Annotated in this window: 50 protein-coding genes, 2 tRNA genes and 3 pseudogenes (2 of these 55 running past the window's edge); 18 read left to right on the top strand and 37 right to left on the bottom strand. The window is 54.5% G+C overall.

What is annotated here, in order from left to right:
* The 15 genes from MUN84_RS16490 to MUN84_RS16420 form a co-directional block, all read right to left on the bottom strand.
* Positions 1 to 388, bottom strand: the 5' end (the start) of a protein-coding gene (locus MUN84_RS16490; protein WP_244695122.1) for a glycosyltransferase family 2 protein. 518 nt of this gene lie to the left of the window's left edge; 388 of the gene's 906 nt are visible here — the first part of the coding sequence; its start codon is at positions 386 to 388; its stop codon lies beyond the left edge, outside the window.
* Positions 389 to 438: 50 nt separating this feature from the next.
* A complete protein-coding gene (locus MUN84_RS16485) occupies positions 439 to 1,338 on the bottom strand; it encodes a glycosyltransferase family 2 protein (protein ID WP_244695121.1) in 900 nt (299 codons plus the stop codon).
* Positions 1,339 to 1,350: 12 nt separating this feature from the next.
* Positions 1,351 to 2,526 carry a glycosyltransferase family 4 protein gene (locus MUN84_RS16480; RefSeq protein ID WP_244695120.1) on the bottom strand — a complete coding sequence of 392 codons (1,176 nt, stop codon included), beginning with the start codon at positions 2,524 to 2,526 and terminating at the stop codon, positions 1,351 to 1,353.
* Positions 2,527 to 2,660: 134 nt separating this feature from the next.
* Entirely contained in the window at positions 2,661 to 3,227 is a 567-nt protein-coding gene (locus MUN84_RS16475; RefSeq protein ID WP_244695119.1) for a glycosyltransferase family 4 protein, read from the bottom strand.
* Positions 3,164 to 3,859 carry a glycosyltransferase gene (locus MUN84_RS16470; RefSeq protein WP_244695118.1) on the bottom strand — a complete coding sequence of 232 codons (696 nt, stop codon included), beginning with the start codon at positions 3,857 to 3,859 and terminating at the stop codon, positions 3,164 to 3,166. The genes MUN84_RS16475 and MUN84_RS16470 overlap by 64 nt, the downstream gene beginning before the upstream one ends.
* 67 nt (positions 3,860 to 3,926) lie before the next feature.
* Positions 3,927 to 5,453, bottom strand: a complete 1,527-nt coding sequence (locus MUN84_RS16465; protein WP_244695117.1) for an ABC transporter ATP-binding protein — start codon at positions 5,451 to 5,453, stop codon at positions 3,927 to 3,929.
* 820 nt (positions 5,454 to 6,273) lie between these two features.
* Positions 6,274 to 7,236: a glycosyltransferase family 8 protein gene (locus tag MUN84_RS16460; protein WP_244695116.1), complete on the bottom strand. Its 963-nt coding sequence runs from the start codon at positions 7,234 to 7,236 to the stop codon at positions 6,274 to 6,276.
* Between the two features lie 293 nt (positions 7,237 to 7,529).
* A complete protein-coding gene (locus MUN84_RS16455) occupies positions 7,530 to 8,450 on the bottom strand; it encodes a glycosyltransferase (protein ID WP_244695115.1) in 921 nt (306 codons plus the stop codon).
* 230 nt (positions 8,451 to 8,680) lie between these two features.
* Positions 8,681 to 9,625 carry a glycosyltransferase gene (locus MUN84_RS16450; protein ID WP_244695114.1) on the bottom strand — a complete coding sequence of 315 codons (945 nt, stop codon included), beginning with the start codon at positions 9,623 to 9,625 and terminating at the stop codon, positions 8,681 to 8,683.
* A gap of 358 nt (positions 9,626 to 9,983) precedes the next feature.
* Positions 9,984 to 10,751 carry an acyltransferase gene (locus MUN84_RS16445; protein WP_244695113.1) on the bottom strand — a complete coding sequence of 256 codons (768 nt, stop codon included), beginning with the start codon at positions 10,749 to 10,751 and terminating at the stop codon, positions 9,984 to 9,986.
* A gap of 92 nt (positions 10,752 to 10,843) precedes the next feature.
* On the bottom strand, positions 10,844 to 11,629 hold the full coding sequence (locus tag MUN84_RS16440; protein WP_244695112.1) for an enoyl-CoA hydratase/isomerase family protein: 786 nt from the start codon (positions 11,627 to 11,629) through the stop codon (positions 10,844 to 10,846).
* Positions 11,630 to 11,673: 44 nt separating this feature from the next.
* Positions 11,674 to 12,774: a DegT/DnrJ/EryC1/StrS family aminotransferase gene (locus MUN84_RS16435; RefSeq protein WP_244695111.1), complete on the bottom strand. Its 1,101-nt coding sequence runs from the start codon at positions 12,772 to 12,774 to the stop codon at positions 11,674 to 11,676.
* A gap of 149 nt (positions 12,775 to 12,923) precedes the next feature.
* Positions 12,924 to 13,880, bottom strand: coding sequence for a glycosyltransferase family 8 protein (locus MUN84_RS16430; RefSeq protein WP_244695110.1), 957 nt, complete (start codon positions 13,878 to 13,880; stop codon positions 12,924 to 12,926).
* A 238-nt stretch (positions 13,881 to 14,118) separates the two neighbouring features.
* Entirely contained in the window at positions 14,119 to 14,910 is a 792-nt protein-coding gene (locus MUN84_RS16425) for a glycosyltransferase family 8 protein (RefSeq protein ID WP_244695109.1), read from the bottom strand.
* Complete coding sequence (locus MUN84_RS16420) at positions 14,895 to 15,104, bottom strand: hypothetical protein (RefSeq protein WP_244695108.1); 210 nt, start codon at positions 15,102 to 15,104, stop codon at positions 14,895 to 14,897. Before MUN84_RS16420 ends, MUN84_RS16425 begins: the two co-directional genes overlap by 16 nt.
* A gap of 280 nt (positions 15,105 to 15,384) precedes the next feature.
* Between MUN84_RS16420 and MUN84_RS16415 the strand changes: the two genes are divergently transcribed.
* Positions 15,385 to 16,686, top strand: a complete 1,302-nt coding sequence (locus tag MUN84_RS16415; protein WP_244695107.1) for an acyltransferase family protein — start codon at positions 15,385 to 15,387, stop codon at positions 16,684 to 16,686.
* 263 nt (positions 16,687 to 16,949) lie between these two features.
* Here MUN84_RS16415 and MUN84_RS16410 read toward each other — a convergent pair whose 3' ends face one another.
* The 9 genes from MUN84_RS16410 to asnB form a co-directional block, all read right to left on the bottom strand.
* The gene (locus MUN84_RS16410; protein WP_244695106.1) at positions 16,950 to 17,750 is read right to left on the bottom strand and encodes a glycosyltransferase family 2 protein; all 801 of its coding nucleotides are present in this window, start codon (positions 17,748 to 17,750) and stop codon (positions 16,950 to 16,952) included.
* A 222-nt stretch (positions 17,751 to 17,972) separates the two neighbouring features.
* Entirely contained in the window at positions 17,973 to 18,341 is a 369-nt protein-coding gene (locus tag MUN84_RS16405) for a hypothetical protein (RefSeq protein ID WP_244695105.1), read from the bottom strand.
* Between the two features lie 7 nt (positions 18,342 to 18,348).
* Entirely contained in the window at positions 18,349 to 19,029 is a 681-nt protein-coding gene (locus tag MUN84_RS16400; RefSeq protein WP_244695104.1) for a hypothetical protein, read from the bottom strand.
* A gap of 453 nt (positions 19,030 to 19,482) precedes the next feature.
* Positions 19,483 to 20,430: a hypothetical protein gene (locus MUN84_RS16395; RefSeq protein WP_244695103.1), complete on the bottom strand. Its 948-nt coding sequence runs from the start codon at positions 20,428 to 20,430 to the stop codon at positions 19,483 to 19,485.
* Positions 20,415 to 20,822, bottom strand: a complete 408-nt coding sequence (locus tag MUN84_RS16390; protein WP_244695102.1) for a sugar 3,4-ketoisomerase — start codon at positions 20,820 to 20,822, stop codon at positions 20,415 to 20,417. The genes MUN84_RS16395 and MUN84_RS16390 overlap by 16 nt, the downstream gene beginning before the upstream one ends.
* A 16-nt stretch (positions 20,823 to 20,838) precedes the next feature.
* Positions 20,839 to 21,825 (bottom strand): UDP-glucuronic acid decarboxylase family protein, encoded by a 987-nt coding sequence (locus MUN84_RS16385; RefSeq protein ID WP_244695101.1) that lies wholly within the window; start codon positions 21,823 to 21,825, stop codon positions 20,839 to 20,841.
* 45 nt (positions 21,826 to 21,870) lie between these two features.
* A complete protein-coding gene (locus MUN84_RS16380) occupies positions 21,871 to 23,208 on the bottom strand; it encodes a UDP-glucose dehydrogenase family protein (RefSeq protein ID WP_244695100.1) in 1,338 nt (445 codons plus the stop codon).
* 56 nt (positions 23,209 to 23,264) lie between these two features.
* Complete coding sequence (locus MUN84_RS16375; protein WP_244695099.1) at positions 23,265 to 23,996, bottom strand: glycosyltransferase family 2 protein; 732 nt, start codon at positions 23,994 to 23,996, stop codon at positions 23,265 to 23,267.
* 74 nt (positions 23,997 to 24,070) lie between these two features.
* A complete protein-coding gene (gene asnB, locus MUN84_RS16370; protein WP_244695098.1) occupies positions 24,071 to 25,981 on the bottom strand; it encodes an asparagine synthase (glutamine-hydrolyzing) in 1,911 nt (636 codons plus the stop codon).
* A 127-nt stretch (positions 25,982 to 26,108) separates the two neighbouring features.
* On the opposite strand from asnB, the gene MUN84_RS16365 reads away from it, so the two are divergent.
* Positions 26,109 to 26,642, top strand: coding sequence for an acyl-CoA-binding protein (locus MUN84_RS16365; protein ID WP_244695097.1), 534 nt, complete (start codon positions 26,109 to 26,111; stop codon positions 26,640 to 26,642).
* 142 nt (positions 26,643 to 26,784) lie between these two features.
* On the opposite strand, the gene MUN84_RS16360 is transcribed toward MUN84_RS16365, so the two are convergent.
* A complete protein-coding gene (locus tag MUN84_RS16360) occupies positions 26,785 to 28,194 on the bottom strand; it encodes an FAD-binding oxidoreductase (protein ID WP_244695096.1) in 1,410 nt (469 codons plus the stop codon).
* A 153-nt stretch (positions 28,195 to 28,347) separates the two neighbouring features.
* Here MUN84_RS16360 and MUN84_RS16355 point away from each other — a divergent pair, with 153 nt between their 5' ends.
* The 4 genes from MUN84_RS16355 (at position 28,348) to MUN84_RS16340 (ending at position 32,913) form a co-directional block, all read left to right on the top strand.
* The gene (locus MUN84_RS16355) at positions 28,348 to 28,920 is read left to right on the top strand and encodes a C40 family peptidase (protein ID WP_244695095.1); all 573 of its coding nucleotides are present in this window, start codon (positions 28,348 to 28,350) and stop codon (positions 28,918 to 28,920) included.
* Between the two features lie 143 nt (positions 28,921 to 29,063).
* A complete protein-coding gene (locus MUN84_RS16350) occupies positions 29,064 to 32,588 on the top strand; it encodes a TonB-dependent receptor (RefSeq protein ID WP_244695094.1) in 3,525 nt (1,174 codons plus the stop codon).
* A 141-nt stretch (positions 32,589 to 32,729) separates the two neighbouring features.
* Positions 32,730 to 32,803 (top strand) — tRNA-Ala (locus MUN84_RS16345).
* 36 nt (positions 32,804 to 32,839) lie between these two features.
* Positions 32,840 to 32,913 (top strand) — tRNA-Ala (locus tag MUN84_RS16340).
* A 137-nt stretch (positions 32,914 to 33,050) separates the two neighbouring features.
* On the opposite strand, the pseudogene cysK reads toward MUN84_RS16340, so the two are convergent.
* Both cysK and MUN84_RS16330 read right to left on the bottom strand, forming a co-directional pair.
* A pseudogene (cysK, locus tag MUN84_RS24665) lies at positions 33,051 to 33,970 on the bottom strand (cysteine synthase A).
* 88 nt (positions 33,971 to 34,058) lie between these two features.
* Complete coding sequence (locus MUN84_RS16330; RefSeq protein ID WP_244695093.1) at positions 34,059 to 34,895, bottom strand: serine O-acetyltransferase; 837 nt, start codon at positions 34,893 to 34,895, stop codon at positions 34,059 to 34,061.
* A 172-nt stretch (positions 34,896 to 35,067) separates the two neighbouring features.
* Here MUN84_RS16330 and MUN84_RS16325 point away from each other — a divergent pair, with 172 nt between their 5' ends.
* Positions 35,068 to 35,409 carry a cupin domain-containing protein gene (locus tag MUN84_RS16325; RefSeq protein WP_188558863.1) on the top strand — a complete coding sequence of 114 codons (342 nt, stop codon included), beginning with the start codon at positions 35,068 to 35,070 and terminating at the stop codon, positions 35,407 to 35,409.
* Between the two features lie 78 nt (positions 35,410 to 35,487).
* Here MUN84_RS16325 and MUN84_RS16320 read toward each other — a convergent pair whose 3' ends face one another.
* Complete coding sequence (locus MUN84_RS16320; RefSeq protein WP_244695092.1) at positions 35,488 to 36,351, bottom strand: peptidylprolyl isomerase; 864 nt, start codon at positions 36,349 to 36,351, stop codon at positions 35,488 to 35,490.
* Complete coding sequence (locus MUN84_RS16315; RefSeq protein WP_244695091.1) at positions 36,345 to 37,472, bottom strand: HEAT repeat domain-containing protein; 1,128 nt, start codon at positions 37,470 to 37,472, stop codon at positions 36,345 to 36,347. Before MUN84_RS16315 ends, MUN84_RS16320 begins: the two co-directional genes overlap by 7 nt.
* Positions 37,473 to 37,638: 166 nt before the next feature.
* Between MUN84_RS16315 and MUN84_RS16310 the strand changes: the two genes are divergently transcribed.
* The 6 genes and pseudogenes from MUN84_RS16310 to MUN84_RS16285 all read left to right on the top strand — a co-directional run bounded on the left by MUN84_RS16310 (position 37,639) and on the right by MUN84_RS16285 (position 42,281).
* Positions 37,639 to 37,938 carry a hypothetical protein gene (locus tag MUN84_RS16310; protein ID WP_244695090.1) on the top strand — a complete coding sequence of 100 codons (300 nt, stop codon included), beginning with the start codon at positions 37,639 to 37,641 and terminating at the stop codon, positions 37,936 to 37,938.
* An 80-nt stretch (positions 37,939 to 38,018) separates the two neighbouring features.
* On the top strand, positions 38,019 to 39,146 hold the full coding sequence (locus MUN84_RS24045) for a histidine kinase dimerization/phospho-acceptor domain-containing protein (protein ID WP_317238982.1): 1,128 nt from the start codon (positions 38,019 to 38,021) through the stop codon (positions 39,144 to 39,146).
* Positions 39,143 to 39,394, top strand: a complete 252-nt coding sequence (locus MUN84_RS16300; protein WP_244695089.1) for a sensor histidine kinase — start codon at positions 39,143 to 39,145, stop codon at positions 39,392 to 39,394. Before MUN84_RS24045 ends, MUN84_RS16300 begins: the two co-directional genes overlap by 4 nt.
* A gap of 53 nt (positions 39,395 to 39,447) precedes the next feature.
* Positions 39,448 to 39,846 (top strand): response regulator, encoded by a 399-nt coding sequence (locus MUN84_RS16295; RefSeq protein WP_244695088.1) that lies wholly within the window; start codon positions 39,448 to 39,450, stop codon positions 39,844 to 39,846.
* Positions 39,836 to 40,881 (top strand): annotated as a pseudogene (locus MUN84_RS16290) (adenylate/guanylate cyclase domain-containing protein). Before MUN84_RS16295 ends, MUN84_RS16290 begins: the two are co-directional and overlap by 11 nt.
* 275 nt (positions 40,882 to 41,156) lie before the next feature.
* Positions 41,157 to 42,281, top strand: coding sequence for a transglutaminase-like domain-containing protein (locus MUN84_RS16285; protein ID WP_244695087.1), 1,125 nt, complete (start codon positions 41,157 to 41,159; stop codon positions 42,279 to 42,281).
* A 12-nt stretch (positions 42,282 to 42,293) separates the two neighbouring features.
* On the opposite strand, the gene MUN84_RS16280 is transcribed toward MUN84_RS16285, so the two are convergent.
* The 4 genes from MUN84_RS16280 to MUN84_RS16270 form a co-directional block, all read right to left on the bottom strand.
* Entirely contained in the window at positions 42,294 to 44,981 is a 2,688-nt protein-coding gene (locus tag MUN84_RS16280; protein WP_244695086.1) for a cyclic nucleotide-binding domain-containing protein, read from the bottom strand.
* A gap of 203 nt (positions 44,982 to 45,184) precedes the next feature.
* Positions 45,185 to 45,994 (bottom strand): glycosyltransferase family protein, encoded by an 810-nt coding sequence (locus tag MUN84_RS16275; protein WP_262920551.1) that lies wholly within the window; start codon positions 45,992 to 45,994, stop codon positions 45,185 to 45,187.
* Positions 45,991 to 46,248, bottom strand: coding sequence for a glycosyltransferase family protein (locus MUN84_RS23120; protein ID WP_262920550.1), 258 nt, complete (start codon positions 46,246 to 46,248; stop codon positions 45,991 to 45,993). Before MUN84_RS23120 ends, MUN84_RS16275 begins: the two co-directional genes overlap by 4 nt.
* 126 nt (positions 46,249 to 46,374) lie before the next feature.
* On the bottom strand, positions 46,375 to 47,325 hold the full coding sequence (locus MUN84_RS16270; protein WP_244695085.1) for a hypothetical protein: 951 nt from the start codon (positions 47,323 to 47,325) through the stop codon (positions 46,375 to 46,377).
* Positions 47,326 to 47,639: 314 nt separating this feature from the next.
* On the opposite strand from MUN84_RS16270, the gene MUN84_RS16265 reads away from it, so the two are divergent.
* The 4 genes from MUN84_RS16265 to MUN84_RS16250 all read left to right on the top strand — a co-directional run bounded on the left by MUN84_RS16265 (position 47,640) and on the right by MUN84_RS16250 (position 53,077).
* Complete coding sequence (locus MUN84_RS16265) at positions 47,640 to 49,082, top strand: FAD binding domain-containing protein (RefSeq protein WP_244695084.1); 1,443 nt, start codon at positions 47,640 to 47,642, stop codon at positions 49,080 to 49,082.
* Positions 49,083 to 49,266: 184 nt separating this feature from the next.
* Positions 49,267 to 51,588: a xanthine dehydrogenase molybdopterin binding subunit gene (locus MUN84_RS16260; protein WP_244695083.1), complete on the top strand. Its 2,322-nt coding sequence runs from the start codon at positions 49,267 to 49,269 to the stop codon at positions 51,586 to 51,588.
* Entirely contained in the window at positions 51,537 to 52,034 is a 498-nt protein-coding gene (locus tag MUN84_RS16255) for a hypothetical protein (protein WP_244695081.1), read from the top strand. Before MUN84_RS16260 ends, MUN84_RS16255 begins: the two co-directional genes overlap by 52 nt.
* A gap of 98 nt (positions 52,035 to 52,132) precedes the next feature.
* Positions 52,133 to 53,077, top strand: a complete 945-nt coding sequence (locus MUN84_RS16250) for an XdhC family protein (RefSeq protein WP_244695079.1) — start codon at positions 52,133 to 52,135, stop codon at positions 53,075 to 53,077.
* Between the two features lie 241 nt (positions 53,078 to 53,318).
* On the opposite strand, the gene MUN84_RS16245 is transcribed toward MUN84_RS16250, so the two are convergent.
* The 4 genes from MUN84_RS16245 to MUN84_RS16230 form a co-directional block, all read right to left on the bottom strand.
* Positions 53,319 to 53,921 carry a DUF4136 domain-containing protein gene (locus tag MUN84_RS16245; RefSeq protein ID WP_244695078.1) on the bottom strand — a complete coding sequence of 201 codons (603 nt, stop codon included), beginning with the start codon at positions 53,919 to 53,921 and terminating at the stop codon, positions 53,319 to 53,321.
* A gap of 108 nt (positions 53,922 to 54,029) precedes the next feature.
* The gene (locus MUN84_RS16240; RefSeq protein WP_244695076.1) at positions 54,030 to 54,506 is read right to left on the bottom strand and encodes a GNAT family N-acetyltransferase; all 477 of its coding nucleotides are present in this window, start codon (positions 54,504 to 54,506) and stop codon (positions 54,030 to 54,032) included.
* 364 nt (positions 54,507 to 54,870) lie between these two features.
* Positions 54,871 to 55,266 (bottom strand): putative quinol monooxygenase, encoded by a 396-nt coding sequence (locus tag MUN84_RS16235; RefSeq protein WP_244695074.1) that lies wholly within the window; start codon positions 55,264 to 55,266, stop codon positions 54,871 to 54,873.
* Positions 55,267 to 55,366: 100 nt separating this feature from the next.
* Entirely contained in the window at positions 55,367 to 57,244 is a 1,878-nt protein-coding gene (locus MUN84_RS16230; protein WP_244695073.1) for an ABC transporter ATP-binding protein, read from the bottom strand.
* A 288-nt stretch (positions 57,245 to 57,532) separates the two neighbouring features.
* Here MUN84_RS16230 and MUN84_RS16225 point away from each other — a divergent pair.
* Positions 57,533 to 57,671 (top strand): annotated as a pseudogene (locus tag MUN84_RS16225) (hypothetical protein) (its annotated part continues 884 nt past the right edge of the window); the annotation flags it as partial.

The raw sequence follows: 57,671 nt of genomic DNA, 5'->3' as shown, positions 1-57,671 counted from the left end.
CGAGGCGCTCGTACCCGGTATGCACGACTTCCACTTGCCCGTTCTGGTCGAGAAACTCCTTCACCACTAGCAGGTGGTTTGGGTACATTTCGTCGTCGGAATCGAAGAAATTAATATAGGAGCCCCGGGCTTGCCGGGCGCCGTAGTTTCGGGCCGCGCCCCGCTCACCGTTTTCCTTGTAGAAGTACCGGACCCGCGGATCGGTGACCGTAGCTACTACCTCCCTGGTATTGTCCTTACTTCCATCATCCACCAGCACTAGCTCAAAATTCTGATACTCCTGTTTGAGAACGGAGTTCACGGTATCCAGCACAATGTCAGCCCGGTTGTAGCAGGGAACTACAATGGTGAAAAAAGGCGATGAGGAGACGAAAGTGTCCACGGACATACTGATACTGAAAAGAAAAGTGAAAGGCGGGCAGCAGAAAGCCGCAAAAATCAAAGGGCTTTGCCGCGCAGCAGCTTACCATACTGCTGCAACATGTGCTGCCGGTGCTCAGAGTTGCCGCGCATTAGCAAAAAATTAGCCATTTTAGCCAGGTAGTACACTTTGGTAGTAGCCCAGCCATACTCGCGGTTCAGGAAAATGTCTTCGTTCTGCAGAATCATATTGCCCTGATTCAGCCGCTTTTCCTTTTTGGTGCTTTGCGAGAAATGGTGCATTACCCGCGCTTCGGGCACGTATTTGATAGTATACCCCAGCTTGCGCACGGTGTAGCTCCACTGCAGATCCTCGGCGTACATGAAGAAGTCATCGGCGAGCTGCTGGCCGGGCATTTTCTCAATCACCTCCCGCTTGATGTGGAAGTAAGTGCCCCATACCCAGTCGGGGTAGAGCGGTTTGTCGTAGGTAAAGAAAGCACCCTGCAAAATATTGCCGCGCTGTTCTGCCGACATAAATTTCTGCAGCCGCAGCAATTCAACCAGCTGCAGATTAATAGACGGGAAACGTCCGCAGGAGTGCTGCACGCGGCCGTCAGGATATTCCAATCTAGCTGTGGTTAGGCCTACTGTCTTATTCGCTGCCAACTCCTGGTACGTCAGCGTCAGGGCATCGTTCAGGCAGGCCGCGTCACTGTTAAAGAGCAGAATGGTTTCCCCAACAGAGTGTTGAATACCCAAGTTGTTGCCTTTAGCAAAGCCCGAGTTATTGGGGTTGCGCACCAGCTTAATAGAGGGAAAACGTTGCTCAAACAGGCCAGGGTCGCACTCAGTGGAGGCATTATCTACTACAATAATTTCGTAGCTAACGCCGTGCGTGTGCTTGATAATGGATTCAACCGCCTCGCTAGTAAGCTGAAAGGTATTGTAGTTGATGATGATAATGGAAACCTGCATTACTCTGAGTGGTTACTTCGAAGAAAACAGCACCTTGGTGTATAACTGCTCATGGGCCTGCACGAACTCCTCTACGTCAAACATTTTACGAATCGAGAGGGCGGCCTGGGCGTGCTCTTCCCACAGCTCAGGCTGGGTAACGTAGGCCTCCATATTCTTCAGCAGGCTGGCAATCCGGGGAGTCAGGTCTTCTTCCATTTCAATCAGCAGGCCGCCCGGCTCGTGGTTGGCCGGAACTATTACCTCCGGAATACCGCACAGGTCGCTGGCGATAACGGGCACCCGGTGCTCGAAAAACTCTACAATCGTTAGGGGTAGCCCCTCGTTAAAGCTGGAGGGTACCAGCCCTACCCGGCAGGCCGACATGTAGTAGTGGGGGTTCTGCACATTGCCCAGAAATATGATATCGGGGGCAGTATCTCCCAGCTCATGCTGCATAGCCGTCAGACACGGGCCTTCCCCCATGCACAGCCAGGCAAACTTACGGGTTGGGTGCCGCTGCTTTAGCTGCTGGTACGCCGCCAAGGCATAGTGCCACCCCTTCTGCTCAGTTCCCCGGCCTCCCATTCCAAACACAAAGCTCCCCGGGGCAATGCCTAGTTCCTGGTGAATTACCTCAGGCGGCGGCAACGTACCTTGGTGCCGTAACACCCCATTGTAAATTGTGGCGACCGGTACGGTCAGCGGCTCATCCTGACCAGTAGCTAGCTCTTTGTGCTTTAACGTTTCGGCTTCCGTATGATAATCGGAGGCAATGATTTTCTGGCCCAGCGCCCGCGCCTGCTCAGATACCCCGCTTTGGTCGCCATAAAGCAGAGCTTTCGCTGCGTACTCCGAGACGGCAATAATTGCTCGGGCTTTATTGGCGTAGGGAATAAACGAGACGTCCTGCACTTTACGAAGCATTGTGTACCCACTATGATCTGTAACAACAATGGGCACGGACAGAAATCGTAGCACGGCATTGAGGCGCGACTGTTTGGTTAGGATTTCATGGCTATGCACCACCTCAATCTTGTGGCGCACGATGGTGTATAAGAACATCATCGTTTTGCAAGCCTCGTGAAAGCCAGCGTACCCAGTAAGCCGCTGCAACAAGCCGTTTAACTTCCAGGCCAGCTTATTTACCAATGGATAGCTGTTCATGTCCACTAGCTTCACCTTTGGCGACAGGTACCGGTCGACCATGCCCTGGTCGACTAGCTGTTCGCCTTGATTAAAGAAAAAAGCCTCATGCCGTTGCGCAATTCCGGAAGCAAGCGTTAGGGCTACTATATGAGAGCCGGCCTTCTCCAAGCAGAAGGTTGTAAATAGCACCTTCATTATGTAGCAGAATTAACAGTAGAATGTAGAGCGGCGCTAAAGGCCTGTTCGTAGTGCTCGGCGCAGGCGGCCATGGAAAACTCTTGGCTGGCCTGTCGGCAGTGCGCCGCGTGAGCTGCGTACAGGACTGGCTCGGTGCAGTACCGGACCATAGCCTCCGTAAGCATGCGTAGCTTGGGAGTGTAGGTTTCGGCTTCTATATCCACCAGCTGCCCCGTGTGCCCCGCGCTGGGCTCCAGCAGTTCCGGAATACCACCGACGCGGGTAGCAATGGAGGGTTTGCCGCTCACCATGTACTCGATGATAGCCAGTGGCAACGCCTCTGCGCGGAAATAGGTGGGCAACAGCCCCACATCAAAGCCTGCCACGTAGAAATCCGGGTTAGACACTTGTCCAGTGAAGATAATATCTGGGTCCGTCGCGTACTCGTCGGCCAGCGTTTTCAGGTAGGGACTGCCTCCCACCAACACCAACCGCAGGGCGCGAGCTGGCAGAGCGGCTTTCACCTGCTGAAACGCTTGTACGGCGTACCGCCAGCCTTTGTCCTCAATCCCCCGCGCCACCATGCCGAATACAAATGCTTCGGCCGGAATAGCCAGCGCACGACGAGTTGTCTCGGCAGCATGAGCTTCCGTAATAACGCCATTGTACACTGTCTGCACGGGGGTAGGCTCGGGAATGCCCGTTCCAGTTTGTGGCGGCAGTAGTCAGATACAGCCAGAATTCGCTTTGCTACCTGAAGTACCGGCAAAAAGTCCCGACGGCCTTCCTGCAGAAACTTGGTGTATTCGCCGTGCTCGGTAATAACCAGGGGTAGGCCGAGGCGCTCTACAACGGGGGCACAAATGTCATCCGAGACGGTAGCGTGGCTGCTAACTACATCAATCTTGTACCGCAGCAGGCACTCGGCCAAGTACGCTTGCTGCCGCTGGTTGTAGAAGGTTGCCGGCCGGCCCAGCAGACCTTGCAGGGCATTTATCTTGTAGGCCCAGAACGTGCTTTTCGGGTTATCAGCCATCGAAAGAACCTTCACTTGCGGGGGTAACAAGCGAGCTACCAAGTCATGATCAATCAGCTCAGCCCGCTGATTGAAAACATATACTTCATGCCCCCGGCGCTGCAGTTCTGCCGCCAGGTTCATGGCCAGCACTTCGCCCCCGCCTACCTGCAACGACCATGTAGAAATTAGAATTCTCATTACGCTTGTACTACTATTGACATCTCATGCCGCTACGTGGCCAGCCGGTGAGTGCTAGCCTGTAGCTTTATACGTGCCGGGCAATTAGCTCGTCGTACGTATGCACAGCAACAATGCGTCCGTCTTTCAGCTCGTAAATTCGGTCGCATTGACGCAGGGTAGTAATCCGGTGCGCAATGATGAAGATGGTAATGTCCGTGGCCGAAAGCTTGTTGATGGCTTCGCTGACTTCTCTTTCTGTTTGGGTATCCAACGCGCTAGTGGCTTCGTCCATCACCAGAATCTGCGTCTGCTTGTATAGAGCTCGGGCAATACCGATGCGCTGGCGCTGACCACCCGACAAACGAGCCCCCCGCTCTCCTGATACTGTATTCAGCCCTTCCGGCAGCGAAGACACAAAATCGGCCAGGGAGGCTTGCTCCAGCGCGTACTGTAGCCGTTGCGGATCAGGGTTGGTTTCTCCGAGGGTGATATTGTCCTGCAAAGAGGCCTGCATAAGAAAAGTATCCTGCTTCACGTAACCTACCAGCCGGTGCCAGGCTTCTGTATTCTCCAACTGTAGCGGTACACCATCAACTAGGATTTCTCCTATCTGCTGGCTGTAAAAACGTAGCAGCAAGTTCATCAGCGTGGTTTTACCAGATCCGGAGCTGCCGATAAATCCTATTTTCTCTCCTTTACGAACGGTAAAGCTTACTCCCCGCAACACTGGGGTATCACTTCCTGGGAAGGCAAAGCTGAGGTTATTAAACTCCACCTGGTGGTGAAAGCTAATAGCAGGAACTTGCTTTACCTTATGCTCCTGCCATTGCGACTCCTCATACGCTTGCAGGGCCTCCAGCGTGTACAAGTGCTGCTTCATAGTGACCATACTGGCCAGAATCCGATTCACGGAGGGCATCAGCTTATAGGCGGCGGCGGCAAACAAGCCCACAATAGTTACCAGGCTGGCCGTGTCACCGGTAATAAGCAGCGCGTACAGAATAATAGTGATAACGGCCAGGATGGACACCATCTCAATGATGCGCACGGGCAGCAGCCCGTACACGTACGCCTTGGCATCCAGGCTTTGCATCAGTGCCTGATTGGTGTTGATTCGCTGGCGGAACAGTTGCAGCTTATGAGCTAGCTTTAGCTCGACATAGCCGGCAAAGGTGTCGCTTACAATGCCGTACGCTTTCGGCGCCTGCAAATCCCGCTCGTGGCCTAACTGCTGGGCCCGGTTACGCAGGACTTTGTAGGTGATTACGGTAGCCGGAACCAGAGTAACGGCCAGAATTACGAACAGCATGGGCTGGTAGAACAAGATGCCCAGCACCACAATCAACACGATAATTATTTCGGAAAGCACGACGAATACCTGCCGTATTATCCCGTTCAAATAGGCATTGGGAACGGTCAATACTTCGTTCACTACTTCGAACGTGCCGATTTCTTGAAACTTCCAGAAAGGAAGACCAATGTATTTTACGTACTGGCTATCAATAATTTTAAGAGCAACCTTAGCCGTAAATCGAACCTGCTTGTAGTTTATCCAGCTGATAAACAAATTCTTAGCCAAGAAAAACACAAATATTGCTAAGACGGCAGACACGAAGAATGCAGTTTCCGATTGAAAGCCCAAGCTTTTATATAGGAAGGCAGACCACTTATGCTCCTGCACTGCTCCCGGTCGCGAGGCCAGGGTAACCACCGGAATGAGCGAGGCTAACCCAAATACATCCAGGAAAGAAGCAAATATCTGTAGCAGGAACATAACTGTTGCCTGTTTCTTCTCCGCCGGCGACAGATACCGCAGAATACTTTTGATGGATTCTGCTACTATGTTACCTGTTAGCATTTTAAGCTGGAAACTTGATGGAAAGCGCCTAGAAACGAGCGACTTGCACCGCATTCGTTTCTATACGCCATTGATTAAGGCTGCAAAGGTACGGGATAAATGCTTGAGATATTCTGGTCAGCAATTTGGTTATTACTCAATTACGCAGTAGTGACTACTACCATTCGTTCCGTTTAAACTACTTAGTAATCTTTCCATCTTGCAGCAGCGCAGCATCTAACTCAGACCAGAAAAGCTCCGGGCGGTGCGCTGGCTTGCTCTGCTAGGTTGCATTTTTGCTGATGCTGGATGCCGTACTTACACCGCAGCCGACCTGCATTTGTACAAGTCGGCTGCGGTGTAAATCTGGACGTGAACTCGCTCCAGATAGAAGAATAGACAAGTGGTATAAATCAGCGGCGCCCAAGCAGGTGCTGCGCCTTCATCACGGCGCTACCCGGTATACCCAGCCGGGCGCACATATACAATACCCAGCTCGTGAGTGAACGGTCATCCTGCCACCGTACCCGTAGCCAGTGCGCCGCCTGCGGACTGCCGATTTGGTAGAGCAGCGTTAGTCTCTATAAATAGCACTTTAGGGGTTGCCGTTTAATTTAGGCACAATGGCGCGTTTTATCTTACCTAGATATGGCCTATTTAAATAGGCTTTAAGTGCATGCTTATAAATAAACGTTTTAATAAAGCTTTTAGAGAATTTGACATCAAAATATTTAATAAATGATTTGACCGGAGACATCTCATAGTACTCGAACCACTTATATCGATAGACATGGTTACAGTCAGTGAGCATGTTCCAGGGCTTAGGTCCACTGAAGTGAATTATCACCTTGTCCCTTAAGTAATCTTCCAATATAGTCTTATCGTTTGTTGAAGGACAATGTACCCCTGTTAAATTATAACCCACATCCAACTTATACCAGTCGTTGAGCAACACCATATTCAGAGCATCTTGATCAGGGAATTGCTTAATTCGCTCGGGATATGTCATAATGACTTCCGTCGTGCGTTCGGTTACTCGCTTCTGGTTCCATTTAGGAATATTAATAAGCGTCACTCCTGAATTAAAATACTGACCTTCCTGAGTGATTCCTAGCTCTTTACGAATAGGCATCCAATCGTCGGCTACGGCTGCTAGAGGGTGCCCACCTATATCTAGACTGGATAGGCTGCCTAGGTCTCCTACAACTATCGTATCGATATCCATATAAATAATGGTTTCGACCGAGGCAGGTACAAGCTTGGCAAAAAATAGACGATAAAAAATTGTCTCGGTAAAATAGCTACCCGCATGATCTGGTAGCACAAAGTCTTGCACTAAGGAGGGCTCTACGACATAGAAAAAGATTCTACCTCCATTTCCCTCCACATATTGTACTAATGCATCCTTATCAGCTTCCGTTATGCCTGTAGCAATAGCGTGTATCACAATGCTATGAGCACGGTTATGATGAAATACGGAAGCTAAAAGCACGTAAAAGGGTGGAAGATAACCCTTATCGAAACAAAAGCCTAAATGGATAATAGAAGAGGTGGACATGCTTGAAAAAGCGAGTAAGAACTTTATTTATAATTAGTCTTTTAACTTTCTGTTATTAGTTTTTAAACTGAAACAGTAAAGCAAGTGCATCTTGCAGGCAGAAAGTAAAGTCTATCCCGGGTAGCCTTAGGTCCACCTTTGACTCTGCAATTTAGTAGCGTATGATGGGTCTGTGCAAACTTATAGTAGAGCTTGGGTAAATTATCCTTTGAGTCGCATGCTCATCGTCTTATAATTTACTCGAATGGATAGAATAGCCTTGGCCCGTTTAATATTGCAACAGTCATTACGAATCAGCGGCGCCCAAGCAGGCGCTGCGCCTTCATCACGGCGCTACCCGGTATACCCAGCCGGGCGCACATATACAATACCCAGCTCGTGAGTGAACGGTCATCCTGCCACCGTACCCGTAGCCAGTGCGCCGCCTGCGGACTGCCGATTTGGTAGAGCAGTTCCGAGCGCAAATGGGTCTGACGAATAATAGCAGCGTCAGCCTCTGAGCTTACTCCCCTATTTTTGTTTAGGAGCATCAAGGAGCCTTCCTCCATTTGACGGCGGCGCGAATTAAACACGGCATTAGCATGCCGACGATACCGAGCACTAACTTTAGGAGAATATAAAAACTTGTATTCCCTAGCTATGCGCAACCACATATCCCAGTCCTCGAAGGGCAAGCTTTCATCATAAAGGCCAACCTTCTCATAGCAAGAACGCCGCACCAATGTACTCATGGCCGCAATGACGCAAGAGTTAAGCAAGGTCACGTACACTTCTTCGGGATGCGGAATAGCAAAATCATCCGGCTGAGGAATGGTATTGCCTTCACTGTCCATAAACTCGATGGCGCTGGTAATTACTCCTACCTCAGGCGGGGCGTTGAGCAGCAAGGGCACCTGCACGGCCAGCTTGTCGGGCAGATACACGTCGTCCGAGCCGATAAGGCAGATGAACTCCCCCTGGGCCTGGGTCACGAGCGTGTTGCAGGCCGGGCAGATGCCGCGGTTGACTGGATGCTCAATCACGCGGCCCCGCACCTGCGGATGCTCCGCCAGCCAGGCCCGGGCCACGGCCACCGACTCGTCGGTGGAAGCATCGTCCACGATAAGCACCTCGACATTCGGGTAGGTCTGCTGCCGAATGCTCTCTAGCGTCTCGCGCAGGTATGCGGCGTTGTTGTACGAGGCAACGCCAACCGTTACTAAGGGTGCATCCATATTCTTCTATGATTTGATAAGCCTGATGCTTGAACTCATGATCTGAAGATCCGCAGAATTTATACTGTAAGAATGCTATACAGACAAATAGAATAGCTAGATACAATGAGTGTCTAGTGCTATGATTACTTATCAGAATTACATATGCAGAGCTGTTAGTGTTACCAGCTTTGAGACGTCATGTATCTAGTTTTATCCCTCTGCTGATTCTCCTTAAGTCTTATCTAGTATTAGCGACCCAACCAACGTTGGAATTGCTGAACATATTTTCCGGGAATCCCTACCGAGGCAAGTCCATACAATACGCCGCTATTAAGTTTATGGTCTTGTTTCCAACGCAGCTTTAGCCAACGCCTTGCTTGCTTTCCACCCCATTGATATAAACGCTCAGCTAAGTACTTAGTGTGGCCTTCAATGATAGCATCCGTTTCGGCACTTATGCCTGTGTGTTTGTGCAATAATCGCAAGGTTGATTCAGTCAGAACAGCCTGCCGCATTTGCATAGCTGATTTCCGATGTACTCTGTATCGAGCACTGACTCGAGGAGAATATTTGAATTTGAAATGCCTAGCTATACGCAGCCACATATCCAGATCTTCGTACGCCAACTCTTCATCGTATAACCCTACCTTATCATAGCATGAACGCCGTATTAGAGTACCCATAGCCGGTATAAAGTTTTGCTTGAGTAATGGCAGAAATATATCGCCCTCGGCATATGTATCCCACTCGGCAGGCGCGGGCAATGGTTCCCCAGTAGGGCCCATCAATTCTACTGGACCAAAAATTACTCCTACCTCAGGCGGGGCGTTGAGCAGCAAGGGCACCTGCACGGCCAGCTTGTCGGGCAGATACACGTCGTCCGAGCCGATAAGGCAGATGAACTCCCCCTGGGCCTGGGTCACGAGCGTGTTGCAGGCCGGGCAGATGCCGCGGTTGACTGGATGCTCAATCACGCGGCCCCGCACCTGCGGATGCTCCGCCAGCCAGGCCCGGGCCACGGCCACCGACTCGTCGGTGGAAGCATCGTCCACGATAAGCACCTCGACATTCGGGTAGGTCTGCTGCCGAATGCTCTCTAGCGTCTCGCGCAGGTATGCGGCGTTGTTGTACGAGGCAACGCCAACCGTTACCAACGGTTGATTCATCAATTTGAGCTTAGAGGAAGTATCCAATTGCAAGCCAGTTGTAGTTCTTTAACCAGCACTATCCAGTAGTTGAATGGCGCCGGTCGGAGCAGATGGATAACAGATTCCGTTTTCAACTGCCTGGCCCCTACCGGGCCGGCTATTATGCATTATATCCGAGAATAGCCCAAGGTGTGCCTTATTACTACCAATCTTGTAGCTGTCAGAACAATGCTACGAGGTGTACACTTCCACTAGGATGGCAGTTTCCTCCGTAACGGCGCCGTAGCCAAACTCTTTCTACAGATTCCAGATCGTACCCTAGGCTACGCCAAGGTGAACCCTGACTTTACAACACTGGTTGTTTGCCGGCGCTATTTATTCCTCATGAGAAAATCATAACCGGCTAGTGATGCTGCTTGCTCCAGGCATCAAACCCAATACCCTGCCACGGCATACCCCGCTCGAAATTATACATCCAGGGGTAATGGGAGCCCTCCTTTGCACGTGAACCGATTTCCCGAATGTCGCGCACGACCTTTGCCGGGCTGCCTACCGCAAAGCTAAAGTCCGGTATGTCCCGGCTTACTACCGAGTTAGCCCCGATTAAGCAGTTGGTACCAATGTTCACGCTCGGCAGCACCACCGAGTGCACGGTGATAATAGAGTAGTCGCCAACGGTTGGCCCTTGGCAGTAATTAGAAGGGGGCTGCGAGTCGTTGGTGAAAATTGTGTAGGGAAAGATAAACACGTAACTGCCTAGTTTAGAAAACTCGCAGATGTGCACATTGCTGTACAACCGGCAATAATCGCCGAATGTGGAATTGCCCTGAATATCAACCAGCGTACTAATCAGGCAATGAGACCCGAACTGGGCGCCTTCCCGTACCGTAATCCGGTGCCCGGTGTTAAGCCCTTCACCAAAGGTGCTACCCGCATATATGATAGCATGGCTGCGCACAAAAGAGTTGGCCCCTATTATGGTTTCAGGATTACTATAGCTAGCCTGGAAGTAATACGAGTTGCTTGGCTCCCCAATTACACAGTCGTTGGCAATAATGGAGTTGTCCCCAATCTCCACGTTGTCGTAGATAGTGGTATTATCCCCAATCCGAACATTTTTACCAAGCCGGACATTGGTGCCTATCTGAACGTTGCGGTTATTGAATTTCATGGACGGCCCTTTAGTTAAACCCTGCGATGAGCTGATGCGACAGGAGAATTTAACTGCTATTAGTTTGCAGTTGCCCCGCGCATATTGCTGTCTTACTGACCAGTAAAAGCTGGTTTTCGCTTTTCCACGAAAGCTTGTACCCCTTCCTGAAAGTCGGTTAGCTGACAGCAGGCTTCAAAGGCAGCTGCTTCAACCCGATACCCTTGGTCGCCGCCTTGCTGGGCCGCGGCTGTGGCTTCCAGCACCTTGGTCAGCGCAAAGGGGGCGCGCTCCAGCATAGTACCCAGCAGCTCTATGCTGATAGGCAGCAGCTGCTCGGCCGGCACTACTCGGTTTACCAGCCCAATACGCAGTGCTTCGGTTGCGTTGATGGGGTTGCCGGTCAGCATCAACTCCAGCGCCTGCCCCCTACCTACTAATTGTGTAAGACGCTGGGTGCCGCCGTAGCCCGGAATGATACCCAGCTTTACTTCGGGTAGGCCCAACTGAGCGTTTTCGCTGGCAATACGAATGTGGCAAGCCAAAGCCAGCTCACAGCCCCCGCCGAGTGCAAACCCGTTGATGGCAGCTACTACCGGCACCGGCATTTGCTCCAGTAGTTGTAGTACCCGCTGTCCGCGCTCCGCAAAAGCTCGGCTCTCAGTTGGCGACAGGAGTTTAAACTCGTTTATATCGGCGCCGGCCACAAACGCCTTGTTTCCTGCCCCGGTGAGCAGAATGGCCCGTACCTCTTTTCGGCTTTTTGCCTGGTGCAACAGGTGCTCTAACTCCTCCACCGTAGCAATGCTCAGCGCATTGTATTGCGCCACTCGGTCAATGGTCAACAGCAGAATACCATCGGGGCGCAATTCAACCTGAATAAAAGAAGTGCTATTCATATGTAAAGGGTAGGGTATTAAGAGCGGAACCGCTGCCACTGGGCTTAGTAGAACCGGCACATTGCGTCCACTACTGCGGCCACATGTTCTTCGGTCATGCCCGGCCACATGGGCAGGCTTAGGCTGGTATCAGCCAGGTCTTCCGCAATCGGATAGGCTCCTTTGGCAATGCCCATGTGGGCGTAAGCCTGCTGCATATGCGGGGGCACTGGGTAGTGAATGAGGGTGCCAATTCCAGCACTGGTGAGGTGCTGCTGCAATGCGTCGCGCTGGGCTGTGCGCACTACATACAAATGGTAGACGTGGGTACTACCCTCAGCCGTCACGGGAAGCTGCAAGTCGCCAATGCCTTGCAATTGCTCATCATACCAGCGTGCTACCTGCTGACGCTGACGCGTCCATTCGGGCAAGTACTGCAGCTTTACCTGCAACACGGCGGCATGCAGCTCGTCTAGCCGGGAGTTATAGCCAATAACCTCGTTGTAATACTTCTGCTGGGAGCCGTAATTGCGCAGGGTCTGGATTTTCTGGGCCAGCGTCTCATCATTGGTCGTGACGGCGCCGGCATCTCCCAACGCCCCTAGGTTTTTACCCGGATAGAAGCTGGTGCCGTTGGCATGGCCAAAGCTACCCGTGATGCCGCCGTCAGCAGTAGCCCCCTGCGACTGAGCATTATCTTCTACTACAAACAGGTTGCGCCGCTGGGCAATTTTCATAATGGCTGTCATCTCGCAGGCTTGTCCGTAGAGATGAACGGGCATTATGGCTTTTGTGCGCGGCGTAATGGCTGCTTCTATCCGACGTGGGTCGATATTATACGTAGCCGGATCGGGCTCCACGGGCACGGGAGTGGCACCTACGTAAGAAATGGCCAGCCAAGTGGCAATGTATGTGTTAGATGGCACGATTACCTCGTCGCCGGGGCCAACACCTAGGGCCACCAACGATAGGTGCAAGGCATCGAGCCCATTAGCGACGCCTACGCAATAACGCGAACCTGAAAAGCTGCTATAAGCCGTTTCAAAGTCGCGCACGTGCTGACCGAGTACATACCACTGCGCATCGTAGACTTGACCCAAGGCGGCCATCACCTCTTCACGGATGGGTTCATGCTGAGGAGCAAAAGAAAGGAAAGGAACCGTCATACCACGAGTTGGAAGAGAAATATCGACGGCCTAAAATTAGGGAATGTTCTCCACTATTATTTTAGAGCCTGCTGAGGTAGCAGCTAGGCAGCAACCGTTCCTATCCTCTGTTTCGCCTGCTCCGCTGTTCTCAGGTTAACCCTGTTATATTATCCTTTTCCCAAAGCCCCTTTCACCCGTCGCCACACCCTTCCCACTGCCGGGTAGTTGAAGTAGGTTTCCAGCACGCGGCTGTATAGAAGCTTCTTCATTTCTGGCCGGGTTATAGGCTTGGGCACGAATTGTCCTTGTTTCGCCCGGGGTGATTGGCGCAAATATTCGGGGTACAAAAACCTCAGCTTGTTTTCACAGGCGCGGTGCCAGGGTTTGTTGCGGCCATTATAATGGATGATGACCTTGTCCGTGAGGAAGCGGCGGTAGTCGCGCTTGGCCAGATCATGCGGGATGTAAGCCTTCATCAGGTTGTAACGGCTGTCCAGCCGGTGCCAGCTACCCCGGAAATGCATGTTCAGCGCGTCCTGGTCGCAGTACTCCAGTTTTTCGGGGTGAGCGGCTATAATTTGCATTATCTGCTCCGTGGTGTGTTGCTCCCGCCACCGAGGCAGATGCATTAGCAAAATACCCGCGTTGAAATAATCCTCCAGCCGGTGGATACCTAACTCTGTGCGTAAAGGCATCTCGGCTTCCGTTACGGCCCCAATTACGGCGGAGCCAATATCGGCCTGATAGATTTCGGCCAAGCTGCCAACTACCAGCGAATCGATATCCAGATACAGCAGACGCTCAATATCCGCGGGTACCAGCTGGGCGAAGAAGAGACGATAGTACGTGGCCAGCGTAAGCCATACTTCGCGCTTATCGGGTACGGGAAAGTTCTTCGTTATGTCAGCGTCCAGCTCGTAGAAATGTATCTGCCCGCCTTGCTGGCGAACATAAGCAGCCATAGCCTCTTTGTCGCTGGCCGGCACATCAGATGCAATGGCGTGTATTGCTATCTGCTGACCTGCGTTATGCAGAAAGATGGAGGTTAGCAACACATACGCAGGTGTAAGGTATCCCTCATCGAAGGCAATAGCCAGGTGCACGGTCGGGTTCTGCTGTTCCATTATCAAGCGGTTTTGAAGAGACAAAATCCTTTTGATAACGGCTCAAAAAACCCGAACGTATGTTGCTGCCTTGGTAGAATTATCGAAAAACGGATAACGGTTGTGCTTGCGGAGCACAACCGTTATCCGTTTAACTTACTGCATAACAGATTCTTACCTAAAGCAAGGAGTTTAAATAAATTTGTTGCGTTATAATTCCGATGTAAAGGCAGCTCAATTGCAGAGGGGGCTTCTTAAACTAGTTTACCAGGCCGGCACTTTGTCCTCCCATGCGCCTTCTTTTTACCTGGCGCCATAGCTTTCCTACCTCCGGATAATTAAAATACGTTTCCATTACCCGGCTATGGAATAGTTGCTTGAGTGACTCGCGGGTAAGGGGTTTGGCCATGTATTGGCCGGAGTGAGCCACCGGTGACTGGCGCAAGTAGTACGGATAAAGGAAGCGTAACCGGTTTATGCAGGCGCGGTGCCAGGGTTTGTTGCGGCCATTATAATGGATGATGACCTTGTCCGTGAGGAAGCGGCGGTAGTCGCGCCTGGCCAGGTCATGCGGGATGTAAGCCTTCATCAGGTTGTAACGGCTGTCCAGCCGGTGCCAGCTGCCCTGAAAGACGACGTTCAGCGCATCCTGGTCATGATAGAGCAGAACATCTTTGGGGGTGCGCACAATTACCTCAATAGCCTGCTCACTGATTTGCTGCTCCCGCCACTGCGGCAAGTTCATTAGCAACATACCAGAGTTAAAGTAATCCTCCAGACTGCGCATTCCTATTTCGGCGCGTAAGGGTACCTCGGCCTCCATCACGGCCCCCACGGCGGTGTCACCTAAGTCGGTCTGATACATTTCCGCCAGGCTGCCTATCACCAGCATATCAATATCCAGATACAGCAAGTGTTTGATATCTTGAGGAACCAGGCGCGGAAAGAATAGACGGTAGTAGGCGGCCATGGTGATATAGGCTTCCGGCTCATCGGGGCCAGGTACAGGAAAGCCTTGCGTTACTTCCGGACTAATCACGTAGAAATGCATATCGCCCCCTGCTGCCGCGCATACTCTATCATGCGCGCCTTCGCCGATTCTGGTACATCGGTGGCAATGGCATGCACCTGCACTTGGTAGTCCCGGTTATTCAGGAAAATAGAAGTTAGCAATACAAAAACGGGATTCACATACACCTCATCGAAAGCTATGGCGATGTGGAGGACGGGGGAACTGGTTGACATGAATTAAAAATTAAGCAATACTCGATTCAACCTTACAATGAATAGGGCGTGTCGACTTTATTTACCCAAGACAGTGTACTGGATTAACCAATACAAAGATAGGTTACTGTTCCGCAGGATTAGGCATTATTCATATTTAATGCACATCTATATGTATAAAACATAACACACTCATGTTAAATACAATATATCACTACTAAAGCTGTGTTACATATAACACTTTGCATTGGCGGCATATAATTTTTCTTCTTAGAATGACACACAATAAGATGTGATGCACATGTCTATTACCTTTGCTAGTCAAATCACCCTACTATATAATTCTACTATGCAACAACTCTCACAGAGTAAAAAGTTTGAATACAACCTAGAAGCATTGCGAGGGTTTGTGGCTTTTTTAGTGGTACTAACCCATTGCAGTGGTTTCGATAAGTTACTGAATGGCACACAAAGGACTGGAATTTGGACATATTCATTTCCCGGTCATCTAGCAGTGCTCATTTTTTTTATTCTTTCCGGTTATGTAATTGGCCTAAGTACAAAAAACTCACTCACGTGGCATACTGCTGGAGAGTACTTAAAAAAAAGGTTATTGCGTTTGTATCCAATATATGCATTAGCCCTAATTATGGCTCTAATTATTACTTATAACACATATTCACTTACTACTATAATTGCCAATTTCACCTTCACACACATGGCTTTAGCTGATGCCATATATGAAGTAGGAGTAATATGGTCTCTCCATTATGAAATGCTCTTCTATATATTATTTATCCCGATATCTATCTATAATATCAAGCCTTCACACGCTTTTTTTATTTCTTTAACGTTTGGCTTTTTTTCTCAGCTTATTCTATCTTCCCAGGCACTTGCTATGTATGGGTTTGGATTTTGTTTTTGGCTGATTGGGTTGTGGCTATCTAAAACAAAAAACGTGTTAGCAGCCAACCCTTCAAGGTACACATTGATAGGCTTATTCTTACTAATATTGAGCTTTAGCTCTCTTAACATTGTTTATGATATTATACATAACAAACTACACTTAGACAAAATCCCTGGCGTACAATCGTCGTACAGTGCCATAAATATTATGTTCTCTGACTTCAGCTACATACCATTAGGAGTACTTTGCATCACATATTTTACTAACAAAAAGATAAAATTTAACTACCTTCTACTGATTTTCACTTTAGCTGTTCCCATACTTAACCTACTTTTTTTAGCATACTATAGCCGCGCACATTATATTGACTTTGATTCTAAAGTAATAGCTTGTTTAATATATGCAGCGGCAATAGGTTTTCTGATACTTGGCAGCCTCAAGACTAAACTAGACAGCAATACTTTACCTAAATACCTAATCAAGCTAGGTAGCATTTCATACAGCGTGTACCTTACTCACTTTATATTTATTGTTTTGTTAAGTCGGGTTAGTTTTTACTATGGTACTTGGTACACACTTATAGGCAGGTCAGTAGTGGTTATCATATTCACCATTGTTGCAAGCTATATTTTAGAAAAGGTATGGCATCCTTTCGTAGTTAGGCAAGTCAAAAAGTTTAACCTGTTCACATCCTAAATCACGTAGACTGGACCTTACAACTCAAGGGTTAAACTACGGATACCTCCTACCTACTAAAATAAGAAACAACTATAAGTAGGAGTACCCGAATTATGAATTAGAAGCATGAACTCGTGACCCCGGTATGGATATGCGCTAGTACACTTGTTGCACAACGTACAGGGGCCGATTACGCGCCGCATCCATGGAGCGCCATACGTATTCACCAATAACGCCTAGCGCAATCATTTGAAACGCAGATACAAATAGTAGTACTACCATCAACGTAGTCCAACCGGGGGGCCTTGTGGATCTACTATCTTCAAGGCAATAATGTAGAGGCCGTAAACAAGTGCAACGATACCCAACGACAGCCCTATCACTGAAATAGCCCGAATAGGAAAGTAAGAGAAGGACAGCAGCGAGTCAATCAGCAGCTTTATTTTCTTAGATAAGCTCCAGCGGGAACTGCCAATTTCTCGCTTGCGGCGCACGTAGGGAATGCTTACGTAAGCAAACCCAAGCCATACCATCAGGTAAAATACATTGCTGTTCCGCTCGTGCATCTTTGTCACCTCGTTGGCCACTTGGCGGTCAAAAAACACGAAATCGAATCCACCGTCTGGAATATTGCGCAGAGCCAGCCGCTTCATTAGCCAGTGAAAGGCTTGAGCGAACCATTTGGCAAAACCTGTTTCGGCCCGGTCTTGCCGGTTACCAATTACTAGCTTAAAGCCCTGTTGCCAGTAGCCATACATTTGAGCCATTAGCTCGGGCGGGTCTTGTAAATCGGCCGTAATCACCGAAAGGCAGTCGCCAGTAGCGTGAGCGATACCAGCCACAATGGCGTTATAGGAGCCCACATTGCCGGCCAGTTGTACTACTCGGAGCTGATCAGGGTATTGTTGCTGAGCTGCCAGGAGAGCTTGCAGGGTGTGGTCACCGGAGCCATCATCTACAAATACATACTCAAACGTTACGTCCTGCGGAAACTGAGCTTCGTTATTGATCAACTCCTGTACCGTTACCGGAATGTTCTGTTCATTGTAATAACACGGAATTACTACTGACAACTTAGGCATGGTATGGTGGTAAGGCCGTGAGGCTTAAGTATAGAATGAACCGCAGGATACTGCGCTGCGTGTCTAGATTACCTATCCTTGTTGATAGCGGCACGCCCAAGGTAAGCAGCGAGCAGCCACCCAACTGTACTTGTTGGGAAGTGAGTTTCTCTTCCACTGGTTGAAAAGAGAGAACATGACAAGCTACCGAGCCCCTCGATGTGAGATGGGGCCACGCTGACGCTACTGCTGGACATAGCAACTACTTACCACTACACTATCAGCGCCATAATATTTCCCGAAGGCGCGGGCATCATCTTTATTAAACTCCAGAGTATATAAAGTCTGCGGAACCATGTACCCCTCTTCCGGAGAGAACAGCGGGCGCAACTCAGCTATGGTGTCTTGCTTAGCTGCTTGCTGCATGGCAGCAATTCGTCCGTATACCCGGCGCTGATATTCCGGCATCCGTAGCAAATCCAGATAGGCAATATTCACGTTGCTGGCACTGCTAACGAAAGCAATAAAGACAAATGCGCACCGGGCAATCCATATGGTATATCGGTGCGAGATGATCGGCCGAATATTCAAATGCCCATCAAGAAACACCACTACAGAATCAGCCAGTAGAAGCCACCCTATCAGAAAAAAAGAAATAAACGCACTGCCACGTATGAATCCAGACGGACTGATAGGCAAAAATGGAAGGGAATATGCTGAGGCTAATGCCGCCAATAATCCATACCAACACTAATACTGGATGGATGGGTAAGTTAAAAAACCCGGCTTCTCCTCTTCTCTTATAAAGTAACTGCAATAGTAGTAGTGTACCTAGCAGTAACAGAATACTGTCAGCCCAACTCACTACTGAACCGAGCGCAAAAAACACGCTTTTAGCGCCCGTTGCAATTAATTTACTGATGGAAACCACGGCAGCCCTGCTATTAATACCTGATGCCCTTGCCGTATTTCCAGGCGCGAGTATTGAAAATAGTGCGCAGCCAATACTAAATATAAATAGCAACAAAGCACTCCTAAAACCCTGTCCCAATATTTTAGAATAAAATACATTAGTAAAGGTTATCCATAATATAATCATCATAATCACTTCGTAACACCCCGTAGCCAGGCCTAGCCACAAGCAACACCAAATCAGATTTTGTATCGTGTCGTATTTTTTTAATTTATAGAAGAAGGTGATAAATAGAATGGCAAATATAATACCTACTGTATAAGCAGTATATCCGCCAGACCAATAGAAAAATGAATTAACGTTAGTTAATCCGCAAAGCAACACCACTAATAGTAGTAAACTAGTTTAAAAGGCCTGCTGCTTATCGATGATAATTTTACAGGCGATATAAAAAGCCAGGTATACGCACAAGATAACTCCTGTAGTTAGGAGCTTTTCTAGCAAAAAAGCATCTTGATAAATAAGCGGACTGAAAACGGACTTCAAAACCAATTCCGTATATCGTCCGGTCCAGTGATAATAATTGTGTACGATATAGTCAAGTCTGCCTGATTTTAGAATAGAGTTAGCACTCAGATAGTCATCATGGACGCTAGGATAGGTATAAAATCCCAGCAGAAAGAAAGGTAAAATACAAAGCAGCAGTAGGACTTTCCACAAGAAATGCTGGGCACTGATTATCCGCAAATTTTTCATTTTTTCACTTAATTTTCACCCTGTTTATTAGAGCTGGAAAAGTAGGTCAACAACGAATAATTGCTATTTAATAATTAGGTGGTGCTAAAAAGAACAGGCGAGTATACAGCCAGTACTACCTAACTTGAAGCCTAGCTTCTCGCAAGTGCGAAATACTGCCCGGTTGGTTGCTTGCGTAGTCATGAGTACATAATCGGCCCCGCGCGAACGAGCTCGTTGCACAGTTTCCGCTACCAGCTTCAGATGCCACCCCCGATTAGCCGGCCCTACTGCCGTTAGCACCACTCGGGAAAACTCGGCGCCTAAACTCGCACTATGGCTCTGTAAATCACTAATGGCCAAGAAAGAGTCTATTGGCAGACCTGGCTCATTTGGCACCAGTACGTCATCACAATATCCCTCGACTGCAACAGTAGCGTATCGGGCCAAGAACCGGTCCCCCTGATCATCCGCAAACCACGGATCAGCGTGAAAGCGGTCATGCTCGTTACGAGCCGCCGCCGCAATGCGTCCAATGGCGACCGCCTCGTCTTGGTGCGCTGACCGGACCGGATAGCGTGGGTGGTGGAAGTCATTGAGTCCGTCGCGGAAAAAGGTTAACCGTGTTTCTATCAGGGGCCATCCTGCGGTACCTAATGCTTGAATCAGGCATGTATCTTCAATAGGAAGCTCAGCGAAGCAATACGCGGCTCCCTCTTGTTGTAAATGTTGTTTGAATGCTACTGCAGCAGTAGCTAAAGTTGCTGCTGCAGTCGTAGTATCAAATAAAGCAGTGAATACCTTGTATACCGGAGCATTAAAAAATCCAGTGTCCCAGGAAAGATAGGTGTACAGAAACTGCACCGTTTTCTCTTCCCCCCGGAATTCGAATACTCGATGGATAGAATCAGCAGCGTATCGTTCAGTTTGGCCAGTACCGAACAAACGCTGCTGCTTTTCTACATTTAATGCCCGCAGGAAATTATAAGGTGAGTAGAAAAAAAGCTTGTTTGCCCGCGCTGTAATGAGTTCAGCTTTTACTTGTTGCCCCATATCCGCTTAAAGTCTTCGTACTGCCGGATATAGTCTTGCTCCTGGTAGGAGGTGGAAGCAAATACCACTTGTACGGCGGTATGTGAATATTGCATAGTGTGCCAAGCATTAGGAGGAACGTATACGCCTACATGTGGCGACTCTAACACAAAAGTTTGCACTTCGCCGTCGGGCATTTCCGTCGTGACAATAATTCGCCCAGCTACTGCAACAAGTACCTGTTCGGTCGCATGGTGGGCGTGCCGGCCTCGTACAATGCTCTCAGGTGTAAAGTACGTCCAGAAAGTACGTTCTATTGGAAACGGAATAAGCCCGTTAGCTTCCCCGACGGAAATGTAGCCGATGTCGGAGGCACCTAGCTTTGGAAACTCAATTAGATGCGGCTTCTGCATAACGTCGGGGAAGGCTCTAGAACGTGCGTGGGGTGTTATTTACCTGACCGGTAATCACGCCGGGCACATGCTCCCGAAAGTATTCCAGGGTCCGGCGCAGGCCTTCTGCGCGGTCTACCTTCGGCTCCCAGCCCAGCACCTCTTTGGCTTTGGTGATGTCGGGCCGGCGCTTCATAGGGTCGTTTTCCGGCAGCGGCCGGTAATCGGGCTTGAACTCCACACCAGTGAGACGGGCAATTTCCTCGCCGAATTCTTTGATGGTGATTTCCGACGGGTTGCCGATGTTCACGGGCAAGTGATAGTCGCTCAGCAGCAGACGGTAGATGCCATCTACTAGATCATCGACGTAGCAGAACGAGCGGGTTTGCGAACCATCGCCGAATACCGTCAGGTTCTCGCCACGCAGGGCCTGCGAGAGGAAAGCCGGTAATACGCGGCCGTCGTTGAGGCGCATGCGTGGGCCATAGGTGTTGAAGATGCGCACAATGCGGGTCTCCAGGCCATGGTGGTTATGATAGGCCATAGTGATGGCTTCCTGGAAGCGCTTGGCTTCATCATAGCAACCGCGGGGTCCCACGGGGTTTACGTTACCGAAGTATTCTTCAACCTGGGGGTGAATTTCTGGGTCGCCGTACACTTCCGAGGTGCTGGCAATTAGCATCCGGGCACCCTTTACACGGGCTAAGCCCAACAGGTTATGGGTGCCTAGTGAGCCCACCTTCAGCGTTTGAATGGGAATCTTAAGGTAGTCGATGGGCGAAGCCGGTGAGGCGAAGTGCAGAATATAGTCCAGCTTGCCGGGCACAAATACAAACTTTGATACATCATGATGATGAAACTCAAAGTTCTCTTTGCCAAACAAATGCTGGATGTTTTCTAAATCACCCGTCACCAGGTTATCCATGGCAATGACGTGGTAGCCCTCCGCCAAGAACCGGTCGCAGAGGTGGGAGCCCAAAAAGCCTGCCCCGCCGGTGATTAATACGCGTTTCTTATCTGACATGTAAGTAAGAAGTAACCGAGGTAAAAAAAGATGCTTATCCGCAGATTAAGCGGGCTCGTGGTGAGCCGTTTTGATGCCAATGCAATGGTAAGCGTAGCCAGCAGCCTGCAGTTCAGCGGCATCGTAAATGTTGCGGCCGTCGAAGATAACCTTCTGTTTCAGCAAGCGGCTCATTACATCGAAGTTTGGCACACGGAATTCAGGCCACTCCGTAACCACGAGCAGGGCATCGGCATCAATCAAGGCTTCCATTTGGTCCTTGGCATAAGTTATCCGGTCGCCGAGGGAGTGCTTGGCCTCTTCCATAGCTACTGGGTCATAAGCCGTAACTGTGCAGCCCTCAGCTAGCAACTTGTCGATGATTACCAAGGAAGGTGCTTCGCGCATGTCGTCCGTTTTGGGCTTAAACGACAAGCCCCAAATGGCTATTTTCTTTCCGTTCAGGTCGCCGCCGAAGTGCTTTTTTACCTTATTAAACAGTACCTCCTTCTGAGCTTCGTTAACGCCTTCTACGGCTTGCAGCACTTGCATTTGGTAGCCGTTTTCGGCGGCGGTTTTAATCAGCGCCTTTACGTCCTTGGGGAAGCAAGAACCACCATAGCCGATGCCAGGATAGATGAATTTGGTGCCAATTCGGGCATCAGAGCCAATACCCTTGCGGACCATGTTCACGTCAGCGCCCATGATTTCGCACAGGTTGGCGATGTCGTTCATGAACGAAATTTTGGTAGCCAGCATAGAGTTGGCCGCGTATTTCGTCATTTCAGCCGACGGAATATCCATGAAGATAATGGGATGACCATTAAGCAAGAAGGGCTTGTACAGGCGGCTCATTACCTCCTCAGCCCGCTCCGACGAAACTCCTACTACAATGCGGTCAGGCTTAAGGAAGTCGTCAATAGCAGCACCTTCTTTTAGGAATTCGGGATTAGAAGCAACATCAAATTCGATGTTTTCGCCGCGCTTAGCTAAGGCATCTTCAATTTCCTTGCGCACCTTGGCAGCCGTGCCAACCGGCACCGTACTCTTGGTCACGATAACGCCGTAGCTGTTCATGTTTTCACCGATGCTGCGAGCCACGGCCAGTACGTACTTCAAGTCAGCCGAACCATCTTCGCCAGGAGGCGTGCCTACCGCAATAAAGGCCACATCGCAGCCTTTGATGGCCTCGCTGATGTTAGTGGAGAAGTGCAGGCGGCCTGCCGCCACATTGCGCGACACCATTTCTTCCAGGCCCGGCTCATAGATGGGCAAAATACCTTTGTGCAGGTTGTCAATCTTGCGCTGATCAATGTCGATGCATGTCACATCGATGCCTACCTCGGCAAAACAAGTGCCTGTTACAAGGCCGACATAGCCGGTGCCTACTACTGCGATTTTCATATGAAGAAGAGGTATGTAAATTTTAGAATGCTACTGTGATGAGAGGGCGTGTAAGGTTACGCAAACAGGCCGTACTTGAGAATGCAGTAGATGGCACGAAACCCGTCGCGCCACCCTATTTTTTTACCTTCGGCGTAGGTCCGGCCGTAGTAGCTGATGCCCACTTCGTAGATGCGAACATTGGGCACCCGCGCCATTTTGATGGTTACTTCCGGCTCGAAGCCGAAGCGTTTTTCTTCCAGCTGAAGTCCCTGTACAATATCGCGCCGGAAGAGCTTGTAGCAGGTTTCCATGTCGGTCAGGTTCAGGTTGGAGAAGGCATTGCTGAGCATGGTTAGCCAGTGGTTACCGATGCTGTGCCAAAAGAACAGAATTCGGTGCGGCTTACCGCCAATAAAGCGGGAGCCATACACCACATCTGCCACGCCCCGTAGCACGGGACGCAGTAGGACGTTGTATTCCTCCGGATCATACTCCAAGTCAGCGTCTTGGATGATGATGTAATCACCGGTGGCTTTCCGGATGCCGGTATGCAAAGCCGCGCCTTTTCCCTGATTTACGTCGTGCTTGTAATACTGTATTGCCAGCTCTGGGTTGCTAGCTACGTAGCGCTGAACCGCTTCTTCCGTGTTGTCCCGGGAGCAGTCGTTTACAATCAGCACTTCTTTGGTAAAGCCTCCCAACAATTGCACCTGCTTAATCTGGTCCAGAATAAGGTGGATAGTTGCTCCCTCGTTGTAGGCCGGAATGATGATGGAAAGCTTACGCGCGGGGACTGTTGGAGCCATACTCAGAAACAAGAAGAAACGTAGTGCGATATAATGACGCTAGGTGACAGATTTAAGAGAGAATGCAGAAAGTACTAGGCAGCCATCATATGCTTTTTCCACCACCACTGGAACACAATCAGGGCCCAAATGCGGGCGTGCACGTCGCCGGGGCTGGAGGAGAAAAGCTGCCTCTTCAGCCCGCGAATTGCTTCGACATCGAACACGCCTTGGGCCTCAATGAACCCGTCGGAAAGCAAGTCGTCCTCAATTAAGGGGCGAAGCTCCCCACGAAACCACTTTAGCAATGGTACCTCGAAGCCGTGCTTAGGCCGCTTGTACAACTCCTCGGGCAGCATAGGCCGGAAGGCATCCTGCACAATCTTCTTTTTCATCTTCCCATCGATTTTGCTGGAAACGGGGATGGAAAAGGCGAAGCGTACGACATTAGGGTCGAGGAAGGGCGGGCGCACCTCCAGGGAATTAGCCATGCTCATCAGGTCTACCTTGGTGAGCATGTCGTAGGGTAGCACCAGCTTGGTATCCGTGAGCAGCACTTCGTTCAGGTCGCCGTCGGCATGCAGATCTTCGAGAATATCTTTCCGGCGCTTCTCAGCCAGCTTCTTGCCAACTTTGCGCTTGGCTGCGGGGCTCAATAGGGCGCGAGCATCCTTTTCGGACGCAAACGAAGCCCAATCCCAGTATCGGTCCTTGGGGCCAGACAGCATGCCGCGCGAGAAGCGCTGAAACTGCCGCACTTTGTTGCCGAAGAATGAATTTCGCGACTTAGGTAGCACGTCCCACAGCAGGTTTAAGCCTGTTACGGCTTCGGCCTTAAAGCCCCCCTGACGCACCTGAAACTCCCCCATATGCTTGTTGTAGCCCCCAAACAACTCATCAGCCCCGTCGCCCGACAACGCTACTGTGGCTTTTTCCCGGGTGCGCTTGCTGAGGATGTACACGGCCAGCGCCGAGGAGTCGGCAAAGGGCTCGTCGATGTAGTTCAGCACATCGAAAATATGGTCGTAGAGGTCCTGATTGGTCAGGGAGAAGACCGTATGATTGGTCTTGTACTTATCGGCTACAAGCTTGGCGTATTTGGTTTCGTCGAAGAAGGGCTCGTCGCGGTAGCCAATGCTGAAGGTGTTTAGGTGCTGGGTGTGGCGCGTGGCTAGGGCCACGATTACCGAGGAGTCGATGCCGCCACTGAGGAAGGCGCCCACGGGCACGTCGGCCACGAGGCGACGGGCCGTGGCATCGTCGAGCAAGTCTACCAGTTTGGCTTGCTGCTGCTCATAGCTGAGCTTGTTCTTCTCGGCTTTCTTGGCGTCGTAGGGAATCTTGTACCACCGCTTGCGCACTACCTTCTTACCCTTTACGTATAGGTAGTGGCCAGGCAGCAGTTTCTTTACGCCTTTGAAAATAGTAGCGGGACCCGGAATATAGTTGAGCTGAAGGTAGTGGCTCAAGGAAACGTAATCCAGCTTGCGCGGCACGCCTAAGGCCAGCAACGACTTCATTTCGGAGGCAAACAAGAGCTTGTCCTCGTCGCGGTAAATCAGCAGGGGCTTCTCCCCCATCCGGTCACGGGCCAAGAAAATAGAGTCCTCTTCCTTGTCGTAAATGGCGAAGTCGAAGAAGCCATTCAGCTTTTTCAGGAAGTTGCGGCCCTCGGAAATATAGAGGTGCAGCACTACCTCCGTGTCGGTTTGGGAGTGGAAGCGGTGTCCCTTGCTGACTAACTTTTGGCGCAGCTCCTTGAAGTTGAAGATCTCGCCGTTAAAGACAATCGTGTAGCGGCCCGACTCATCGGTCATGGGCTGGTTGCCGTCGGCGGTCAGGTCAAGGATGGCGAGCCGCCGAAAACCAAGACCACACCGCTCGTAAGCAAAGTGGCCCTGCGAATCAGGACCACGGCTAACGATGGCGTCGGTTGAGGCGCGCAGGGAGGCCAACGAGTTGCGGCCTGCATCAGTAAAAGCAAATACTCCGGAGATTCCACACATAAGGCGGGCAAAAGTACGAACTATCGGGACTTGAGTTTCTAAAAACTACAAGGCCGCGCCCGCAACCAAAGCCGTGCCACGTTAGTACACAAGGCAGGAATAGTTGTTTCCCCAATCTTGCCCCACCATGAATCTACAAGATCAACTAAGTCTTCAGCGAGAATTTGAAGCCGCCGTATCCCGCGTTGACAATATGCCCGGCGACCAAGCGGCCGCTCACATGACCGACCTCTACGGCCTCTATAAACAAGCTACCGAAGGTGACCACGACACGTTGGACCCACACAATGTAGGCGACGACACGCCGGACGACCCCAGCGGTAAGCCCGGTATGTCACAAGCCCAGTGGGACGCCTGGAGCAAGTTTAAAGGCGTTAGTCAGGACGATGCCCGTCGGCAGTACATTCAGAAAGTTCAGGAAGTAGCCGGCCCCGTCGGCGAAAAGGCCACCATCATTACAGGCAATGGCCAGCCCGCAACTGGCTCCCAGGTAGGCGGCGCAGATGCTGCTTCCGGACCTGAGGTGCAAGCCAACGACAATACAACGCTTGCGCAACAGCCTACTACCCAGCCGGGCGTTTCGCAGGGAGGCCTACGCGGTGATATTACGGCCGGCGCACCCTACGGCGGTGAGGATAAACTGAAAGGCGACCAAAGTTAAATCCCGGATTTAACCGAATTAATCAGATTCAACAGCAAAGGCCACTACCCTCAGGTAGTGGCCTTTGCTGTTGATAATTAGCATGAGTGAAACCGAGCTAAGGCGGTTGGCTATTCTGAATGTTGCTTGGCTTGATTCGTGACTAAAATATTTTGCCTGGATTCATAATGCCATGCGGATCGAAAACCTGCTTAATGCCTCGCATCAGATTAAGTTGGGTTTCGCCGATGGCAATACCAATGAATTGTTTCTGCACCAATCCGATGCCGTGCTCCCCACTGATGGTGCCACCTAGCTTTACGCACAGCTCAAAAATCTCCCGGATTGGCTGGCGCAGACCCACATTCCATTGCTCATCGGTCAGCTCGCCCCGGATGATATTCACGTGCAGATTACCGTCGCCGGCATGACCGTAGCATATGCTTTTGAATCCGTAGCGGGCCCCAATTTCCTTGACACCTTTAAGTAGGGTGGGCAGCTCGGCCCGGGGCACAACGGTATCCTCCTCTTTGTACACTGAGTTATAGCGGACTGAATTACCAATGTTGCGCCGAATCTTCCACAGTTCATCTTTCTGGGTAGCGTTGTCGGCTAGCAGAATCTCGCCTACGTCGTAGCGTTCTAGTACGGCATACACTTGTTCGGCTTCCTTATACAGCTGCTCTAGGTCCTGCCCATCCAATTCAATGAGCAGGTGAGCCAGGATGTCCTCGGGCAAAGTGAGTGGAATTTTTAGGTAATCAGACGACCAGACAATAGCTTCCCGTTCCATGAACTCCATGCCGGAAGGAATAATACCCGCCCGAAACACCGCCGATACCGCTTCGGCAGCCTGCGCCTCCTGCCGGAAAGGTACCAGCATCAAAATGGTGTGCTGGGGGTAAGGCAAAAGCCGGAACACTACTTTGGTGATAATCCCGAGTGTGCCTTCCGAGCCAATCATCAGCTGGGTGAGGTTGTAGCCGGTGGAGTTTTTCAGGGTGTTAGCTGCCGTCCAGATGATGTCGCCCGTGGGCAGCACTACCTGCAAGTTCAGCACGTAGTCGCGCGTGGTACCGTATTTCACGGCTTTGGGGCCGCCGCTGCTGTGCGCCAGATTACCTCCCAGAAAGCAGCTGCCTTTACTAGCCGGATCCGGAGGGTAGAACAACCCAACCTCTTTTACGGCATTTTGAAACACTTCATTAATCACGCCCGGCTCCACGGTAGCCTGCAAATTGCGCTCATCAATTTCAAGAATGCGGTTCAGCCGCTCCGTACTCAGTACCACTCCGTTATGAATGGGCAATGCCCCGCCGCTTAGTCCGGTACCGGCTCCGCGCGGGGTAACAGGAATGTGGTTTTCGTGGCACAGGCGCATAATAGCGCTGATCTGCTCGGCGTTAGCGGGGCGCACTACTACATCGGGAGCAAAGTGCAAGTCTTCCGTATGGTCGCGGCCATAGTCGGCATATACTTCCGCCTCCGCCCGCTGAGCCGTTAGCAGGTGCTGAACGCCTACTACTGCTTCAAGCTCAGCTAGCAAGGCCGGAGTCAATACTTGGTATTCCATATATACAAGGGTGAAATGACCACTTCGCTTATCTTTGCCCCGATGCGGGAACACGTTACGAAGGTACGGCATTCGGCGCAGTGGCAGCGGCCACTTCTAGTAGCCTTATGGTTGATCTTAGGAAGTTGGCTGGTGGCTTGTAGCAGCAGCAAGGTGAATTACCGAAACGGGCGTTACTACTCGGCCCGCGACATGGCGCGCATGAAAGCTGCGGACCGCCGCCGGGGCGCTAGCCCTGCGCTGGTCAAATCTAAGGTCAAGACATCAACACCCGCCGGAAAAAGTAAGGTAGTGGCCCGTCGGCCTACCCCGGCTCGCCCCCTGCCGGCCAACGTACCCCGCCAGATGGCTATGGTCATTGAAACGGCTCGTTCCTTCCAAGGCACTCCGTACAAGTTTGGTGGCACCACAAGGCTAGGCATGGACTGTTCCGGACTGCTGCACGAGTCTTTTGCGGCTATTAACGTGGCTATTCCCCGCTCCAGCAACGAGCAAGCCGTGTGGGGTGAGCCCATCAGGCCGCAAGATTTGCGCGCCGGCGATTTGGTATTTTTCGGAGCTTCACCTGGCAGCCCGGTAATTACCCACGTGGGGTTAGTTACTGAAGCCTCAGCGGAAAGCGTCCAGTTCATCCACTCCTCCAGCTCTTTAGGTGTTGTGGAGAATGCCTTAGAAACTGATTACTACTTAAGCAGATTCATTAAGGCAGTACGACCAATATTGTGAATTTCCCCCTTACCTTTGCGGCGGAAAGTGGCGGCAGGTCGGTTGGCTTTAATAACACTGACGTAACACAACCCGGTTATTGAGACCGTAATTTTGTACCTCGTTTTTCTCAGCACACCCCTTTTTTTCACCAATCCCCCTTTATGAGACGCAATCTTTACGCCTCTGTAGCCTTAGTGCCGCTGGCAGTTTTGTCAGCACACATGAGCTGGGCGCAGGGCACCACCACGTCGGCAATGAACGGTGTCATCACCGACAAGTTGGGTGAGGGCTTGCCCGGGGCTACGGTCATTGCCGTGCACACGCCCACCAACACGCAGTACGTGGCGCCTACTAACTCGGAAGGTCGCTTCAACCTGCAGAATATGCGTGTAGGGGGGCCCTACACCATTCGGGTGTCTTTCGTAGGCTATAAAGAGGCCGTGCGTGAAAACATCTTTTTGACCTTAGGTCAGAACCAGCGCCTCGATATCAACTTGAGTGAATCAGAGCAAACGCTGGGTGAAGTAGTAGTAACTGGTCGTCAGGATCCGGTTATCAACGCCGGCCGCACCGGCGCAGCTACTACGGTGCAGCGTGAGCAGATCGAACGCCTTCCTACTCTGAACCGTTCGTTTAATGACTTCACGCGTCTCACTCCCTCGGCCAACGGTCAGAGTTTTGGCGGTCGTAGTGGTGCATTCAACAACATTACTATCGACGGGGCGATTTTCAACAACTCGTTTGGTCTTTCATCTACAGTAGGTGGCCAAGCTGGGGCGCAGCCCATCTCGCTAGATGCTATTGACCAAATTCAGGTAAGTATTGCGCCTTTCGACGTTCGCCAGGGTTCCTTTACAGGAGCTGGCATTAACGCCGTAACCCGCTCGGGCACTAACAAAGTACAGGCGTCTATCTATGGTTTTTACCGTGACCAAAACTTGGTAGGTAACAAGGTAGGTGATGTAGAATCGGATTATCCTAAGTTTGATCTTAAGAACTATGGCTTCCGAGTTGGTGGTCCCATTATCAAGGACAAACTATTCTTCTTCCTAAATGCGGAGAAAGAAACTCGCAATGACCCACCCAGTGGCAACTTCATTGCGCGTCGTCCTGGTCAAACACCTGAGCCTGGTGGCAACTCGCAGACTTCCCGTGTTTTTGCGTCCGACCTGAATACGCTTAGCACTTTCCTGCAGGAGAAATATGGCTTTAATCCTGGTAGCTACGAGGGCTACAAGCAGCGCTCGAACAGCGAAAAAGCAACGGCGCGCTTAGACTGGAACATTTCCAATAACCACCGCCTGAACATCAAATACAACTACCTCCGTTCGTTGTCAGATGTTCCACCTAGCACTTCTAATGCTATTGGCGGGGTTCGGGCACAAACCCAATTTGGTCTTCCTTTCTTCTCGTCGTACTATACTATCAACAACAACCTCGACTCCTATATTGCTGAGTTGAACAGCACGTTTGGAAGCCGATTCTCCAACAATTTCACTGCTGGTTACTCTCGTTTCCGTGACTTCCGTGAGAGTTCCGGTGGCATTTTCCCGCTGGTTGATATTGGTAATGGCGACAACTTGAGCACGGGTAACAACTTAGCGGCCATTACTGCTAGCAACACGCTTACGTCGTTTGGTTACGAGCCGTTCTCGGCTTTCAACATTCTGAACTCCGATGTGTACCAGTTCGGTGACAACTTCACCGCATATCTAGGTAAACACAACGTGACGGTGGGTACCTATAATGAACTGTACGAGTTCAGCAACGGTTTTGCGCCAAACTACTACGGTAACTACCAGTTCAACTCTCTCGCCGACTTCTATGCTTCGGCTCGCACGGCGGAGGCTCCAAATGGGTACGCCATAGTGAATGGTGTTCCTACCCCGCGTGCTACCGGTGCAGGTGCACCTCCTTTGCAAGGCCCTCAGCGCTACCAGTTGCAGTATTCGACTAGTCCTGATGGTTCCTTCCCATTCGCGGTGACAAAGGCAGCCCAATTCGGCCTGTATGCGCAAGATGAATGGTCACCACTCAATAACCTCAAAATAACCGTCGGCATCCGCGGTGACCTGCCGGTTATCTACTCCGATATTGCTCGCAACGAAAACGCAGCCAATCTAGTCTTCCGTGATGGTGTACGGTTAGAGACGGATAAGCTTCCTAACCGCACTGTGCTACTTTCTCCTCGAATCGGCTTCAACTGGGACCCGAACGATGATAAGAAAACACAGGTCCGTGGTGGTACGGGCATCTTCACTGGCCGTATTCCTTTCGTGTGGTTGTCTAACCAAGCAGGCAACAATGGTGTGCAGTTCGGTTCTTTCGACCGCCGGGGCGCAGTAGCTACCACTACGGGCACCACAACAAACCCGAACAACTCTGTTTTCCCCTTCGATCCGAATGTAGATGCTTACCGTCCGGTTGGTGGAGCTGCTAACACCCAGTATAACTTGGCTGTTACTGACCGAGACTTTAAATTCCCGCAGGTTTGGCGTTCTAACATCGCCATTGACCAGGAATTGCCCGGTGGCATCATCGGTACGATTGAGGCCCTTTACACCAAAGACCTCAACGCCGTGTACCAGCAGAACGTAAACCTGCCTGGTACTGAAGCTGCACCTTTCGCCCGATCCAACGGTGCTGACACACGTCCAATCTTCTATACCTTTAGCGGCACTCCGTCAAACGGCGTAGTTGTATCCACGGCTAATAACCGCATCTACGGCTCTGTACCGGCAGCGCAAGGTGGCAACACGGCAGCTCGTCCGAATATCACCGATGCTATTCTGATGAAGAATACCAACAAGGGTTATTCGTACTTCGTGACTGGCCAGTTGCAGAAATCATTCGCCGGTGGCTTCTACGCCAGCGCCGCGTACACTTACTCGGACGCTCGTTCGGTGAATGATGGTGGCTCAATTGCTCAGTCTATCTGGCGCGACCGTCAGGTATCGGGTGACCCCAACGCCAATGTACTAGGCTATTCAAACTTCCTGCAGCAGCATCGAGTAGTAGCTTCGGCTTCGTACCGTCGGGAGTACCTGAACCACTTGGGTACGACTATCTCGTTGTTCTACGAGGCTGCTCCAGCTGGGCGTTTCAGCTATGTGTACTCGGGTGACATGAATGGTGATGGCCAAAACGCCAACGACCTGATGTACATTCCTCGCAACCAGAGCGAAATCAACTTACGTCCAATTACTACCAACGGGGTAACATACAGTGCAGCGCAGCAGTGGGCTGACCTGGATGCTTATATCAGCCAAGACAAGTACTTGAGCAAAAACCGTGGTCAATATGCTGAGCGTAACGGGGCATCTCGTCCGTGGCAGAATCGTTTGGATGTGCGACTGTTGCAAGACATCTTCACCAACATTGGTCAGAACCGCAATGCGTTGCAGATCAGCATTGATATTTTCAATGTTGGTAACCTAATCAACTCTGACTGGGGCACTTTCCAGACGGCTAACCGGGTAAACCCGCTGACTTGGGCTGGGTACAATGCGCAGGGTCAGCCGGTATTTGAGTATCGTTATCTGACGAATCCCGCTACTACTACCACTGGAGGCGTTACTACCGTGGTAACGCCCGGAACCCCGCTGTCGAGAACTTTCCGCGACGACACTGGTGGTATTGGTTCACGCTGGCAGGCTCAGGTAGGGCTGCGCTACCTGTTCAACTAATTTTCAGCCACTTATCCACCTAAAAGTGGGCTGCCGATATCGGCAGCCCACTTTTTTTTACCCGTTTACTTGTAGAATCGAAAACCTACCGTACTTTTGCCAAACCAAATACAAAAGGTTGTTTGGTATTAACTGTGTCTTGGGGGATTAGCTCAGCTGGCTAGAGCGCTTGCATGGCATGCAAGAGGTCATCGGTTCGACTCCGATATTCTCCACTGCTACTCATAATTGATGAGTGGTTTTTACCTGTCGGGGGATTAGCTCAGCTGGCTAGAGCGCTTGCATGGCATGCAAGAGGTCATCGGTTCGACTCCGATATTCTCCACTCCCATTTATAAAAGCCTGACCTGCCGGTCAGGCTTTTTTGTTTTAAGCTTTATCTACTTTTTGATAGTGAAAAAGTAGAAGGCCGCTTCCATTAGCTGGAAGCGGCCTTCGTGTTATTAGGAGGCTAGCTATTGTTTATACAAATAGCCCTTCTACTGAGAGGTACCGCTCGCCGGTATCGTAGCAGAAGGTAAGTACGCGCCCCCCTTGGGGTACTTCAGCGAGCTTCTTGGCAACAGCGGCTAGGGAGGCGCCGGAAGAAACACCAATGAACAGCCCCTCCTCCCGCGCTGCGCGTCGGGCGTACTCAAAGGCTTCCTGCTGGCTTACTTGAATGGTGCCGTCCAGTATTTCGGTGTGTAGGTTATCCGGGATGAAACCTGCTCCAATGCCTTGGATGGGGTGCGGACCTGGCGCGCCGCCGCTGATAACGGGCGAGAGTTCCGGCTCCACGGCAAAGGTTTTCATCTGGGGGAAGTGAGGCTTCAGAACTTCCGTTACGGCCGTGATATGGCCACCGGTGCCTACCCCCGTAATGTGAAAGTCAAAGCCCTCGGGGGCATCACGCAGGATTTCTTGGGCAGTGGTTTCAGCGTGCACTTTGATGTTGGCGGGGTTGCTGAACTGCATGGGCATCCAGGCGCCGGGCGTATCACGCACCAGTTCGTGGGCTTTTTCAATGGCGCCCTTCATGCCTTTTTCCCGGGGGTAAGCTCTAGGTTAGCGCCGTAGGCAGCCATCAGGCGCCGGCGCTCAATGCTCATGCTTTCGGGCATCACCAACGTCAGCTGGTAGCCTTTTACGGCCGCTACCATGGCCAGGCCCACGCCCGTGTTGCCTGAGGTAGGCTCCACAATCATACTATCGGGCGATAGGATACCGTCTCGCTCGGCCTGCTCAATCATGCTTAGGGCAATCCGGTCCTTGATGCTGCCGCCGGGGTTGGCGCGTTCCAATTTGACCCAGACCTCCACGTCGGGGCGGTGGGCGAACAATTTGTTCAGGCGCAGCAGCGGCGTGTTGCCGATGGTATCCAGAATGGAAGTGGCTTTCATGGTAGTTAAGAGAAGTAAGGAGGAAAGAAGAAGCTCGCTACTACAGTCTAGCATAGCGACTGCTAAGTGGCAAACTGATGAAGGTTCGTTAAATCGAAAAGGTGATGTCTTCGGTGGGGTCTTGGGAGCGGGTGACGTGGATGTGCGCCTGGTGGTAAACGCGCGAGTGCGAGGGTACACTCTCAGTTAGCCACACGTTGCCGCCAATGATGCTATGGCTGCCTACCGTGGTGCTGCCGCCCAAAATAGTGGCTCCGGCGTAAATCACGACGTTATCTTCGATGGTAGGATGGCGCTTGATGCCCTGCAAATGTTTGGCTACGCTTAAGGCTCCCAATGTCACGCCCTGAAAAATTTTGACGTGGGCCCCAATTACGCAGGTTTCGCCAATGACCAGGCCCGTGCCGTGGTCGATGCAGAAGGAAGGCCCGATGCGGGCGCCGGGATGGATATCAATGCCCGTGCGCTGGTGGGCGTATTCGCTTAGGATGCGGGGTACGCGGGCAATGCCACGCTGATGCAGCCCGTGGGCGAAGCGGTGCATGGCAATGGCGTAAAAGCCCGGATAGGTTGCTACTACCTCAGCCAAACCCTGGGCGGCCGGATCGGCGGCCAGAATAGCGGCGGCATCCTGGAGCAGCATAGCACGCAGAGCCGGCAGGGAGTTCATCAGGCTGCCGGCCAGTTCGGCTGCGGGTTCGGGCGTGGGCACGGCCCGGAGCAAGGTCGTCAGATCGTTCTGGAGTTGGTCGAGGGTAGCAGCTACGGCATCAGGGTTGCGCAAGGGGCGGGCCGAGCGCTCCGGGAACAGCACCTGCAACAGGTGTTCGGCTAGCTGGCAAAAGCCCTCGGCAGGCAGGGGCACCGCCGTGTGGGCATGGGCCTGGGTCAGGGCCTGAATAAACTGGTGGTTGGCAGAAAGCATGGGCAACGTGGGCCTGCGAGCAGGCGGCAAAGCGGCGGGCAGCACCGAGCCGCGACATTTTTCAACCGCCGACGGGACGGAAGGTTTAGGATTCGGGCAAGGTAGTAACCCAGCCCCAATTGGTCGCGTTAGCAAAGCAGTTACCCCTCCTTCACTTTACCTTTCCTTTCTCATGGCTGATACCACCATCACTAAAGTTGATTCCCGCTTCTCCCCTACTGGCGCCGATGGCGAAAAATACCTGGCTTCTGGCGTACACGTGGCCATGCGCCTCTGGGAAGACGAGCAGCCCAGCGAGGCCAAAGAGCCCAGCGCCCGCCCTTACGAAACCGTTGGCTATGTGCTGAAAGGCCGGGCCGAGCTGCACATTGAGGGCCAAATGGTGGTGCTGGAACCTGGCAACTCCTGGGTAGTGCCCAAGGGCGCCTCGCACACCTACAAAATACTGGAAGCCTTTTCTGCGGTGGAAGCCACTACCCCGCCCGCTCAAGCCCACGGCCGCGACGAGGAGTAATTCCTACTAGCAGCTATACCAACGGCCTCCACTGCATAGCGCAGAGGGGCCGTTGGTATTACACTGGTCTGCCGTGACTTATTTAATCAGCTCTACTCGATCAATTCGGTCCCCAATGTCGAGGCGGCTGACAACATCCATGCCTTGTACTACCTGCGCGAAAATGGTGTAGCGCCCGTCTAGGTGGGGCGTGGGGGCGTGAGTGATAAACCACTGGCAACTCTCGGTGTCCTTGCCGGCCGAGGCCAACCCCACGGCCCCTTCCCCGTAGCGCACATCAGCAAACTCGGAGCGTAGGTTGTAATCGGAGCTACCCCAGCCGTCGCCGCGGGGGCAGCCGCCCTGGGCCACAAAGTTGGGCACGACGCGGTGAAAGTTTTTGCCATTGTAAAAGCCCTGCTGGGTAAGCTCCACAAAGCTAGCCACCGAGCCGGGGGCCTGCTCCACCAGCAAGCGTAGCACCACGTCGCCTTTGCTGGTACGTACCGCCACCCGCTGCCCGGCCGGAATAGTGCTGACGAGGGCCCAGTCAATGGGGTGCGTAGCGGCTTTGGCTACGGGGGCAGTAGTGGCGGGCTGGTTCTGCAGAAAGTCGATGGTTTGCTGCAAGGACTGCCAGGCCTCCAAATCTCGGGGTAAGGTTAGTTGGTCGCGGGCCTGAATCAAGAAATCAGGGCTAGGCAGCAGCTTGCGCAGGTTCAGCTTTGGGTCGCGGATGGCCTCGGCGGCCGTGCCCATTACGGCTACATCTCGGCTGAGCACTCCCTGGCGCAGGGCCAGGGCCAGATCGGGGTAGCGGCCGGCCGGGAAGGTAGGCTGCCGGCTCATAGCTACCAGGGCCTCCATGCCGTAGGTACCCACTACCAGGGGTTGCCCTGGGGTGAAGGTGGCCCGCTGCACGAAGTCGAATGCCGCCGGGTCTTCGCCCAGAGCTTTCAGCAAATAGCCTTTCTCGTAGGGGTCCGGGTGGCAGCGTAGCGTTCCTGCACTGCCCCCCGGATGGCAGCCTGCTCCGGGCTGGACTGGTGCAGGGCAGCCGCTAGCAAGGTGGCCCGCACCCGCCACTGCTCCAGCCGGTTGGCTTTCTCCAAAAACACGGAGCCAGGCTCATTCGTGGCGTGGGTTAGAAAGAATTCGGCGGCCGACAAAGCTACCTGGGCGTTAGGATCCGTCAGGGCCTGCCAGGCGGCTTCCTTTACTGGGGCGTACATCTGCGCATTCATGGCCCGCAGCGCACTCACCCGCACCTGGTAATCTGGGTCGCGCCGGGCCAGGGTGGCCAGCAGAACTGGCACGGTGGGCGCGGTGGCGGCTTTGCTGAGGGCAGCCGTAACGGCGCTCCGCACCGCATAGTGGGCATCTTGCTGGGCCACCGTGCCAAGGGTAGCGGCATAAGAAACTAGGTTGATGCCGCGGGTGCGGGCCAGGGCATTGGCCGCAGCCAGCCGGGCGCTTACCGGGTTGCTGCGCCCTACCAGCTGCACCAGCCGGCTAACGGCTGCCTCCGAAGTCAGGCCCCGTAAGCCGGCCCGGTATAGGCCCCAGGCTTGCCCACTGAGGGCGGCCGTGTCGGTGGCCAGCGCGGGGGGTAGGCGGGTGAGCGTCAGCAGTCCGGCCCGGGAGGTGCAGCGCCCCAGGGCCTCCAGCACGTAGCGGCGTACTACCCCGTCGGACTCGGCGCTGATGCGTTGGGCAAGGCCAGCTTCCGCCGTGGAATCAGCGGTTTGCCCCAGGGCGTAGGCGGCTGCCCGTCGCACGGTAGCATCCGCATCTTCGCGCAGCCGGGTGAGCAGTGGGGAGGTAGCCTCCTTGCTTTGGACTGAGGCCAGGGCTTCGGCGGCGGCGCGGCGGTAGGTGGCCTCGGGGCGGCTGAGGTAGGGTAGCAGCGCGGCCGCGCGGCGCTCATCCTGGGCCGTGGCAATGCGACGCAACACGCTGTCGGCGGCAAACTGGTTGAGGGCAACCGGAGTGGTAGAGGAAAGAGTATGGGGCGCGCAGGCAGTAAGCAAGTAGCCGCTGGCCGCTGCTGCGGCAGCGGCCCGGCACAGGGCGAAGTAGGTCATGGTCGGCCTAAGTTAGAAATTGCAATGACAAGCAACTACACCGCGGCCATCGGCATCTGCATGGTACTGGCCTCTCTACCCATGCCTGCTATGGCCCGCTATTTCCGCATCAGCATGTAGGGAAACCTATTTATAGTAGCATCTTTACGGCAACACTACCTTATCCATGCCCGGCTCTAAATCATTCCTACTGGCCTGTATTCTGCTGCTGAACGCGGGAAACAGCTGGGCCCAGAGCCGGCCACAGGAGCCTTTGCCCGCCGGCTCCACGCAGAAGGAGCTTACTGTGCGCGTAACGCTGCCAACCGTTGTAGGCGTCATTGGGGAGTACGCGGGCATTCTTTCTTCTCGGGAGAAGGGCAAGCTCAAAACACTTGCTACCCCTAGCAAGGCCCGCACCAGCAATCCGGTGTTGATTCTGACCATTCCGCTGCCCAAAATCTGGGCCGACCGCAAGCCGAAGTAAACCGACCAGGCAGCTTGCTTTTCTTTGTCTGACTTCTACCTTTCACCCCTCTTCCGGCCCTCTCCGAACTGCTTTTGCCCATGGATCTTAATGCGGACGTGTTGTTGAGCGTGGTGGTGGCGTTGTTTATCGTGCGCGGGTTGCGCCGGTTTCTGGATTTGCCTACTCGGCTGCCTCGCATCAACCGCCTGCTCAACTGGATCTGGGCTCCGGGCCTGGCCCTGTTCGTGGTGGCGCGGGCAGTGCACTGGAAGTCCGACCAGCTGGATGAGCTGTATATGCTCTTTGTGCTGGGGGTCGTAACAGTTATCCTGAGCAATTTGCGCCACTACCGGCCCGCCCGTACGCTGCTGCTGGCCGTGGCTCCTTTCGTGCTGTATTCGGTTCTGGAGTTGCTGCTCCCGGCCCTGAGCAGCAGCATTCTGGAGGAGTACGACGACACGTTTGAAAACTCCAAGGGCTTTGCCTTTATCTGGTTGTTTACGTTCCTGCTCATTGCCCGCAGCCAGAAAAAGCAGTTGGAAAAGGAGCGGTTGGAGCGGGAAGAAGAGGAAAAAGCCCGCCAGCTGATTGCGGCCCACAACCAGGAGCTGGAGCGGCTAGTTGCCGAGCGCACCGCTACCCTCACCCAACAAGCCGAAGAACTGCGCGAAGCCCTGACGGAGCTAAAAACCACTCAGGCTCAACTTATTCAAGCCGAGAAAATGGCTTCCTTAGGCGAGCTGACCGCCGGCATTGCCCACGAAATTCAGAACCCGCTCAACTTCGTCACTAACTTTTCTGATGTTAGCGCAGAGCTGATAACGGAGCTGGAAGAAGAACAGCAGCGCCCTACCCGCGACCCGGAGCTGGAAGCCGAACTGCTCGTTGACCTGAAGCAAAACCTATTGAAAATCACCCACCACGGGCAGCGCGCCGCTAGCATCGTGCGGGGCATGCTGGAGCACAGCCGGGCCAGCACCGGCGAGCGGCAAGCCACCAACCTGAACGGGCTGGCCGACGAGTACCTGCGCCTAGCTTACCACGGCCTGCGGGCCAAGGACAAGAGCTTTAACGCTACCCTCGTCACGAACTTTGACCCCAACCTTGGAACCGTAGAAGCTGTGTCGCAGGACGTGGGGCGGGTATTACTCAACCTGTTTACCAATGCGTTTTACGCCGTGCAGAAACGCAAGGAGCTTAACCAGCCCGGCTACTCCCCATCGTGACGGTGAGCACGCGCCACTTGCCCAACGGCGACGTAGAAGTACAGGTGCGCGACAACGGCATGGGTATTCCGCGGGCCGTAGTAGACAAAATATTCCAGCCATTTTTCACTACCAAACCCACGGGTGAGGGCACGGGCCTGGGCCTTTCCCTGAGCTACGACATCATCACGAAAGGCCACGGCGGCACGCTCACGGTAGAAACCACCGAGGGCAGCGGCACTACGTTTATTATCACGCTGCCGGCCTAGGCCCGCGCGGCGGCTTCCCTTCCTCCTTCCCGATTCTGCTAGCTTTGTTTCCGATGAAAATTCTGGTTGTAGACGACGAAACCGACGTGCGGACGCTATTTGAGCAGCGCTTCCGGCGGGAAATCCGTAGCGGGGTGCTGTCCTTTTCCTTTGCCTACTCCGGCGAGGAAGCCCTAACCTACCTGCACGAGCACGCCTCAGAAGTAGTGCTGATTCTGTCCGACATCAACATGCCCGGCATGAGTGGCTTGGAGCTGCTCAAGCACATCAAGCAGGAGTACACCGCGCCCCCGCCTCCCGCCTCGCCCCTGGTCATGATGATTACGGCTTACGGCGACACGGAAAGTCGGGAGCAGGCCCTGGCCCTGGGCGCCAACGACTTCCTGACCAAGCCCGTAGATTTTGCGGCCCTCAAGGACAAACTTCTCGTACTGGCTAGCCATGAAAACTAAGATTCTGGTTGTGGATGATGAAGCCGATTTGGAGCTTCTCATCAAGCAGAAATTTCGGCGTAAGATCCGGGAGAATGTGTACGAATTCGTGTTTGCCAGCAATGGGGAGGAAGCCCTGACCAGCGTGCGCAACCACCCCGATCTGGACATCATCCTCTCCGACATCAACATGCCCGTGATGGACGGGCTTACGCTGCTTACCAAGCTGCAGGAAACCAACCCGGTGCTGAAAACGGTCATGGTATCGGCTTACGGCGACATGCAAAACATCCGCACGGCCATGAACCGGGGCGCTTTCGACTTTGTCACGAAGCCCGTGGATTTTCAGGACCTGGAAGTAACCATGGAGAAAACGGCCCACCACGTGCAGCAGCTGCGCCAAACCCTACGAGCCATCCAGGAAAACAACATTCTGAAGATGTACGTGGACGAGACGGTGCTCAACTTCGTCGGCCGCCCCGATTTTGAGAACACGCTCATGGCCAGCGAAACGGTGGAAGCCACGGTGGTTTTCATCGACATCTGCGGCTTCACCTCACTTTCAGAAGTACTGCCGGCTTCGGCCGTAGTAACCATGCTCAATACCTACTTCGACCAGATGGTGAAGGAAATTATTGCCCAGGGCGGCTACGTGGACAAGTTTATGGGCGACGCCGTCATGGCCGTTTTCCGGGGCGAATACCACCTCGACCGCGCCGTGGACGCCGCTCTGGCCGTGCGCGCCGTGGTGCAGGCCAACCAGCATACCCTGCCCAACGGCCAGGCTTACCAACCCGAGGTCAGCATTGGCATCAACACCGGCGAAATGGTATCGGGCAACATCGGCTCAGCCTCGCTTAAGCGCCTGGATTACACCGTTATCGGGATAATGTCAACGTCAGCCAGCGGCTGCAGTCCGTGGCCCAGCCCGGGCAGGTAATTGTTACGGAGGCTACCTACCAGCACCTGCGCGAGTCGTTCCAGTGCCGGCCCATCAAGGAAGTAACCCTGAAGAACAAGGCCCAACCCGTCATGATTTACGAGGTAGTGGCCTAGCCCTTTCCGGTTCTTGCGCCGACGTTGTCCTGCCAGCAGGTTTTCCAATGCTAGCAGGACGACGTCGGTGTAGTATTACCTAAATATTTATATTCGAAGGCGGCAGGCAACTGATACTGAAACGGGCTCATCCTTTACCTACTTATTGCCTTCACTTATAGAATATTGCGCATGAAACGCTTCTTAATCGTACTGCTTGGTTTGCTGCTAGGTGGCTCGGGGCTGCGGGCCCAGCAGGCTACTACCCCCAAGAGTTCCAGGCGTACTCGGCCGGGATGCACGCCAAAATCAAGCCCCTGACGGCCGCCAAACAGTATCAGCAGGCGCTGGTTTTGTACGGGCAGTGGCACCAGGCCTATGATGCTCTACCCCAACCTACCAAGCAGGAGTTCCGCGGACTGAAGGCCAACCTGTACTATAACGAAGCCTGCTATAATTCCCTGGCCAAAGACCGGGCCACCGCGGTAGCCAAGTTTCAGGGCGCCGTAGCAGCTGGCTATCAGAACTACGCCCACGCTAGTTCCGATACTGACCTTGATTTTATCCGGGCGGACGAAAGGTTTCAGCGGGCTTTGCTGGCCGTGCGGGAGAAGGGCGACTACCGCTACATTCTGCAACAAACGCAGGGCTACGCTACCCAGGGCGGCCCCGCGCTACCGGCTTTCCGCTACCAAAGCGCCGGAGAAGCGCACTTGGCTCAGCTGCGCAAAACGTATAAGCTAGACTCGATTGCGGGCGCCGGCACAGACGTATCGCAGATGATTAACCTGATGCACTGGGTGCACGAGCTGGTGCCCCACGACGGCAACCACGAAAACCCGCGCCTGCGCAACGCCCAGGATTTCATTACGGTCTGCCAGCGGGAAAAGCGCGGGCTAAACTGCCGGGGTCTGGCCACGGTACTGAACGAGGCCTACCTGGCCATGGGCTTCAAGGCCCGCTTTATCGGCTGCCTGCCCAAAGACACGGCCGATGTGGATAGCCACGTCATCAACTCGGTGTACTCCGTGAGCCAGCAGAAGTGGCTGTACATGGACCCTACCCACGACGCCTACGTGATGAACGAGCAAGGCAATCTGCTCAGCATTGAGGAAGTGCGTGAGCGGCTGCTCAACGGCAAGCCCCTGCTGCTAAACCCCACCGCCAACTGGAACCACAAGCAAACCACGACCAAGGAGGAATACCTGTACAGCTACATGGCCAAAAATCTCTACCAGCTAGAAACGCCCGTGAGCAGCGAGTACAACGCCGAAACCCGCGCCGACGGCAAGCGCATCGAGTACATCCGGCTGGTGCCGCTCAGCGCCAAACCACAGCCGCTCAGGGCTATGCAAGTCAACAAGACCACCCTTACCACCTACGCCACCAGCAATGCGGCTGCGTTCTGGCAGAAGCCCTAAGCACTGCTCTCCTCAGGCCTGCACCTTTTCGTTTTGCAGGCGCAGGCGCTGGCAGAGCACGCGCAGAATGTTACGTAGCACTTCGCCACGCTCCTCCATCACGTCGTAAAAGTCTTCCTGATCTAGGCGGAAGGCTACCACCGGAGTTTGCGCTACAGCGGAGGCCGAGCGAGGCTCCGCATCGAGCAGAGCCAGCTCACCGAAAAAGTCGCCCTTGCGGAAGGTAGCCAGCTGCTGGGAGCCAGTAAAGATGCCCACCTCGCCCTCGTGCACGATAAAAAGCGAAGTACCCAGGTCGCCCTTGGCGAAAATCTGGTGGCCCGCCGCAAACTCCACCTCCTTCATGATGGGCACAATGCTGCTGAGCACGTTGGCCGGGGTGGCCGCAAATAAGGCGGTACGCTGCAGCACGGCTACCCGCTCAGTGGCCGGTATATGCGCGGTGGTAGTAGCGGAATGGCTCATAAGCGAAGAAGCAAGGTCAGGGTGATGGGCCAATAAGTGTGTATGCGCAGCGGGTTGCTGCTGGGTCAGCCGGGCCAGCATGCCCAGCGCCGTTTCCCGGATTAGCAGGTTAGGGGTGTGCAGGTGAGGTAGCAGCAGGGTTGCCGTGGTGGCAGTGGGCTGCCAGTGTTGCAAGGCCAAACTGATGGTCCAGTCGGTGAAGGCGGCTTCTCCCCGCTGGATAATGGTAATGGCCAAGGGCTGCGGAGCGGCGGGCGGGCCCAGTAAGGCATCAAAAGCGCGGGCTTTTTCCGCGACGGTGGCTACCTCCAACAAGGTTTGCAGGCCCTGGTACACGGGCCGCGGAATCAGGTTGTCGAGTACCTCCAGGGCGTTGGCCTGCCGCTCCCGGGTAGCGTGAGCCACGCCGCGCTGGGCATCAGCAATGAGGTGGGGCGGGTACAACTGCTGGAGCAACCCGAATATTCGCTGCTGCACGCGGGCTACCTCGTAATCCAGGCTGGCTCGCACGGCTTTGTCGTGAGTGGCGGCCAAGCCGTGGAGCAGCTGTTGGGCGAGGCGCAATTCCTCCTGTACGAGGGCTTGAAAAATGGGCGCATCGGCGGGAGTTGGTGCAAAGCCCCGTAGAGCCCGCAATGCCGCCTCGCGCCGGAACAGGTGCGGCTGCCGGGCCAGTGTTACCAGCCCCCGCCGGCTGGCCGGCAGCCGCAAGTGCCCGCACAACTGCGCTACCCGCCGAATAGTCGTTTCATCGGTGCTGGTTTGCAAGGTTGCTAGCAGCTCCGGCAGGGCCTGCTCCCCCAAAGTAAGCAGAGTGTCGGTGGCTGCCGCGCGGGTTGCTTTATCGGCCAGGGCCGCAATGTGCGTCTGAATATCCGCGGAAGTTACTACCGCTTGGGTTCCATTCAGGGGCGCTTTCTCCTTGATGTCCAATCCATCTTCCGCCGCGCCAAACCGGCGACTAACGGCATGTTGCAGCTCAGCCAGGTAGTGGCCGTAAGTGCGGTGCAGGAAGAACAGAGCCACCAGCACCAGCAGGCCCATCCAGCCGAAGGTAAGGCCGCGCTGGTTAGGCAGCAGAAACAGCAGCACCCCAGCTAACCCCATGCCCAGCGGCTCATACAAGCCCTTGGCCAGGGTATGGGCTTCGAGGCGCTCCGCTGCGGGCAGGGGCTGAAACAGCACCAGAAACACCGGATCGAAAACGGCGCGACGCAGCACTTCCAGCGTGATAAACAGGCCGCAGAAATACAGCACCAGCGTATCGGGTGCGGCGGAAGGCAGTAGGCCAAACAGACCCAAGCCAGCCAGTAGCACTGCCGGCAGGGCCAGTAACACCCCGCGCACCCCTACCCTATTCAGTACCTGACCGGTTAGCAGCAGCTTTACCACCAGGGCCAGCAAGTAAGCCACAGCCAGCACGCCGCCCACGTAGCGCATTACCAGGGCCTGGTCGTGGAAGCGGTGCTTTACATTCACAAAAAACGAGTACTCAATGCCCGTAGTGACGGCCGCCAGCGCCAGCATGCTCAGGCACATCGTCAGGACCAAGCGGCTGCTCCCGAACCAGCGCTGCAGGCGCGGGGCCACGGCTTCGGTGCGCAGGGCGCGGGCCGCCGAGCGAGCTTCTACTAAATGGGAGCGGTTGGTTTGCTGTAACACCAGCAGAGCGCCCATGTAAGCTCCAAAAGCAGTCAGTAGCAGCCACAACAGCTCCGTATGATGATGAATCAGGATGGCTAGCACGGCCCCGAGGGCCTTGGCGGGCATGTCGCCGGAGCTGATGACACTGAACAGGCGCCGGCCCTGGCGCACATCGAACACCACCGCCGACACCCCCCAGAATTCCAGGTTAGTCAGCAGGTAAATCACGCGGTAGCCCGCCATAATCACTACGGCGGCCAACACGGAGTGGCCCACCGCCACCAGCACACCCAGCACGGCCGTGAGGGCTACTACGGCTAGCAGCACTCGCACCGCTACCCGTTGCAGCCCCAGGTGGTGCTCAAAGTGGGCGTACAGTTTGCCGGCTGCAATCATGAGCACGGCAGCCGCGCCGTAGGCCAGGGGCAAGTTGCGCTCCGGGTGGTTTTCCAGCAGAATGACGTTGGCCGAAACGTACACCAGAATGGTACCGATGCCCAGCAGGAAGTTGTGTAGAAAGAACAACCCCACCGTGCGGCCTTCCTCAGGACGAATGCCCAATAACTGCTGCCAGCGTGCAAGTAGTGTCATTCCAAATTCGAGGGTAAGAACTAGAAGCCGCAAGATAGAACCCTGGCGCGGCACAACATGGGTTTTTCGGGTGGTGAGTTTATATCGGAACAGCCGAAATCAGCCTAGTTGTCATTCCGAGTGCCGGGAGGAATCGGGGTTAATGGTTAAGAAGCTGAACCGGATTCTTCCTGCGCGCAAAATAACAGCGCAAAAGCACTGGCTTACGGCTCCACCAGCACCTTGGCCAGCACGTGCTCCAGGGCCTCGAACAGCTCCTCATTACCCTGTTGCGCGTAGGTACTCAGCGCGGCCTCAAAGCGGTTGATATCATACAAAAACGCCTTCAGGTTGTCGGGCGTAATGGCGTCGAAGTGGCGGCCGTAACCGAGCTTTTGCACTTGGGCGGCGTTCAGAAACTGCTCAAACTGCGCCGGAATGGGCACGGCGCAGATGGGCTTGTGCAAATACACGGCCTCGCTGATCAGGGAAAAGCCCCCGTTGGTTACTACGGCGCGGGCACTGGCCAAATCTTCTAGGAAGCCCTGCTCGCTGAAAGCCCGGAGTTGCACGTTGCCGTGGTTTTCCTCTTTGTTGAAGCCGTATACCCGAAACTCCTGGTCGGGCAGCTGCTGTAATTGGGCAATGAGGTCTTTTTGGGTGGTAGCCGATTGATACACCAGCACATGAGCGCCGCGCGTGGGCTGGAGCGCCAACACCTCGGGCCGCAAAATGGGCGCTACCAGCGTGGTGCGCTCCTTACTCAGAGGCAGGCGGAAGAAGGTGGAAACCAGGTAGTGGCGGCTGCCCGGCAGCTTGGCCCGCACAATCTGCCGGGCCAGGGCTAGGTTTTGTCGCTCCTGGGGCGGCACCGGCACATCTAGCTGGGCCCGACTGATAATCTGCATGTTATCAATGCTGATAACGGGTAGGCCCTTCCACTTGGCAAACAGAAAGCTGAACGACTCGAAATCGGAAATAACCACCTCGGGCTCGAAGTCGCAGAGTAGCTCCCGGTACTTGCGAAAGTTCACCCGCAAGTTCTCGGGGCTGAGCGCAGGGTAAGCGTCGCCGTGCGCGACTTAGACACCGTCAGGTCTTTGTAGGCCAGGTGAAAACCCCGAATTTCGTGAACCCGGCCGGGAAAGTTGGCCGCTAGCATGTGGTAGGCCCGCGAGCTGCTCACCACGCACACGTTGTGGCCCTGGCTAAGCAGGTGACCGATTACTACTTTGCTGCGGGTGGCATGGCCCAGCCCTTCGCCGGGCACTCCGTACAGAATATTCATTGCGTAACTCCTAATATGATGCAGCGAAAGTACTGCAACCGGGGTAGAGGTAGGGAAGCGGCGCCGATGAGTTGTGCACAAAAAAGCCCGACCAGTAGGCCAGGCTTTTTCTGCGCCATAAGGCCGTTAGCGGCGGCCCGAGGGCACACGGAACTGCAGGCCCAGACTCGGAATGAAGGTAAAGCCGCTGAGCTTGGTGGTTTTGTTGTTCAGCAGCTGGAACTCGCCATAGTTCTGGTAGTACACCGAAAGGGCCGGAATGACGTAGGCGTAGCGGTAGCCCAGCTTGGCATTAAAGAAGGCCCCGAAGGAGCTAAAGTTGCGCCGGGCCGTGGGCAGCTCCGGCACTTTGCCCGTCACGTAGCTGCTACCGGGGCCGTTGTAAAGGTTGCCCGGCGTGAGCCCGTAGCGCAGAAACGTATGCGCGTACACCAGCCCGTAGGAAATAGCCCCAATTTCCTCTTCCACGCCCAATGATTTGCTAAATACTAGTGGCACCAGCACATCATGGCGGGTGGCCTTGAAGCCGAGGAGCGTGTTCACATCATCCAGAAACGGGATGTTGGGCAGCTTGGCCCGCTGCGTGGCGTACTGCAGGCCGATGCTGCCGTAGGTGGCGCCCGCCTCCCGGCTGCCGGGGTTTTCGGGCGTGCCTGTGGGGCCCATAAACTGATACATGGCATCGAAAACGTGGGAGCCAAAGGCGTATTTGTAGCCCACATCGACGCGCTCAACAACCCCGTAGCGCAAGTAGAGGTCAGAGGATGGCCGCACCGGGTCGAGGGCGTAGGCAATGGCGGCCACCTGCAGCTTTTCCACCGTCTGGTTGTAGTTTACGGTATCGTTAGCCGCTTTATTGGCCAAGTTCTCGGCGGCCGATTTCAGGGTTGATCCTACCTTGCCAATGGTTTGGGTAGGAGCGTTAAAAGAAACGTTGCCGCCCACCCGGAACTCGCCCCGGGGCGTTACCTTACCCGTACTCACGATAGCGCGCGGGGCAGTGCAGGAGGCGGCAAACAGCAGGCTGGCCCCGGCGGCCAGGCTCAGGGCGGAGCGGAAGGAGGAGAAAAAATACATAGGGCAGAAAGGCTAGACGCGACGAATGCTGGCTCAGGGCCAAAACCAAGCCGAAAGTAGACAAAAGAGCCCGAGGTAGAACGCAAGCATGAGGAACACTGACCTGCTACGGGTTTCTGCCACTCTTCTTCGCTCCCTGCGCTTTGGCCACAGCCAGGGTGCAGCGCCGGCGGCGCGGGCCGAAATCGAGCCCGCACCGCCTGAAAGTCAGCTTCAGCTGCCTGCGCGAATACTGCGCACCCTGTTACCGTAATGTTACGCCACCGGCCAAAAAACCGTAACTTTCCTGTCCGTTTCTAGCTCCCGGTGCCTCTATGCTCCACTTTTACCTCAACAACCAGCTCATCCAAACCACCCAGCCTGCTGGTAGTACCCTGCTGGATTTTGTGCGCTACAATCAGCACCTAACGGGTACCAAAATTGGGTGCCGCGAAGGCGACTGTGGGGCCTGCACGGTGCTGGTGGGAGATCTGACGCCGGGCGCCGATATAATCAGCTACCAGGCCATGACCTCCTGCCTGACTCCGCTCGGCAATGCTCACGGCAAGCACGTGGTAACGGTGGAGGGCATTAACGCGGCGCGCGGCGCGCTTACGCCCGTGCAGCAGGCTATTGTGGCGGAAGGCGGCTCCCAGTGCGGTTTTTGCACCGTGGGTTTCGTCATGTCCCTGACTGGCCACGCCCTTAGCCCCAAGCCCAGCACTCCAGAATCGGTGCGGGCGGCCATGGACGGTAATATCTGCCGCTGCACCGGCTACAAAAGCCTGGAACGGGCCGCTCAGCACTTGCAGGAGCAGCTAACCCAGCGCCCGGCGGCTACCTCCCTACCCTGGCTAGCGGCCCAAGGCTTCGTGCCCTCCTACTTCGCCGACATGCCCGGCAAACTTGCCACTCTGCGCGACTTAGCCGCGCACGGCAACGACGCAACGCCCGCCCCGACGCCAACCGGGCCCGCTGGCCAAGCCGAAACCCGGCCCCAACTGCTAGGCGGCGGTACCGATTTGCTGGTGCAGCGCCCGGAGCAGGTGCGCGCCGTGCCGGTGGAGTTGCTGTACAACCAGCCAGCCCTGCGCGGCATCCGGCGCACGGAGGCAGGCACCATAGTGCTGGGAGCCGCCACCACGGCTCAGCAGCTCCTGGAGTCGGAGGTGATGCTGGCGGCGCTGCCGGCCCTACCTCGCTTTCTGAAGCTGGTCAGCAGCACTCCTATTCGACAGATGGGTACCGTGGCGGGCAACTTCATTAACGCTTCTCCCATCGGCGACCTGACTATTCTGTTTCTGGCTTTGGGCGCTGAAATCGAACTGGAAAATGCCACAGGTCAGCGCCGAAGCTTGCCGCTGGCGGAGTTGTACCAGGGCTACAAGCAGCTGGCTAAAGCCCCCGACGAGCAGGTGAGGGAAATCCGGTTTGCGGCCCCTACCCCCACCGATGTATTCAACTTCGAGAAAGTATCGAAGCGCACTCACCTGGATATTGCCAGCGTAAATACCGCCGCCTGGCTGCGGATTCAAGACGGCATGATTCGGGAGGCGCGGCTGTCAGCCGGCGGCGTGGGGCCCATTCCGCTGCTCTTGCGCCGCACCAGCGAGTGGCTGGCGGGCCAACCTCTATCGGCCGAGACGGTGCAACAAGCCCTGACGCTGGCCCAACAGGAAATCAGCCCCATCAGCGACGTGCGCGGCACCGAGCACTACAAGCGCCTGCTGCTCCGGCAGCTGCTCACCGCCCACTTTGGTGAGGCAGTGAATGAGTGACTGAGTGAGGTAGATCAATCATTCTGAGGCGGTAGCCCAAGGATCTTACCGCGCGTGAACATGTCGTTGTACCGATTATCGTGCTGCCGTAGCAAGGTCCTTCGCAGGCTCGGGATGACAGCTGGTTGATCTACTTTACTCAGTCACTTATTCACTGCCTTACTCATTCACTATTTCACCGTCCATGAACCACCTCGATCCGGCCCGCCACGTGCGCGGCGAGTCTCAGTACCTCGATGATATCCCGGTGCAGCACGGCACCCTGTACGCGGCGGTGGTAGAGTCGCCGGTGGCACATGGGCAGCTGCTGAGCGTTGATGTAGCGGCCGCGCTGCAGCAGCCCGGCGTGGTGCGCATCATCACGGCCCAGGACATTCCAGGCGAAAACCAGATTGGTGGTATCGTGCCCGATGAGCCCCTGCTGGCCGAGGGGCACGTGCACTTCCGGGGCCAGCCGGTGGCCCTGGTGCTAGCCGAATCAGAACACGCCGCCCAGGCCGCCCTGCCCCACGTCCGGCTAGACATTGCGCCCCTGCCCGTGACCGTTGACCCGCGCGCCGCCGCGGCCCAGGGCGAGCTGATTGTGCCGCCCCGTACCTTTCGCCTCGGTGACTCCGAGGCCGCCTGGGCCGGGTGCGCGCACGTGTTTGAGGGCGTGGCCGAATCGGGTGGGCAGGAGCACTTGTATATTGAAACCCAGGGCGCTTACGCCTTCCCGACGGAAATGGGCGGGGTGCGCATCGTGTCCTCTACCCAGGGCCCCACGGCCGTGCAGCGCCACATCGCGCGCGTGCTGGGGGTAGGCATGCACCAAGTGGAGGTTGACGTTACCCGCCTCGGGGGCGGCTTCGGCGGCAAGGAAGATCAGGCTACGCCCTGGGGTGCCCTGGCTGGTTTGGGTGCTTTCGTGGTCCGCCGCCCCGTGAAGCTGGTGCTGGACCGCATGGCCGACATGCGCATGACCGGCAAGCGCCACCCCTACTCCTCCGACTTTAAAATCGGGCTGGATGCCGACCTGAAGATTGTGGCCTATGAGGCGACTTTCTTCCAGAATGCCGGCGCGGCCGCCGACCTTTCCCCGGCTGTGCTGGAGCGCACCCTATTCCACGCCACCAATACTTATTTCATCCCGAACGTGACAGCTACGGCCTACAGCTGCCGCACCAACCTGCCGCCCAACACGGCCTTTCGGGGCTTCGGTGGGCCGCAGGGCATGTTCGTTATCGAGTCGGCTATTGCCTGCGCCGCCGAGCAGCTGGGCTTGGCCGCTAGCGAGATACAGCGCCGCAATTTGCTGCGCGAGGGCGACCTGTTTCCGTACCGCCAGCCCACCGAAGGCTGCCACGCCGAGCAGGCCTGGGACACGGCCGCTACGCTCTACAACTTGCCTACCCTGCGCCGCGAGGTGGAAGAGTTCAATCGAGCGCACAAGCTGGTGAAGAAGGGCCTAGCTGTGATGCCCATTTGCTTTGGCATTTCCTTTACCAAAACGGCCATGAATCAGGCCCGGGCGTTGGTGCACATTTACACCGATGGCTCGGTGGGCGTGAGCACCGGGGCGGTGGAAATGGGCCAGGGCGTGAACACCAAAATTGCGCAGGTAGCGGCCCGCACGCTGGGCATCTCCGAGAGCCGCATCAAGGTAGAAAGCACTAATACTACCCGCGTCGCCAACACGTCGCCCTCGGCCGCCTCCGCTACCGCCGACCTCAACGGCAAAGCTACTGAACTGGCCTGCCTAGCTCTGCGCGAGCGGCTGCTCCGCCTAGCGGCCACTGAGCTGGAGCTGGACTACGAAGGCCTACACATTGAGAACGAGCAGGTGCTGGCTGCCGGCCGGCCCGCCGACTCAACCTGGGAGAAACTGGTTTCGGCGGCGTATTGGCAGCGCATCAGCCTGTCGGAAAACGCCCACTACGCTACCCCTGACCTGCACTTCAATGCCGACACGAACCAGGGCTACCCCTTCGCCTACCACGTATACGGCACGGCCCTGACCACCGTGCGGGTTGACTGTTTGCGCGGCACCTACGAGGTAGAGGCCGTGCGCATTGCCCACGATTTTGGCCAGAGCCTCAACCCAGCCATCGACCGGGGGCAGATTGAGGGCGGGGCCGTGCAAGGCATTGGCTGGATGACTTTGGAGGAACTCGTGTATAACGAGGAAGGCCGCCTGCTAAGCAACTCCCTGAACTCCTACAAAATCCCGGACCTGTATTCGGCGCCTAAAGTACTGGACGTGCATTTTCTGGATACGCCCGGCCATCCGCGGGCCGTGCTGCGCTCCAAAGCCGTGGGCGAACCGCCGCTCATGTACGGCATCGGCACGTATTTCGCCCTGCGCGACGCCGTGCGAGCCTTCCGCCCCGACGCTCCTTTGCCTTTTTCGGCCCCAATGACGCCCGAAAAAGTTCTTCTTAATCTGTACCCCGACGCCCCTAGTACCCCCGCCGCTTGGACCTCACTCGCTCAACCCAACTACGCAACCACCTCCGTGGATTCCTGATTTACGCCGCCGGCGACACGGCCGCGGCGCTTTTACTACACGAGTTTTCCTGGGGCCGCCTGCTGGGCATGGCCCTGGTTGGGGGCCTGCTCTACTCCTGGGAAGTGCCCGCCTATTTCCGCTGGCTCGACCAGCGCATTCCCGCCAGCGCCTCCGCCAGCCTAAGCGCCAAATGGATGCGGGCGGCCTTGTCGTTGGCCTACTTTAATCCGCTCTGGATTGCCCGCCACTATGTGTTTCTCCGATTCTTTTCGGGCCAGCCGGAGCAGATTACCTGGGACCTGGTGCCGCTGGCTACCCGCTCGTTTGTGCTGAATATTCCGGTTTCGCTGGTGGTAAATTATTATATCCAGAACCGAGTATCGGCGGAGTGGCGCTTTGTAGTTAGCGCAGTATTTTCCGGGGTAATGGCCGTGTACTACGCCCTTAGCGCCGCCTGGCTCTAGAGCGGCCGCTGCTTGGTTGCTCGTATTTCCTGTACTTTTTTCACCCTAATGATTTCTGCTGCTGCTTCCTTCTCATCCGTTCCCCGCGACTTGCCGGTGTGGGAGCACGCGGCCGCCTGCCTGCGGCAGCAGGTGGGGTAGCACTGCTCTGCGTGCTTGACAGCCAGGGCAGCAGCCCCGGCCGGCAGGGGTTCAAGATGGCGGTAACGGCCGATATGCTGGTTGGCTCTATTGGCGGAGGCATTATGGAGCACAAGTTCGTGGAGCTGGCCCGTACCTTGCTCGTTACTCCTGAGGCGAAACCTGTACTGCGCCACCAGATTCACCGGAAAGAAGCTCCCGCGGACCGCTCCGGGCTTATTTGCTCTGGCGAGCAGTGGGTGCTCATTTTTCCGCTCCGGGCAGCCGACCTAGAAACGTTGGAACGTATGGTACACGCCCTGCGCACTCACGCGGGCGGGCAGCTGCAGCTTTCGGCCGGCCGGGGGCTGGAACTGCACCCCACTACGTCCGTCGCCGACTTTCACTTTACTACCAGCGGGGCCCAATGGGAGTACGCCGAGCGCCTCGGCTTCCGCGACCACGCCATTCTTGTGGGGGCCGGGCACGTAGGGCTGGCCTTGTCCAGGGTGCTAGCTACCCTGAATTTTGAGCTGACCGTTCTTGACGACCGGCCCGGTCTAAATACCCAGTTGCAAAACCCTTTTGCGCATCATAAGCGCACGATATCCTATGAAAGACTGGCCCAGGAAATCCCGGAGGGCTCCGAGCAGTATGTGGTGCTGATGACCTTCGGCTACCGCACCGACCTGATAGCTCTGCGGCAGCTCTTGCAGCGACGGGTGCGGTACGTGGGCGTAATGGGTAGCGCGGCCAAAATTCAGGAGCTGCTAACCACGCTACGGGCCGAAGGCGTACCCGAGAACGTGCTAGCGCGGGTGCACGCTCCTATCGGCCTGCCCATCCATAGCCGTACACCCGAAGAAATAGCCATCAGCATTGCCGCTGAGCTAATTCAGGAACGCAACCGGCCGCTTGGGTAGTAGCACGAGGGGTATGTTAACAGTTTTGCTGGGGGTCTGTCATGCCGAGCCGGAGGCGAAGCATCTCGCGGGCTGACGTTGCAATAACAAGCAGATGACTTCATGCGAGATGCTTCGCCTCCGGCTCGGCATGACGTGCTGATATACTTTATAAGCCCTGACTGTTCACACGACCTGGCTACCAGGGTTGGTTTATTCTAGCGCCGTAGCAAACGCGCATGAGCAGCCTCCTGCGGGTTGTTTAGTTGCCTTCCTCAGCCGTATTGTTGCCCTGTAGGTAGCCAGCTGTGAACACGTGGTATTGGTCGAAAATAGACCGCACGGAACGCCGGAGCACGATTTCACCCTGCGGGCCAGACGGTACGCTCACGCCCGAGGCATAGCCGTTCCACACGGCCCGGTTCGTGCGGTTGTCAATCAGGGTAACTAGTAGGGTCCCTTCAGAGAGGAGCAACCGCACGGGCTGGTAGCCTTTGCGGGCGTCCTTGGGGGTGTCCTCATCTTCCGTGTTGCCGTTTTGCACCCACTTCGTGAAGTCATCCTGGCTGTAGCCCCGAAAGCGCATATCCCCCTCAAATAAGCGGAAGTTCACTAGCAGGTCGGGGCGGCGGCGGGTGGGGCGGTACCCCTGAATCTTCATGCGCGTGCGAATGGCGTCGCGGACGGCTTCGCCCAGCCGGCTGGAGTCGGAGTTGATTCCATCCCCGCTGATAAACTCGTAGGTCCGATAATGCCGGAACTGGCCGGCGTAGCTGTAATCGGATTCTACGCGCGCCTCCCGCGACATAAGGCACCCCGACAGCAATAGGCTGCCGCTGGTCAGCAGAGTAACAAGCAGTTTCATAGGCCCAGAAAAGTTAAAGCATCGCAGCCCTAAAATACGAAACCTAGTGCGCTTGTCTACTGCTAGTTAGTTTAAAATTATGGGTCGGGTTCCAAAACCCCGCGGCCGTTACAATCCGCCGCTTTCAGCCGGCAGAATACTTTTCTCCAGCACGAGCGTCAGGCCCCGCTCGCCCTGCACCGTTCCTACAATATCGAAGCCGGCACGCAGGTTCAGCAGCAGCATGGCCCGCCAGCGGTTCAGCGTCTGGGTTCGGATAGAACGGTAACCGCGCTGCTGGCACCAGGCGTGCTGCCGTTGCATCAGCTCCTGGGCCAAGCCCCGCCGCCGGAAGTCCGGGTGCACGCCGCCCAGCCAGCTGTAGTAGTGCCCGGGTTTTCGTTCGTAGCCCAACTTGCAGGCTACCAGTTGTTCCTCGGCCCATGCCAACCAGACTTGCACGGGCTGCCGATTCTGCTGGTATTGCAATTCGGCAACCAACTCGGCAGTAGGAGTATCGGGAAATACCTGGTGCAGCAACTCCGCCAACGTGCGTTGGTCAGATTCGGCAGATAAGTCAGCTAGCAGTTGAAAGGTATAATTCATGCGCAGCAAGGTAGACGCAGCAACCATAATACGCCGCGTACTAGAATGGCTATTCACTATTCTAATAATTCCAAAATAGACAATACTTGTTTTTCAACAAATACAGGAGTACAGACTCTTTATATCGTTATTTAATTATATCATATAAAATAACATTCCTAAGCATAACCAGACCGTCATGCAGAGCGCAGCGAAGCATCTCGCATGGTATCGTTGCAGTCGTCAGCACGCGAGATGCTTCGCTGCGCTCTGCATGACGGTCTGATTAGTTACATTGTTTACTTAGTTCGATTTACAACATACAATTAATATTTACTTATAAGATAATCATTTAGACTAATAATAGATACACAAATCACAGATCTCACTTTTTCATCTTTCGAAACACTTCAGACATAGTTTCTGGGTCTATGGCTTCCATATCGACAAGCTTTAAGGATTTAACCATATTGAGTGTTGTAGTTTTATATGTTTGAAAGTGAGGTGTTTTTAAGTGCGCCTGGTAAGCTTCTTTGCTAGCGTATATCTCTAGTATTCTTACCTGTGTAGAATCACTCTTCTGATACATTGGATAAATTGAAATAACACCTGGCTCTAATTTTACGGATGCGCGCGATTCTTCTCTGAGAATACTCTTGTATTCTTCAAGATATTTTGGGTAAATTTCTATTTCTGATAAACGAATTATCATAGCGTTTTTCTGAGCAAAAGCACTACTGCATGACAGCAGGAAACCTAGTATAAGCAAGTGCATTTTCATGAGATTTACTTTTACGATTCAGTCAAAAACCCTAGTGCTGTTTATCAGCAAGCTACTGCTAAATTAGCATGCTCTTGAAGTCAAATATACTTCACTTATTCTATTGGTAGCCAGCAGCTTGTAGCTGAAACAGCTCAGCGTAGCGGCCGCCACGCTCCAGCAGTTCTTGGTGGCTCCCAATTTCCACGAACTGTCCGTTTTCAATAACCAGAATCCGGTCGGCCATGCGTACGGTGCTGAAGCGGTGCGAGATAAGCACAGCGGTTTTGCCCTGGGTTAGGTCTTTAAAGCGCTGGAACACCTCGTATTCGGCGCGGGCATCAAGGGCGGCGGTGGGCTCGTCGAGGATAAGTAGCTGAGCGTCGCGCATGTAGGCGCGGCCCAGGGCAATTTTCTGCCACTCGCCCCCGCTCAAATCCACACCCCCGTTGAAGCGGCGGCCAATCATCTGGTCGTAGCCCTGGGGTAGCTTGGCAATGACGGAATCGGCTAGGCTTTGAGCGGCGGCCTGCTCAATACGCGGCTGGTTGTCCTTTTGCTCAATGCGGCCCACGGCCAGGTTCTGGCCCGCCGGCAGCTGGAAACGCACAAAATCCTGGAAAATCACTCCGATTTCCTGGCGCAGCTCGGCCGGATCATACTCGCGCAAATCGTAGCCATCAAGCAAAATCCGACCTTCGGTGGGGTCGTAGAGCCGGGACAGGAGCTTGACCAGGGTTGTTTTGCCGGCCCCGTTTTCGCCAACTAGGGCCAGCTTTTCGCCGGCTTGCAGCGTGAAGTTGAGGTTACGCAGGGCCCATTTTTCGGCGTTGCGGTACTTGAAGCTCATGTTCTCAAACCGGAAGCCTTCCCGGATGGGATGCGGAAACGGCCGCACCGGCTGGGTTTCGTCGCGGCGGATGCGGGGCTGGAGGTGGAAGAAGTCGAAGAAATCCTGCAGGTAAAGGGCCCCTTCCGCCACTGAGCTAAAGCGGCTCAGAATGCCTTCCAGTAGCCCGCGCATGCGGCCAAACGAGCCGGCCAGAAACGTGAGCTGCCCAATGGAAATCTGCCCGCGCACGGCCTGGCTGATGATGTAGACGTAGGCGGCGTAGTAACCGCCTGCCCCCACCGCCGCGAAGAAAGCGCCCCAGCCCGCCCGGCGCATCACCAGGGACTTGTTCTGCTGGTAAAACTGATCTGACAGCGTCCGGAACCGGTCAATGAGAAAGCCCGACAAGCCGAAAATCTTGACTTCCTTGGCCGTTTCATCGGAAGCACCGGTTTGGCGCAGGTAGTCCAGCTCGCGCCGCTCGGGCGTCCAACCGTGCACGAGGGAGTAGCTGCGCTCATTAAAGTGCGACTCGCCCAGGAAGGCGGGCACCACCGCCACCAGCAGCAACAGCAGCAGCCAGGGGTTAAACGCCGTAAGGCCTACGGCCAGAAAAACCATGGTAATGAAGTCCTGGGCCTGGCTGAGCACCTGGGCCATGAGCACCGTGCGCGACAACGTCTGGCGGCGGGCTCGTTCCAGCTTGTCGTAGAAGGCGCTGTCCTCGAACTGGTCGAGGTCCAGTTCGGCCGCGTGCTGCATAAGCCGCACCGAGGTTTGATTGGCAAATAGGTCACCTAGCAAGGAGTCCAGCAGGGCCACGCCGCGTCCCAGCGCATCCGAAAGAATGGCCAGCCCAAACTCCAGGGCTACTAGGGTGAGAACCGGCGTAAGAATCCGCTCAGAGGCCGGCTGCCGACTCAGCTGCACTACCGTGTCGAGGATGAGCTGCCCCACGTAGAGCATGGCTACTGGCAGGGCCGCCCGCAGTAGGCGTAGCCCCACGTTGCCTAGGGTAAGCGCCGGGCTGGTCTGCCAGATCAGGCGCAGAAACTCCGGCAGATTTTTAAGAGCCGAAAACCGCTCTTTTACCGTCAGACTGGGCTTGCCGTCGGGACGCGGCTTTTTGGCCGATATAGTGGAGAGAAACGAATCAGAACGAGCCATAGATGGGCTATACGACACACTCCGCGCCGAAGTGCCGGGGCCGCCGTTTTGGCAGAACAACGGTTAACCTCTATATTTCAGCCGTTACAATCACTATCTGTCTGTTATTCATTTATTTATTAAGATGAAAGTCCTGCTGCTCACTATCCTTCTCTGCTTTTGCTATGGCCTTACTCAGGCCCAAAACCAAGGCATATCGTTCCGGAACACTTCGTGGGAAACGGTGCTGGCGCAGGCCCAACATGAACGCAAGCCCATTTTTGTGTACGCTTACTCCCCGGATGCCATTTCTGTCAGGAAATGGCTGCTACTACTTTCCGGGAATCTAGCGCTACCGCATACTACAATGCTACGTTCGTCTCTTACCAGGTGGATATTACCGCTGACACGGCTTTTGCCAGGCGCCACGACATCGTTTCCTTTCCTA

Origin of the sequence: Hymenobacter sp. 5516J-16, from assembly GCF_022919335.1 — a bacterium.
In the GTDB taxonomy this organism is placed as follows: domain Bacteria; phylum Bacteroidota; class Bacteroidia; order Cytophagales; family Hymenobacteraceae; genus Hymenobacter; species Hymenobacter sublimis.
The sequence above is the reverse complement of the archived record's forward strand: the minus strand, read 5'-3'. Positions and strand labels throughout refer to the sequence as shown.

Coding starts and splice junctions, on each gene's coding strand:
- MUN84_RS16485 (WP_244695121.1), bottom strand. CDS start 1,338: ATGCAGGTTTCCATTATCATCATCAACTACAATACCTTTCAGCTTACT.
- MUN84_RS16480 (WP_244695120.1), bottom strand. CDS start 2,526: ATGGTCGACCGGTACCTGTCGCCAAAGGTGAAGCTAGTGGACATGAAC.
- MUN84_RS16475 (WP_244695119.1), bottom strand. CDS start 3,227: ATGGTGGCGCGGGGGATTGAGGACAAAGGCTGGCGGTACGCCGTACAA.
- MUN84_RS16470 (WP_244695118.1), bottom strand. CDS start 3,859: ATGAGAATTCTAATTTCTACATGGTCGTTGCAGGTAGGCGGGGGCGAA.
- MUN84_RS16460 (WP_244695116.1), bottom strand. CDS start 7,236: ATGTCCACCTCTTCTATTATCCATTTAGGCTTTTGTTTCGATAAGGGT.
- MUN84_RS16455 (WP_244695115.1), bottom strand. CDS start 8,450: ATGGATGCACCCTTAGTAACGGTTGGCGTTGCCTCGTACAACAACGCC.
- MUN84_RS16445 (WP_244695113.1), bottom strand. CDS start 10,751: ATGAAATTCAATAACCGCAACGTTCAGATAGGCACCAATGTCCGGCTT.
- MUN84_RS16440 (WP_244695112.1), bottom strand. CDS start 11,629: ATGAATAGCACTTCTTTTATTCAGGTTGAATTGCGCCCCGATGGTATT.
- MUN84_RS16435 (WP_244695111.1), bottom strand. CDS start 12,774: ATGACGGTTCCTTTCCTTTCTTTTGCTCCTCAGCATGAACCCATCCGT.
- MUN84_RS16430 (WP_244695110.1), bottom strand. CDS start 13,880: ATGGAACAGCAGAACCCGACCGTGCACCTGGCTATTGCCTTCGATGAG.
- MUN84_RS16425 (WP_244695109.1), bottom strand. CDS start 14,910: ATGCATTTCTACGTGATTAGTCCGGAAGTAACGCAAGGCTTTCCTGTA.
- MUN84_RS16420 (WP_244695108.1), bottom strand. CDS start 15,104: ATGTCAACCAGTTCCCCCGTCCTCCACATCGCCATAGCTTTCGATGAG.
- MUN84_RS16415 (WP_244695107.1), top strand. CDS start 15,385: ATGTCTATTACCTTTGCTAGTCAAATCACCCTACTATATAATTCTACT.
- MUN84_RS16410 (WP_244695106.1), bottom strand. CDS start 17,750: ATGCCTAAGTTGTCAGTAGTAATTCCGTGTTATTACAATGAACAGAAC.
- MUN84_RS16395 (WP_244695103.1), bottom strand. CDS start 20,430: ATGGGGCAACAAGTAAAAGCTGAACTCATTACAGCGCGGGCAAACAAG.
- MUN84_RS16390 (WP_244695102.1), bottom strand. CDS start 20,822: ATGCAGAAGCCGCATCTAATTGAGTTTCCAAAGCTAGGTGCCTCCGAC.
- MUN84_RS16385 (WP_244695101.1), bottom strand. CDS start 21,825: ATGTCAGATAAGAAACGCGTATTAATCACCGGCGGGGCAGGCTTTTTG.
- MUN84_RS16380 (WP_244695100.1), bottom strand. CDS start 23,208: ATGAAAATCGCAGTAGTAGGCACCGGCTATGTCGGCCTTGTAACAGGC.
- MUN84_RS16375 (WP_244695099.1), bottom strand. CDS start 23,996: ATGGCTCCAACAGTCCCCGCGCGTAAGCTTTCCATCATCATTCCGGCC.
- asnB (WP_244695098.1), bottom strand. CDS start 25,981: ATGTGTGGAATCTCCGGAGTATTTGCTTTTACTGATGCAGGCCGCAAC.
- MUN84_RS16365 (WP_244695097.1), top strand. CDS start 26,109: ATGAATCTACAAGATCAACTAAGTCTTCAGCGAGAATTTGAAGCCGCC.
- MUN84_RS16360 (WP_244695096.1), bottom strand. CDS start 28,194: ATGGAATACCAAGTATTGACTCCGGCCTTGCTAGCTGAGCTTGAAGCA.
- MUN84_RS16350 (WP_244695094.1), top strand. CDS start 29,064: ATGAGACGCAATCTTTACGCCTCTGTAGCCTTAGTGCCGCTGGCAGTT.
- MUN84_RS16330 (WP_244695093.1), bottom strand. CDS start 34,895: ATGCTTTCTGCCAACCACCAGTTTATTCAGGCCCTGACCCAGGCCCAT.
- MUN84_RS16325 (WP_188558863.1), top strand. CDS start 35,068: ATGGCTGATACCACCATCACTAAAGTTGATTCCCGCTTCTCCCCTACT.
- MUN84_RS16315 (WP_244695091.1), bottom strand. CDS start 37,472: ATGACCTACTTCGCCCTGTGCCGGGCCGCTGCCGCAGCAGCGGCCAGC.
- MUN84_RS16310 (WP_244695090.1), top strand. CDS start 37,639: ATGCCCGGCTCTAAATCATTCCTACTGGCCTGTATTCTGCTGCTGAAC.
- MUN84_RS24045 (WP_317238982.1), top strand. CDS start 38,019: ATGGATCTTAATGCGGACGTGTTGTTGAGCGTGGTGGTGGCGTTGTTT.
- MUN84_RS16295 (WP_244695088.1), top strand. CDS start 39,448: ATGAAAATTCTGGTTGTAGACGACGAAACCGACGTGCGGACGCTATTT.
- MUN84_RS16285 (WP_244695087.1), top strand. CDS start 41,157: ATGCACGCCAAAATCAAGCCCCTGACGGCCGCCAAACAGTATCAGCAG.
- MUN84_RS16280 (WP_244695086.1), bottom strand. CDS start 44,981: ATGACACTACTTGCACGCTGGCAGCAGTTATTGGGCATTCGTCCTGAG.
- MUN84_RS23120 (WP_262920550.1), bottom strand. CDS start 46,248: ATGAATATTCTGTACGGAGTGCCCGGCGAAGGGCTGGGCCATGCCACC.
- MUN84_RS16270 (WP_244695085.1), bottom strand. CDS start 47,325: ATGTATTTTTTCTCCTCCTTCCGCTCCGCCCTGAGCCTGGCCGCCGGG.
- MUN84_RS16265 (WP_244695084.1), top strand. CDS start 47,640: ATGCTCCACTTTTACCTCAACAACCAGCTCATCCAAACCACCCAGCCT.
- MUN84_RS16260 (WP_244695083.1), top strand. CDS start 49,267: ATGAACCACCTCGATCCGGCCCGCCACGTGCGCGGCGAGTCTCAGTAC.
- MUN84_RS16245 (WP_244695078.1), bottom strand. CDS start 53,921: ATGAAACTGCTTGTTACTCTGCTGACCAGCGGCAGCCTATTGCTGTCG.
- MUN84_RS16240 (WP_244695076.1), bottom strand. CDS start 54,506: ATGAATTATACCTTTCAACTGCTAGCTGACTTATCTGCCGAATCTGAC.
- MUN84_RS16235 (WP_244695074.1), bottom strand. CDS start 55,266: ATGAAAATGCACTTGCTTATACTAGGTTTCCTGCTGTCATGCAGTAGT.
- MUN84_RS16230 (WP_244695073.1), bottom strand. CDS start 57,244: ATGGCTCGTTCTGATTCGTTTCTCTCCACTATATCGGCCAAAAAGCCG.